Source organism: Streptomyces sp. NBC_00557 (genome assembly GCF_036345995.1).
Taxonomy (GTDB): Bacteria; Actinomycetota; Actinomycetes; order Streptomycetales; family Streptomycetaceae; genus Streptomyces.
In genome coordinates this window covers 1086200-1143870 of the sequence record NZ_CP107796.1, presented here as the reverse complement: position 1 = coordinate 1143870, position 57671 = coordinate 1086200, and the positions used below count along the sequence as shown (strand labels likewise).

Sequence of the window (57671 nt, the reverse complement as noted above, 5' to 3'; positions counted from 1 at the left end):
GTGATCCAGTACGCCCAGGCGGCGAGGAACCCGGCGAAGTCGCCGAAGGTCTCGCGGGCGTAGACGTAGGGGCCGCCGGTACGGGGGTCGCGCGCGGCGAGCCGGCCGAAGACCAGGGCGAGCGCGATGGCGCCCACGGTCAGCACCCCGAAGGCGACCAGGCTGACCGTGCCGTACGGGGCGATGGAGGCGGGGAGCAGGAAGATGCCGCCGCCGATGATGTTGCCCATGACCAGCGCGGTCGCGACCGGCAGGCCGAAGCGTCGGGCATGCTTGCCGGGGTCGGTGGAGTGCGGGACCTCTACGACGGCCCTACGGGTCTCGGAGGTGGCCGGAGCCGGCTGCGGGGCGGTTCCGGTGACGTGCATGGGTGGTGCGCCTCTCATCGAACAGATGTCCCAGGATCGCCGGGACGCTGCCATGGTCCGGGACACCCCTGCCCACCGCAAAATCGCCGTTTCTTGTGCCGTCCGGGGCGGCCGATCGCGGAAAAAGTGCGCTGGTGCGGCCTCTTTACCGCCAGATGTTCAGCGCCGGTCCTGGTCCTCGCCGTCCGCCCACAGACCGCGCACATGGCCCAGATGCCGGGTCATGATCGCGTGGACGGCCTCCTCGTCCCGATCCAGCAGGGCGTCGAGCAGCTCGAGGTGCTCCTCGGCGGAGGCGAGCAGCCGGCCGGCCTCCACCAGCGCCGTCAGACCGTACAGACGGGAGCGCTTGCGCAGGTCGGCGACCACCTCGACCAGGTGGGCGTTGCCCGCGAGGGCGAGCAGGCCGAGGTGGAAGCGGGTGTCGGCCTCCACATAGGCGATCAGGTCGCCCGCCACCGCCGCGGTGACGATCTCGCGGGCCGCCGGGCGCAGCGCCTCCAGCGAGACCCGGTCGGCGGTGCGGGCCAGGGCGGCCACCGTCGGGATCTCGATCAGGCCGCGGATGTGCGTGTACTCGTCCAGCTGCTTGTCGGAGACGACGGTGACCCGGAAGCCCTTGTTCGGCACGGTGTCGACCAGGCCCTCCTTGGCCAGGTCCAGCATCGCCTCCCGCACCGGCGTCGCCGAGACGCCGAAGCGGGCGGCGAGCGAGGGCGCGGAGTAGACCTCGCCCGGCCGCAGCTCGCCCGCGATCAGCGCGGCGCGCAGCGCGTCGGCGACCCGCTCGCGGTAGCTGCTGCGCCGGCCGCCCAGCCGGGGGAGGGCGGGAACCCGAGCGCCTCCCGTGTCCGATGCCATGTCACGCATCACCCGGTGAGTCTAGAGGACGGTCTAGAGGACGAAGCCCTCCGGGAAGGGGTCGGTGGGGTCGAGCAGGTACTGCGCGGTGCCGGTGATCCACGCGCGGCCCGTGAAGCTGGGCAGGACCGCCGGGAGCCCTGCGACCCGCGTCGTACCGAGGAGCCGTCCGGTGAAGCGCGTGCCGATGAACGACTCGTTGACGAACTCGGTGTGCAACGGCAGTTCGCCGCGCGCGTGCAGCTGGGCCATGCGCGCGCTCGTGCCCGTGCCGCAGGGCGAGCGGTCGAACCAGCCCGGGTGGATGACCATCGCGTGCCGTGAGCGGCGGGCGGTGGCGCCGGGCGCGTAGAGGTGCACGTGGTGGCAGCCGCGGATGGACGGATCCTCCGGATGCACCGGTTCCGCCTCGGAGTTGATCGCCTCCATCAGCGACAGGCCGGCCGCCAGAATGTCGTCCTTGCGGGCCCGGTCGAAGGGCAGCCCGAACGCGTCCAGCGGCAGGATCGCGTAGAAGTTGCCGCCGTAGGCGAGGTCGTAGGTGACCGTACGGCCGTCGGGCAGGGTGATCTCGCGGTCCAGGGCGACGGCGAACGACGGCACGTTCCGCAGGGTGACGTCGCGCGCGGCGCCGTTCTCCACCCTGACCTCGGCGACCACGAGCCCCGCCGGGGTGTCGAGCCGGATGGTGGTCACCGGCTCCACCACCTCCACCATGCCGGTCTCGACCAGCACGGTCGCCACCCCGATGGTGCCGTGCCCGCACATCGGCAGGTAACCGGAGACCTCGATGTAGATCACGCCCCAGTCGCAGTCGGGGCGGGCCGGCGGCTGCAGGATCGCGCCGCTCATCGCGGAGTGGCCGCGCGGCTCGTTCATCAGCAGCCGCTTGACGTGGTCGCGGTGTTCACGGAAGTACAGCCGCCGCTCGTTCATCGTCGCGCCCGGCACCGTGCCGATCCCGCCGGTGATCACCCGGGTCGGCATGCCCTCGGTGTGCGAGTCGACGGCGTGCAGGACGAGTCTGCTGCGCATGTTCCGGCTCCCTCGTGCGAGCGCGGGCCTAGGCGAGGCCCGCGGCGACGGCCTTCTCGGTGGCGGCCCGGAGCTGTGCCTCCTGCTCGGGCAGCAAAGGCATGCGCGGCGGGCGCACCGGGCCGCCGTACCGGCCGACGACGTCCATGGACAGCTTGATCGCCTGCACGAACTCCACCCGGGAGTCCCAGCGCAGCAGCGGGTGGAGCTGCCGGTACAGGGGGAGCGCGGTGGTGAGGTCCCCGGCCGTCGCGGCGCGGTACAGCCGCACCGAGGCCCCGGGCAGGGCGTTCGGGTAACCGGCCACCCAGCCCCGGGCGCCGGCCACCGCCAGCTCCAGCAGGACGTCGTCCGCACCGGCCAGCAGGTCCAGTTCCGGCGCGAGTTCGGCGATCCGGTAGGCGCGGCGGACGTCGCCGGAGAACTCCTTGACGCCGTGGATGTGGCCCTCGCCGTGCAGCCGGGCGAGGAGTTCGGGCACCAGGTCGACCTTGGTGTCGACAGGATTGTTGTACGCCACCACGGGCAGGCCCGCGCGGGCGACCTCGGCGTAGTGGGCGAGGGCGGAACGCTCGTCGGCGCGGTAGGCGTTGGGCGGCAGCAGCATCACCGACGCGCAGCCGGCCTCGCCCGCCTGCTCGGCCCAGCGTCGCGCCTCGGCCGCGCCGTACGCGGCGACGCCCGGCATCACCCGCTCCCCGCCGATCGCCGCGACGGCCGTCTCCACCACCCGGGCGCGCTCCGCGGGCGTCAGCACCTGGTACTCGCCGAGCGAGCCGTTCGGTACGACGCCGTCACAGCCCTCCGCGACCAGCCAGGCGCAGTGCTCGGCATAGCGGTCGTAGTCGATCGAGAGGTCGTCGCGCAGGGGGAGTGCGGTGGCGACGAGAACGCCGCGCCAGGGGCGGTGCTGCGGGTGAGTCATCCGAGGTCCCCATTCCTGTGGTGTGTGACATGGTACTGATCCGGGTGATCGGCGGACAGGGCTTGGAGCCGGGGGAGTGCAGTCGGGGCGGTGGCCGAGCGGTCGGCAGGGTCGTCGGGCGTGATCGGGAGGCGTGGTCGGGAGCGGCGAGGAGTGCCGTCGGGCAGGGGCGCGGGCGGAGTACGGTGCGCAGGGCCACGGGTGGACCCCCCGGGGGTCACTCGAACCCCCGGCGACGACGGCGAGGCGTACTGGCTGGGGGAACGGCCGGTGCCGGCCAGGTGCGGTCGGATGCGGTCGGCAGGACCGTGGGTGGACCCCGCCGGGCCGCGTCAGTCGTCGGGCAGGGCGGCGAGGACGCCCAGCGGTACCGGGCGGGCGAACGGCCGGCGTCCGGGGCTCGGTGGGCAGCCGGTCAGGCCGGCCACCGCGGGGGCGCACATCCGGCCCTGGCACCAGCCCATCCCGGCCCGCGTGAGCAGCTTCACCGTGCGCGGATCATCCGCGCCGAGCGTGCCGGAGGCCGTGCGCACCTGGCCGGCGGTGACCTCCTCGCAGCGGCACACCACCGTGTCGTCCGTGATCCGGTCGGCCCAGCCCGGCGCAGGGGCGTACACCGTCTCCAGGGCCGCGGAGAACGCCCGCCCGCGGTCCCTGGCCCGCGCGGCCGCCGCCCAGGAGCGCGGGTCGGGGGCGGTGCCGTGCAGCCGGGCGGCGATCGAGCGGCCCGCGATGTGGCCCTCGGCGAGTGCGAGGGCCGCGCCGCCGACGCCGGTGGTCTCCCCGGCGGCCCACACGCCGGGCACGTCGGTGCGCTGCTCGTCGTCGACGCGTACGGCCGCGCCGGCCAGGGTGCAGCCGAGGGTCTCGGCGAGGTCGGTGTGCGGCAGCAAGCCGTGGCCTACGGCGAGGGCGTCACAGCGGATGCGGCGCGCGCTGCCGGGCCGGACCCGGCCGTCCCGTCCCAGCGCGGCGACGGTCACCGCCTCCAGCCGGCCGGCGCCGTGCGCCTCCAGCACGGTGTGCCGGGCCAGCGTGCGCACCCGGTACCGCACCAACCGCCCCGCGTACCAGACCGCTTCGGCGAGCTTGTCGGGGTGCGCGGCGAGGGCCGGAGACCGGCGCGCCGCGGCTTTGGGCCCGGCGGACTCCACGAGCGCCGCCACCCGGGCGCCCGCCGCGGCGAGCCCCGTGGCCACCGGCAGCAGCAGCGGCCCGGTGCCGGCCACCACGACCGTGCGGCCGGGCAGCACCAGCCCGCCCTTGAGCATGGCCTGCGCCCCGCCTGCCGTCACCACGCCGGGCAGCGTCCAGCCGGGGAAGGGCAGGACGCGTTCGTAGCCGCCGGTGGCCAGCAGCACGGCGCCGGCGCGGACGGTGACCCCCTCCTGCTGTGCGGGTCCGCGCAGGGCGTGCACCGCGAAAGAGGCCGGCTCTCGCGCGGAGGAGCCCGGTTTCCGTTCGACACACCAGACGTGATGATCCGTCAGGTGGGTGATCCGCCCGGCGGCGAGGTGCGCCTCCAGGCCGTCCCGCAGCCGTTCCCAGGTGCGCCACTGGTGGTGCAGGGCCTGGGGGCGGCGGGCGCCGAGGGCTCGGGCGGGCTGCCGGTAGAACTGGCCGCCCGCCTGCCCGTCCGCGTCGACGAGGATGACCCGCACGCCCCGGGCGGCCGCCGCCAGCGCTGCCGCGAGTCCCGCCGGGCCCGCCCCGACGACGGCGAGGTCCGCGCGCTCGGTCATCGTCCCGTCCCCTCCTGCGTGCGGATCACATCGCCCGGCCGCACGGGCACCAGGCAAGCCCGTTGGTTCGCCCGGCCGTTGACCGTCACCAGGCAGTCGAAGCACACCCCGATCCCGCAGAACACCCCGCGCGGCCGGCCGCCGCCGCGGGTGCTGCGCCAGGACGTCACCCCCGCCGCCCACAGCGCCGCCGCGACCGTCTGGCCGGGGAGGGCGGTCAGAGCGCGGCCGTCGAAGGTGACGGTGAAGGCCGGGCCCGGCCGGGCCCGGGCCGACTCCAGCGGACCGTCCGCGCGGTGCCGCCGCCCGGCACGGGCCGCCCCGGGTGAGTCGGCGGCGCGGTGCGGCCCACGGGACCGGTGCGGCTCCTCTGGGTTCACGGCGTGTCTCCTCCGTCGGTGCCGAACCGCTCCGGCCGGAACGGTCCGAGGTCCAGCTCCGGTGCCTTCCCGGTGAGGGCCTGCGCGATCAACTGCCCAGTACCGGCGGCCAGTCCGATGCCGGCGCCCTCGTGCCCGCACGCGTGGAACAGCCCCGGCGCGCGCGGGTCGGGGCCGATCGCCGGGAGGTGGTCCGGCAGATACGGCCGGAATCCCGGGTACGCCCGCAGCGCGCGCACCCGCTCCAGGAACGGGAACAGCCCGATCGCCCCGGCCGCGAGCGCCCGCACGGCCGGCAGCGACAGCGAGCGGTCGAAGCCGACCCGTTCCCGGCTCGCGCCGATCAGCACCGGGCCGGCGGCCGTGCCCTCCACCACCGGCGAGGTGCGCAGCCCCGCCGTGTCGCTGGCGACGTCCGCCACGTAGTCCGCGGCATACACCTTGTGCCGGACCATCCGCGGCAGCGGCTCGGTGACCAGGACGAAGCCGCGCCGCGGGAGCACCGGCAGCCGGACACCCGCCAGCGCCGCGAGGTCGCCGCCCCAGGTGCCGGCCGCGTTCACCACCGCCGGTGCGTGCAGGTCGCCGCGGTCGGTGCGGACGCCGGTCACCGCGCCGCCGGCCGTGCGCAGCACCGCGGTCACGGTCCACCCCGTGTGCAGACGGGCGCCGGAGGCGCGCAGCAGGTGGGCGGCGGCGAGGGCGGGCATCACTTGAGCGTCCTGCGGATAGTGCACCCCGCCGGCCATGTCAGGGGCCACGTGCGGCTCCAGCTCGCTCAGTTGGTCCGCGGCGACCGGGTCGGCCGCGACTCCGGCCGCCCGCTGGCCGTCGGCGAACGCGTGCAGCGCGGCGAGCGCCTCGGGGGCGGAGGCGACCACCAGGCCGCCCTTGGGCTCGTACTCGACCGCCGTACCCAGCTCGTCGCCCAGTTCCGCCCACAACCGGGCCGACAGCAGGGCGAGATCGAGTTCCGGGCCGGGTTCCTTGTCGGAGACGAGCAGGTTGCCCTCGCCCGCGCCGGTGGTGCCGCCGGCCACCGGGCCCCGGTCCACCACCCGCACGTCGAGGCCGGCCCGCGCGGCGTACAGGGCGCAGGCCGCGCCGACCATGCCGGCGCCGACCACCACGACATCGCAGGTCAGTCGCTTCGCCACGCGCAGTACTATGTCACATGGTCCTGATTTTGAGGAGGCTTCCGGCAGGCGCGGAGAGGGCGTACCGCCCCGGCCGGGTGTCCCAGGCGTGGACGCCCCCTTGACGGCGCCGGACGCCGGATCGACACTCCAGAAACGGGAACCCTAGTGAACAGGTAGGGAATGATGACGCGCCTCGACCCCGGCACCGGCCGCACGGGCCGTACGCCGCTGTGCGCCCCCCTGCTCACCTCCCGCCGGCACATCGACCTGCTGCGCGTCTGCAGCGCCATCAGCCGCTGCCGCTGAGCCGGCCCCCCGCGCCCACCGGCCGGCCCGCGCCGGCCGTCATGCCCACCGGCCGGAGCCGGCCGTCGACGCGCACGTCCGTACGCCCATCACCCGGGGAGACGCATGTCCATCGCTCCGCTTGCCGCCGTCCCGTCCGTCCACCGCGCCGCACCCGTCTTCCGGGGCCGGATCGGCCAGGACCCGCGCAGCGGCCACTACGCCGTGCCGCACCGCTACCGGCTCCATCTGTCCACCGCCTGCCCCGACGGGCTGCGCCTCGCCGTCGCGCACAGCCTCCTCGGCCTGGACGGCAGTTGTCCGGTGGCGCTGCTGCCCGCCGTGCCCGACTGTCCCGGCGGCGGCCACTCGGCGCTGCGCCCGCTGTACGAGGCCAGCGCCCACCACTACACCGGTCCGGCCCTCGCGCCCGTGCTCAGCGACGACTGGTCCGGGCGGATCGTCAGCACCCACGCCGGTGACATCCTGCGGGACCTCGACCGCTTCCCGCGCGAGGGCACGGCCGCCCTGTACCCGTGCGGCCAGGAGTCCGTGATCGAGGCCGTCGAACGGATGTGCGCCGACGGCATCGAAGCGGCCGCGCAGCGAGCCGGCCGGGCCGGCGCCGACCCGGCCGAGCGGGAGGACGCCCTCGGCGTGCTCCTCGACACCCTGGGCCGGCTGGACAGGCGGCTGGCCGGAGAGGACTACCTGGTCGACGGCCGGCTCACCGCCGCCGACGTCGAACTCTGGGTCGCCCTCGTGCAGTTGGACACCGTCCACCGCTGCCACCTCGACGCCTCCGCCGTGCACCGCATCGCCGGACACCGCGCCCTGTGGGCCTACGCGCGCCGCCTGGCCGCCCACCCGGCGTTCGGCCGCCACCTCGACCTCGACGGCATCTCCCGCCGCCACCACGGCCGTTGCCAGGGGCTGGAGGCCGCCGGAGCCGCCGTCCAGATCCTGGACTGGGCGGGCCACGCCGCCGACGCCGAGGACGCTTTCCGCAGGTGACGCCGGCACCACCGGCGTCCACTGGGCGGACGGCCGTTGACAATCGAACGGCCGGCTGCCTTACTTACGGCTCAGAACGGTCATGAGCGTCAGCGCCAAGCCCTGGCTCGCTGACCGGCAACCCTCGCACCGCGGTGGGGTGCCCCAGGTGACGACCGGACCGGAACGACGTTCTCGGTAAGCGCGAGGGCCCCGCGGGGCCGGAACAGTGACAGGTGACGCCATGGACGCAGCTCCCAGGACGGCCGCGAGCCGCTCCCAGGGCCGCGTACGGCCGTACGCCGGGCTCCTCGTCGCCGACCGCGCCGTCGACCTGCTCCGCGTCAACAGCGCGCTGTGTACCGCGCCGGGCCGTGCCCGCCGCCGGGGCTGACGCCTTCCTCCAGCCTCGCCCGCCCTCCTCGCGTTCCTGACGCACACCGCCGCCCGTGCGGTGTGCCGCCGTCCGCGGGCCCCCGGTTCCCCCGCGCCGCCGTGCGCCGCCCCGTGCCGCAGTGCCGCGGCGGCCCGCGTCCGCACGCCGCGATCCGGGTGCCCGACTCACGCCCACTCAAGCCGGAGCCCGCCATGAGCGAACCCCCAGGCGCCGTCGTCTCCCTCACCGAGGCGCCACCCGTCGACACACCGTCAAAGCCGCTGACAGCACAGCGCGTTCAGCCCCTCAGGCGTCCGGGCCGGTGGATCGCCACCGCCGTCGTGCTCGTGCTCGTCGCGCAGATCCTGCACGGGCTGGCCACCAACCCGTTCTACCAGTGGGACCGCTTCCGCTACTGGTTCCTGCGCCCCACCGTCCTCGACGGCCTGCTGATCACCCTCGAAGCCGCCGCGCTCAGCGCCGTGTTCGGCCTCCTCGGCGGCATCCTGCTGGCCCTCGGCCGGCAGTCCGGCAGCCCCGTGCTGCGCGCCGTGAGCTGGACCTACACCTGGCTCTTCCGCTCGGTGCCGCTCATCGTCGTCCTGATCTTCCTCTACAACTTCTCCGCCCTGTACAAGACCCTGAGCCTCGGCATCCCCTTCGGCCCCGCCTTCGTCACCTTCGACGAGTCGCGGCTCGCCACCGACATGACGGTCGCCGTGGTCGGGCTCAGCCTGAACGAGGCGGCGTACGCGGCCGAGGTCGTCCGCGGCGGCCTTCTCTCCGTCGACCAGGGCCAGCACGAGGCGGCGGCCGCGCTCGGCCTGCCCAAGGGCTACCAGTTCCGCAGGATCGTCTTCCCGCAGGCCCTGAGGTCCATCACGCCGAACTACGTCAACCAGCTCATCGGCCTGATCAAGAGCACCTCGCTGGTGTTCTACGTCTCGCTGCTCGACCTGTTCGGCTCCGTGCAGACCATGGGCAGCACCTACCCCGGCGACATCGTGCCGCTGCTGCTGGTCGCCACCGTCTGGTACCTGATCCTCACCAGCGCCGTGTCCGTCGTCCAGTTCTACGTCGAGCGGTACTTCGCGCGGGGCGCCACCCGCAGCCTGCCGCCGACCCCGCTGCAGAAGGCGCGCTCGGGCCTCGCCGAGTTCCGGGCCCGGCTGCGCAGGGAGGCCGCCGTATGACCACCGCCGACACCCTGGAGACGACCCCGGCCGCGCTGGAGGTCCACGACGTGCACAAATGGTACGGCACCCACCGCGTGCTGGACGGCATCGATCTGACCGTCCGCCCCGGCGAGGTGGTGGCCGTCATCGGGCCCTCCGGATCCGGCAAGTCCACGCTGCTCAGAGTCGTCAACCACCTGGAGAAACCCGAGATCGGCCATGTCAGCGTCGGCGGCGAGCTGATCGGCGTCAAGCGGGCGGGCGGCGGACGGCTGAAGGAGCTGAGCGAGCGCGCCATCCTGGCCCAGCGCAGCCGGATCGGCTTCGTCTTCCAGAACTTCAACCTCTTCCCGCATCTGACCGTCCTCGACAACGTGGCCGCCGCGCCCGTCGCCACCGGGCGGCTCACCGGTCCCCAGGCCCGGGAACTGGCCCGCGAACTGCTCACCCGGGTCGGCCTCGGCGACCGAGCCGACGCCTACCCGCGCCGGCTCTCCGGCGGACAGCAGCAACGCGTCGCCATCGCCCGGGCGCTCGCCCTGCGCCCCGGCATCATCCTGTTCGACGAGCCCACCTCCGCGCTCGACCCCGAACTGGTCGGCGAGGTGCTCTCCGTCATCAAGGACCTCGCCACCAGCGGCACCACCCTGGTCATCGTCACCCACGAGATCGGCTTCGCGCGCGAGGTAGCCGACCGGATCGTGTTCCTCGACGGCGGCCGGATCGTCGAACAGGGCCCGCCCTCCGAGGTCCTCGACCGACCGCGGCACGAGCGGACCAGGGAGTTCCTCAGCAAGGTCCTGTGACCCGCCGCATCCCCACGACCTCCCCCCACACCACCCTCAGCACCCTCAGCGACAAGGAACGGCCATGCGCACCCACTTCACCCGACGCAGCCTGATACGCGGCATCACCGCGGCGACCGCCGTCGCCTCCCTGGCCACCGGGCTCGCCGCCTGCGGTGGCGACAGCGACGCGGCCACCACCACCGACAGCGCCAGGTCCGGCGAGGTCGTCATCGGCCGCGTCTCCAACGGCGCCGCCACCCAGACCACCCTCAGGGTCTCCGAGGTCAAGTCCATCAGCGCCGAACTGCCCGCCGCCGTAAGGAAGCGCGGCACGCTGGAGATCGGCATCGGCGCCCTGCCCGCCGGGTTCCCGCCGCTGGCGTACGTCGGCAGCGACCAGAAGACCCTCACCGGCTCCGAGCCCGACCTCGGCCGTCTGGTCGCCGCGGTCCTCGGGCTCAGGGCCGACGTCAAGAACTCCACCTGGGAGAACCTCTTCGTCGGCATCGACAGCGGCAAGGTCGACGTGGCCTTCTCCAACGTCACCGACACCGAGGAACGCAAGAAGAAGTACGAGTTCGCCTCCTACCGGCAGGACAACCTCGCCTTCCTCGTGCCGAAGAAGAGCACCTGGAACTTCGACGGCGACTACGAGAACCTCGCCGGCCGGACGATCGCCGTCGCCTCCGGCACCAACCAGGAGAGGATCCTCCTGGAGTGGAAGAACAAGCTGGCCAAGGAGGGCAAGAAGCTCACCGTCAAGTACTTCCAGGACAGCCCCAGCACCTATCTCGCCCTGAACAGCGGCAAGATCGACGCCTCCTTCGGTCCCAACCCCGGCTTCGCCTACCACAACCGCCAGGTGGCCGGCACGCCCAATGCCACCCGCACCGCGGGCACCTACTCCGGCGCGGGCGCGAGGCTGCAGGGCCTGATCGCGGCGACCGCGAAGAAGAACAGCGGCCTCGCCAAGCCGCTCGCCGACGCCGTCAACTACCTGATCGAGCACGGCCAGTACGCCAAGTGGCTCAAGGCGTACAACCTCTCCGACGAGGCCGTCGCCAGGTCCCGGGTCAACCCGCCCGGACTGCCGCTGGACAACTCCTGAGGCCGGCCGCACCACGGGGCCGGGCCGGGACCGTGCCGGTCCCGTGGTGCGGGAACAACCGTGGGCGGCCCGCGCGTTGTGCGTCGTGACGACATCCGCGAGGCGGCCGCCCACCCGGCCCGCCGAGCCCGACGGACGGAGGTGACGGCCGTGCCCCGCGCACTCCCGCAGCGCGCCCCGCGCCCGTACCGCTCCGTCCGCCTGACATCCCGGGCGCACATAGACCTCCAGCGTGTGTCCGCCGCGCTCTGTCGCCGCTGACCCCTTCTCCCGGCCCGCCCGGCCCGCAAGGCCCGGGTTTCCTCCTGCCGCGCTCGCCCGTGCCGACGCCCGCCCCGCGAGCCGGTGTTCTCCTCCGGACGTCAAGGAAGGCACCGACGTGTCCGCTACCTCCTCGTCAGCACCCTCCTCCCCACTGCACCTCGCCGTCGCCCTGGACGGCACCGGCTGGCACCCCGCGTCCTGGCGGGAGCCGGTCGCCCGCCCCGGTGAGCTGTTCACCGCCGGGTACTGGGCCGACCTGGTCGCCGAGGCCGAGCGCGGCCTGATCGACTTCGTCACCCTCGAGGACGGCCTCGGCCCGCAGTCCTCGCACCCGTTCGACCCCGACGAGCGCACCGACCAGGTGCGCGGCCGGCTCGACGCGGTGCTCATCGCCTCCCGCGTGGCCCCGCTCACCCGGCACATAGGCCTGGTCCCGACCGTGGTGGTCACGCACACCGAGCCGTTCCACATCTCCAAGGCCATCGCCACCCTCGACTACGTGAGCACCGGCCGCGCCGGTGTGCGGGTGCAGATCAGCGCCCGGCCGCACGAGGCCGCCCACTTCGGCCGCCGTACCGTCCGCCGGATCGAGGCCTACGACAGCCCGGCCGCGCAGGACCTGCTCACCGAACTGTTCGACGAGGCCGCCGACTACGTGGAAGTGGTGCGCCGGCTGTGGGACAGCTGGGAGGACGACGCGGAGATCCGGGACGCGGCCACGGGCCGCTTCATCGACCGGCACAAGCTGCACTACATCGACTTCGAGGGCCGCCACTTCAGCGTCAAGGGCCCCTCCATCACACCCCGCCCGCCCCAGGGCCAGCCCCCGGTGACCGCCCTCGCCCACCAGACCGTGCCGTACCGGCTTCTCGCCCGCCAGGCCGACATCGGCTACGTCACCCCGCACGACGCGGACCACGCCCGCGCGATCGTCGCCGAGATCCGCGCCGAGCAGCAGGCCGCCGGCCGGGCCGCCGAGCCGCTGCACGTCTTCGGCGACCTCGTCGTCTTCCTCGACGGCAGCCGGGCCGAGGCCGAGGCCCGGCGGGAGCGGCTGGACGCGCTCGCGGGGGAGCCGTACACGAGCGACGCCCGCGTCTTCACCGGTACGGCCGCCCAGCTCGCCGACGAACTGGAGGAGCTGGCCGCGCAGGGACTCACCGGGTTCCGGCTGCGGCCCGCCGTCGCCGGGCACGACCTGCCCCGCGTCAGCCGGGACCTGGTGCCCGAACTCCAGCGCCGGGGCCGCTTCCGGCGCGCCTACGAGGCGGACACCCTGCGCGGCCTGCTCGGCCTCGCCCGCCCCGCCAACCGCTACGCAGCAGCCTGAGCAGGAGAGGACGACCCCACCCCATGAGCAAGCCGCTGAAGCAGATCCACCTGGCCGCGCACTTCCCCGGCGTCAACAACACCACCGTGTGGAGCGACCCGGCCGCCGGCAGCCACATCGAGTTCAGCTCCTTCGTGCACTTCGCGCAGACCGCCGAACGCGCCAAGTTCGACTTCCTGTTCCTCGCCGAAGGGCTCAGGCTGCGCGAACAGGGCGGCGAGATCTACGATCTCGACGTCGTCGGCCGCCCGGACACCTTCACCGTGCTGGCCGCCCTCGCCGCCGTCACCGAACGGCTGGGCCTGACCGGAACCATCAACTCCACCTTCAACGAGCCCTACGAGGTCGCCCGCCAGTTCGCGAGCCTCGACCACCTCTCCGGCGGCCGCTCCGCCTGGAACGTCGTCACCTCCTGGGACGCCTTCACCGGCGAGAACTTCCGCCGCGGCGGCTTCCTGCCGCAGGAGGAGCGCTACTCCCGCGCCAAGGAGTTCCTCGCCACCGCGAACGAGCTCTTCGACTCCTGGCGCGGCGACGAGATCCTCGCCGACCGCGCCACCGGCACCTTCCTGCGGGACGCCAGGGCCGGCGCCTTCGTGCACCGGGGGCAGCACTTCGACATCCACGGACGGTTCAACGTCCCGCGTTCCCCGCAGGGCCGCCCGGTGATCTTCCAGGCCGGCGACTCCGACGAGGGCCGCGAGTTCGCCGCGTCCAGCGCCGACGCCATCTTCAGCCGGCACGCGACCCTGAAGGAGGGCCAGGCCTTCTACCGGGACGTCAAGTCCCGGCTCGCCGCGTACGGCCGCCGCCCCGACCAGTTGCTCATCCTGCCCGCCGCGACCTTCGTCCTCGGCGACACCGACCAGGAGGCCGCCGAACTCGCCCGCGAGGTGCGCCGGCAGCAGGTCAGCGGGGCCACCGCCATCAAGCACCTGGAGTTCGTGTGGAACCGCGACCTGTCGGCGTACGACCCGGAGGGCCCGCTGCCCGACGTCGACCCCGTGGTGAGCGAGGAGCACATATCCCGGGGCCGCGCCCAGGTGCGGATGTACCGGGACCCGATCGCCGTCGCCCGTGAGTGGCGGCAGCTCGCCGAGGCCAACAAGTGGTCCATCCGCGACCTGGTCATCAACACCGGCAACCGGCAGACCTTCGTCGGCTCCCCGGCCACCGTCGCGCAGAGCATCGACGACTTCGTGCAGGCCGACGCGGCCGACGGCTTCATCCTGGTCCCGCACATCACGCCCGGCGGCCTCGACCCCTTCGCCGACAAGGTCGTCCCGCTGCTCCAGGAGCGCGGCGTGTTCCGCGCCGACTACACGGGCACGACCCTGCGCGACCACCTCGGCCTCGACCACCCCGACGCCGCCGCGCACGCCCCGGCCGAGCGGGTCGCGTCCTGAACGGGCGGCCGCGACCCCCACGCGGCCGCGGTCGTCACCTCCCCCGTAGGTGGCGACCGCGGCCGCTTCCCCGCTCCCCCCGGCGCCGGACCCTGGCCGCTGCCGTCCCTGTGCCGTCACCGGCACCCGGCCGCCGTCGCTCCCGGGCCCCCACCCGGAGCGCGAACGGACGCGGACGGCGAAACGGCGGCCCCCGACGAGCCGGACCCGGGCGGCGCCGTCGTCCGGCGCGCCGCCGCCGTCTGCCGCGCAAGCGGGCAGAGGCGTCGGGTCATGCGCCCAGCCTGCCCGCCCGCCGGCGCCGGGCGCCTGAGTCGGGGGCTACTCAAGTCGCCCTGTATCAAACCTGAGTACGCGGGCTCTGCATGACGTGAGGACTTACGAGCAGGACGCCGAGACGCTTCAGCTGCCCTGGCCGTTCACCGGCCGGGAGGAGGAACTGGAACTGGTCCGCGGATCGTCGGCCGCCGGCCGGCCCGGCATCGTGGTCACCGGACCGGCCGGCCACGGCAAGACCCGGCTGATCACCGAGGCGGTCCGGGGCACCGAGCACGCCCTGGTCACCGGCACCCCCGAGGCCCAGGGCCTGCCCTTCGCGGCCTTCGCCCACCTGCTGCCCGACACCGTCTCACTGCACCACGCGGTACGGACGCTGTCCGGCGTCCGGCTCCTCGTCGTGGACGACGCCCATCTGCTGGACGAGGCCTCCGCCGCCCTCGTGCACCAGCTCGCGGTGCACGGCCGGACCCGGCTGGTCGTGGCCGCGGTGGACGGCGTGCCCGCGCCCGCCGCGGTGTCCCGGCTGTGGACCGGCGAGCTGCTGCCCCGGCTGGCCCTGAGGCCGCTGCCCTGCGAGGACGTCGCCCGCATGCTCGGCGCGGCCGGCCTCGAACCGCTCACCGTGCGCCGGCTGTACCGGATGTGCCGGGGCGATCTGCGGCTGCTGCGCGACCTGGTCGCCGCGCTCGGCCCGGCCGGACTACTGCGCCCCGTGGCCGGTACCGAGGAGCGGGCCTGGCGGGGCGCGCTGCCCGTCACCGCGGCGGTACGGGAGCGGCTCGCGCCCGTGCTCGACCGTTCCCACCCCGGGGAGCGGGACATCCTCGAGCGCCTCGCGTTCGCCGAGCCGCTGCCGTTGCCGCTGGACGACCTCGACCCGGCGGCCCTGGACGTCCTGGAGGCCCTCGAGGCGGACGGCCTGGTCCACGTCGACGACGAGACCGGCGACGTCACCCTCGCCCATCCCCTGCACGGGCCGGCCCTGCGCGCCACGACCGGCAGGCTGCGCGCCCGGCGGCTGGCCGGCGCGCCGGTCCGGTACGGCCCGGCCCTGGAGGCCGAACGCCGGCTGCTCCTGCGGCGGATGGAGCGGTCCGACGTCCGCCCGGCCCCGACACCGGTGGGGGAGTGGCTGGTCGCGGAGGGCGCGTACCTGCCCGCCGGGTACGCCGCCGTCCGCGCCCGGTTCGCACGGCTGCGCGGCGAGCTGCGGGACGCCGCCGCGTGGGCCCGGGAGGGGCTGAGGGAGGCGCCGGGAGACGCGGCCTGCCTCGCGGAACTCCGCCGGGCGGACGGGGAGGTGGGCGACGGCGGCAGTGACGACGTGTACGGCCGGTACGACGCCGTACGCCTCGGCGCGCCCGAACGGGTCCTGGGGCGGCTGCCGGCCGGCAGCGTGTTCGCGCGGCACGCGGAGGCCCTGGCGCGGGCGGACGGAGCCGGTCTCGACAGGGTCGCCGAGGAGCTGGAGGAGCGGGGGTTCCTGCTGTTCGCGGCCGAGGCGCGGGCGCAGGCCGCGCGGACGCACCAGGATCCGCGGGCCGCGCGTCTCTCCCGCACGCGGGCGGTCGCGCTCGCGCGGCGCTGCCAGGACGCCCGCACACCGGCGCTGGCGGGACTCGTCCTCGGTGAACTCACGGCCCGGCAGCGGCAGATCGTGACGCTGGCGGCGTCCGGGCTGAGCAACCGGGAGATCGCCGAGCGGCTCACGCTGTCCGTACGGACGGTGGGCAACCATCTGTACAGCGCCTACAGCCGTCTCGGAACCGGTGACCGGGGCGCCCTGCCCTGGCTGGTGGACTCGCCGGAGCGGGCGTCGGCGTGAGGCTCACGCGGCCCCGAACGCCGCGAACGCCCAGCCCGTCGCCTGGTGGACGGAGTCGCCCGGCAGGGCGGTGCGGGCGTCCCGGAGCGCCTCCGCCAGCGACAGGCCCGCGTCCAGGCCCTTGTGGAGCGCGAGCATCAGCGGCACCACCGCCGCGTCGTTGACCGGCGCGCTGCTCGCCACCACCCCGGCCGTGCCCAGCGGCAGCAACGCGGTGACCAGGCCGAGGAGTTCGTCGGCGCCGACGGAGGCGAGGCGGGCGGTGTCGCAGCTGGAGAGGATGATCCGGTACGGGCTGCGGGCGAGCCGTTCGAAGTCGTGCACGATCAGCGGGCCGTCGGCCATGCGCAGGGCGGAGAACAGCGGGCTGTCGGCGCGGAACGTGCCGTGCGCCGCCAGGTGCGCCAGCGCCGCGCCGTCAAGGTGCTCCAGCACGCGCGGGACCTGGGCGTCGTCGCCCTCGAGGACCGTCGCGGCGCCGTACCGGCCGGCCAGTTCCGGCACCTCCGCGCCGCCGGTCGCGAGGCCCGGCCCGCGCACCAGCACCTGCCGGCCGCCCGGCGGCGGCTCGGTCTCGCGGGCCCGCAGCCAGCTGCCCGCCGACGGCGAGACGCTGAGCACCCGGTCCCGCAGCGCGGGCAGCAGCGCCCACGGCACCCGGTGCAGCGCCCCCGGCGGCACGATCACCACGGGCCCCGGGCCGAGATGGTCCGCCGCCCCGGCCAGCAGCAGCTCCTGCAGCCGCAGCCCGGCGGCCTCCACCAGCGGCAGCCGGGCCTCGGCGCCGGGGTGTGCCAGGCGCCGCAGCCCGGCCTGTACGTACTCCGCCTCGGCGACCGCCTGGGCGAGCGGGCCGCCGGTGAACCGCCGGACCCGGCCCTGCCCGCACAGCAGGACGTGCACCCGCCCGTCGACCACGGCGAGTTCCACCAGCCGCGCCTCGCCGAGCCGGTCCAGCAGCCGGGCCACGTCGAAGCCGTCGCCCTCGTGCGGGGCCGAGCCGCGCATGCGGTGGATGCGGGAGCGGATCTCCCGCTCCAGGCGCCGCTGTTCGCGCTCCAGCGCCGGCACCGGACGGCCCTCCATCCGGGCCTCCTCGGCGCGGGCGGCGATCTCCCGGTAGGCGGTCAGCACACCGAGCAGCTCCGGGTCGGCGGGCGGCCGGGTGGGCGGCGCGGACAGCACGGTCGCCCGCCACCGCTCGCTCCACTGCAGCAGCCGGCGCGGTGAGCCGTGGGCGAGGCTCACCTCCTGGGCGAGCGCGGCCAGTTCGGCGCCCTGCGCGGTGGCGTGCGCCCGCAGCTCCGAGGCGCCGAGCGTCGTCCGGTGGTCGTCGAGCACGTCCAGACCGCGCCGGCACGCCTCCAGCACGCCCCGCCGGGACCCGGCCGCGCGCGCCCTGAGGGCCTGTGCCGCCCAGCCCGTCACCCGGGCCGGCGGCGGCCCGCCGTACCGGCTGCGCGCGGCCGCCGCCAGATGCCGTTCGGCCTCGGCCGGCCGGCCCAGTGCGAGCGCGACCCGGCCCGCGAGCAGGGACGCCTCCGGTGCGGCCGGCGAGCCGAACGAGGCCAGCTTCTCCGCGACGGCCGCCGCGTCCGCGACCAGCCGCCCCGAGCGGCGCCCGGCCGCGGCCCGCGCCTCCAGGAGCACCAGCCGGGCATGGGTCTCCCACCACGGCCGACGCTGCGCCGCGAACAGCCGTACGGCGACGGCGGCGCGGGCCGCGGCGGTGTCCGGGTCCCGGGCCGAGCGGGCGGCCCGCGCGGCGGCCAGCAGCAGCTCGGCCTTCCGGGTGGACTGGCCGCCGATCCGGTCCAGCAGCGCGATCGTCGCGTCCGCCTCGGCCAGCGCCTCCGGGGCGAGTCCGGCCGCCATCAGCACCTCGCAGCGGCGCAGCGACAGCATGTAGGTGGGGGTGCCGAGCTTGGCGTACCGTTCCTCGGCCTCGTCCAGCAGGCGCAGCGCCGCCGGGATGTCACCGGAGCGGAACGCGGCGAGCCCGCGGCTCTCCACCGCGTCGGCCTTGTCGTGCTCCTGGCCGGTGGTGTCCCACAGCCGCTCCGCCGCCGTGAAGTCGGCGACCGCCCGGTCCACCGCGCCGAGCGCGAGATGGACGGTGGCCCGCAGGGTCAGCGCCCGCGCGGTCCAGATGTCGTCGCCGGCCTGCCGCAGCACGGGCAGCGCCCGGCGTACGTCCTCCAGCGCCTCCCGGTGACGCCCCAGCACCCACCACACGTACGCCCGCCGGAACAGCACCCGGGCGCGGGTGTGCCCGCTGCCCCGCGCCACCCCGCGCTCGAAGGAGGTGAGCCCCTGCCGTGTGCGCCCCGCGTGCACCAGTGCGACCCCGAGCGTGGCGAGCACATCCGCCTCGCGGTCCGCCGAGTCGGCGCGCGCGGCCAGGTCCCGGGCCCGCCGCAGATGCCGCAGCGAGATCCGCAGGTCGCCGAAGTCCCGCTGCCAGATGCCGAGGACCTGGTGGGCGACGCTCGCGTGCAGCGGCGGCGGAGCGGCCCGCAGCACCTGCTCCGCGCGGGATCGGGCCGCGCCCGGGTCGGCGAACACCAGGGGCAGAAGTTCGAGGACCGAGTCGCTTCCCGCCGTCACGTGTCGCATCGTAGTGGCCACCTGTATCAGACGGCGGCCTCCCGGCTCTCACTGTCGAACGCCGTCGTCAGGGGGAGGACAGGTCATGGCTCCACAGCGGTTCCACGAGCAGTTCCGGCACATCCAGCGCTCGATGCCGGACGTCTCCCTGGCCATGGGCCCGGACGAGGACGCCCACTTCCTGTACGAGAAGGGGGTCGTCCTGGCCCGGGACGGCGAGGAGGCCCGCGTCGTCGAGGACACCGTGCGCGCCCACTTCACCGCGACCGACGGCCTGGTCCCGGACCACGTCCGGCGCGACGGCCCGCAGACCGGCCGCACCGGCGTCACCCGCATCCGCGTCGGCGACCCGGCCGCCGGCGACGACGCCGTGCCGCACGCGCTGCGCGCCCTGCGGGAGGCCGAGGACCGCCGGGGCCGCCGGCTGGTCGGCCGCAACCACGTGGTGCACATCGCGGTCAACGCCTGCCCCGGCGACGAGCCGGTGCCGGTCGCCCGCACCCAGCCGGCCAACCCGGCCGCCGCCGAGGGCGGTGACGACGCGGACGGCGCCGCCCGCGTCCTCGTGATCGACACCGGGCTGGTCCACGACCACGGCTCCTACCCGCTGCTCGCCCGCACCACGGGCGACCCCGAGGCGGCCGAGACCGACGCCGACGGGGTGCTGCGTCCGTACGCCGGCCACGGCACGTTCATCGCGGGGATCCTCGCGGCCGTCGCGCCGGGCACCGCGATCACCGTGCGCGGCACCCTGAACGACGCCGGGGCCGTCCTGGAGTCCGAGTTCGGCGCCCGGCTCTTCGAAGCGGTCGACCAGGGCGGCTGGCCCGACATCATCAGCCTCTCCGCGGGCACCACCACCGAGGGCGGCGACGGCCTCCTCGGCCTGGAGGCGTTCATGCGCGAACTGCGCGAGCAGCGCACCCTGCTGGTGGCCGCGGCCGGCAACAACGCCAGTGACACGCCGTTCTGGCCCGCCGCCTACGCCGCCCTGCCCGAGTACGGCGACAGCGTGCTGTCGGTCGGCGCGCTGCGCGCGGACGGCGACGGCGAGGCCTGCTTCAGCAACCACGGGCCCTGGGTGCGGGTCTTCGCCCCCGGCGAGCGTCTCACCAGCGCCCTCACCGGCTTCGGCACGCCCGTGCCGTACGTCTACCAGCACTCCACCTACGACGCCTGCCGGTTCGGCTACGACTATGCGTGCACCTGCCGGTTCCCGCGCCACACCGGTGTGCTCAGCGAGGGCCGGGAGAGCACCGGCGCCAAGCCGGACCAGGTGATGTTCGACGGCCTCGCCCAGTGGAGCGGTACCTCCTTCGCCACACCGGTCGCCGCCGGCCTCGTCGCCGCCCGGATGACGGCGCACGCGGAGCGCGATCCGCGCACGGCGCTCACCCGGCTGCTCGCGGGCACCACCGACACCGCCGAGGTGCGCGGGGCGCGCGTCCCGGCGCTCCGGCCGCCCACCTGGCGCCCGGTTCCGGTCGTGGCCCCGGCCGTGCCCGCATGAGGCCGGGAACCCTCCGCCCCACGGCGTACCATGACGTGCCGTACATGAGGGGTGGAGCCGTGGACCGAACAGAGGTCGGCGCGCTCGTCCGGTCCGCCGTCGACGGGGACGCCGCGGCCTGGAAGGCGCTGGTGGAAGGGATGAGTCCGCTGGTGTGGTCGGTGGTGCGCGCGCACCGGCTCTCCGAGGCCGACGGGCACGAGGTCTACCAGACCGTGTGGTTCCGCTTCGCCCAGCACCTGGGCCGCATCCGCGAACCCGACAAGGCCGGTTCCTGGCTGGCCAGCACGGCCCGCCACGAGTGCCTGAAGGTGCTCAAGAGCCTGACCCGGCTGACCCTGACCGACGACCCGCGGGTGCTGGACCGGGCCAGCGACGACCGGACCCCCGAGGAGTCGCTGATCGAGTCGGAGGACGAGGCGGACCGGGCCGAGCGGGTCCGCCGCCTCTGGCAGGAGCTGGACGGACTGGGGGAGCGCTGCCGGCAGTTGCTGCGCGTGCTCGTGTCCTCCCCGCCGCCCAGCTACGGAGAGATCTCGGCCGCGCTCGGCATCGCGGTCGGCAGCATCGGCCCCCTGCGCCAGCGCTGTCTGCGCCGGCTGCGGGACCGGATGGACGCACGGGGTGCGGCGTGAACGAGGACGAACGGTTCCCTCAGACGGGCCCGGTGGACGGGGAGCGGGCGGACGCCCTGCTGGAGCGGGAGCTGCGCCAGGCGGCCGCGGTCCTCGACCCGGTCCCGGAGGCCCTGCGCCAACTGGCGCTGGACGCCTACGCGTTGCACGACCTGGACGCGCGGATCGCCGAGCTGACCTTCGACTCGCTGGTGGACGCGCTGCCGGTCAGGGGCGTGACGGACGCGCCGCGGATGCTGACGTTCAGCGCCGGCGAGGTCACCGTCGACGTCGAGGTCACCGAGGACGGGATGATCGGCCAGGTGCTGCCGCCCGGGTCCGCGCACATCGAGGTGCTCGACGGCCCGCGGACCGCCCGCCCGGTCCCCGTCGACACGCTCGGCCGCTTCACCAGCGACATCCCGCCGGCCGGCCCGTTCGCCCTCAGGCTGCGGACCGGCACGGAGGTGATCGTCACGGAGTGGCTGCGGGCGTGACCCGGGCGCTGTGAGCGCCCGCGGACCCGCTCAGCGGACCCAGGTCACCGGCAGCGACCGCGGGCCGCGGATCATCGTCCGGTGCCGCCAGCGCACCTCTTCGGCCGGCACCGCGAGCCGCAGCCCGGGCAGCCGGTCCAGCAGGGTGTCCACCAGCAGCTCGGTCTGCAGCCGGGCCAGCAGCGTGCCGGTGCAGAAGTGCGGGCCGTTGCCGAACGCCACGTGCGGGTTCGGATCGCGGTCGGGGTCGATGCGGTCCGGGTCGGGGAAGACGGCCGGGTCCCGGTTGGCGGCGAGGTAGGAGACGTACACCGGCTCGCCCGCGGCGATCCGCTGCCCGGCGATCTCCACGTCCTCCAGCGCGATCCGGGCGAGCCCGACCGAACTGCGGTGCGGGATCCACCGCAGCAGCTCGTCCAGCACGGGGCCGCGCGCCTCGGGATGCGTCAGCATCCGCTCCATCAGCTCCGGCCGGGTCAGCAACAGGTACAGCATCTGCCCGCAGTTGTGCGTGACGGCCTCGCCGCCGATCTGCAGCGGACCGGCCAGCCCGACGGCCTCCTCCTCGCTGATCTCGCCGCGCGCCACGGCCCCGCCGAGCATGGAGTACACGTCCTCGCCCCGGCCGTCGGAACGGGCCCGGACGATCGTCCTGATCCACCCGTACAGGCCGTCCTTGGCCCGGCCGGCCGCCTCGGCCCCGTTGGTGGAGATGATCTCCCGGGTCCAGGCGTGCACCTGCGCCCGGTCGGCGGCGGGCACGCCCATCACCTCGCTGACGACGCTCAGCGGGAACGGCTCCAGCACCCGCTCGACCAGGTCGGCCGGCGGCCCGTCGCGTACGACGCCGTCCATCAGCTCGTCCAGGATCTCCTGCGCGCGGGGCCGCAGCCGTTTCATGGCGCTCACCGTGAAGGCGCCGGCGACCGGCTTGCGCAGCCGGTTGTGGTCGGGCTGGTCGGCCCAGGCGAGCGAGCCCGGGCGGGGTGCGAAGTTCGGTGCCATACGGGTCACCTGACGCCGTGTCACCTCGGTGCGGCTGAACCGCGGGTCGTTGGTGATCCGCTTGACGTCGTCGTAGCGGGTCGCCAGCCACGCCCAGCCCTCGCCGAACGGCAGCCGGATCCGGGTCAGCGGACCCTCGCGCATCAGGCCGGCGAGCACCGGGTCGAAGTCCGTCCCGTCCAGGTCGGGTGTGGGCCAGTCCCGTACGGGCGGGGTCTGGCCGGTGAGCGTGATCTCCTCGGTCATGCGCACCACCTTGGTACGGGCGCCGGCGGCTGTCCTGCGGGCGTAGGCCAGGTGGGGGGCCGTGTGCGCCTACCGGGGGGCGGCCGCGTCGGCCAGTGCGGCCAGCCGGCCGGCCAGGCGGTCCAGGCCGGGGCCCGCGGCCCCGCCCGGCTCGGTCATGTAGGTGTCCCGCCTGATCTCCACCATCACGGCGGCGACCCGGGCGTCGGCGCCGTGGAACTCCAGCGGCACGTAGGTCCCGGCGAACGGGCTGTCCAGGCCGGTCCCCCCGGTGTCCGCGAACGCCGCGCGGGCCGCTTCGGCGAGCCACGCCGGGGTGTGGAAGGCGTCCGTGCCCAGGCACACCGGCGGGCGCGGGCCGGCGCCGTGCAGTTCGTAGGGCAGCGGCTCGGTGGGATAGGAGTGCACGTCGATGATCACGGCCCGGCCGGTCGCGGCCAGCCGCCCGGCGACCGCCTCGGCCATGGCGCGCGCGTACGGCCGGAAGTACCGCGCCAGCAGCGGCTCCGGGTCGGTGTCCGCGGGCCGCAGCTCGCCCCGGTGCGTGGTCCGCGTGTACACGGCGCCCATGCCGACGGCCGCCATCTCCTCCCGCTCGTCGGGGAACCGCTCGGGATCCACGACGAGCCGGGACAGCCGGTTCACGAACCGCCAGGGCCTGACCCGGGCCAGTTCGGCGGCCCGCTCGGCGAGTTCGGCGGTGTGCGCGTCGGTGATGTGGTCCAGCTCCCGCTCCAGCGCGCTGTCGTCCAGCACGATCCCGGCCCGCACGTCTGCCGGGACGGTCCGCGCGGAGTGCGGCACGTGCAGCAGCACGGGCGAGCCGGGATCACCGGGCAGCAGGTCGAAGGAGGGCACGGGCGGCTCCGGGAGAGGGTCGGCGGTACGGACACGGCTCCGCCCCGGCCGGGGTGGCCGGCCGGGGCGGAGGAGCGCTCACGCGGATGGCTCGGGCGCCGTGGCGGCCCGCGCCGGGGTCAGCGGCCCAGGGACGCCAGGGCCTCGTTCCAGGTGGCCGACGGGCGCATGACCGCGTCCGCCTTGGCCTTGTCGACCTGGTAGTAGCCGCCGATGTCGGCCGGCTTGCCCTGGACGGCGATCAGCTCGTCCACGATCTTCTGCTCGTTCGCGGCGAGGGTCTCGGCCAGCGGCGCGAAGGCCTTCGCCAGGTCGGCGTCGTCGGTCTGCCGGGCCAGCTCCTGCGCCCAGTACAGGGACAGGTAGAAGTGGCTGCCGCGGTTGTCGATGCCGCCGAGGCGCCGGGTCGGGGACTTGTCCTCGTTGAGGAAGGTCGCCGTGGCGCGGTCGAGGGTGTCGGCGAGGACCTTGGCGCGGGTGTTGCCGGTGGCCGCCGCGTACTGCTCGAAGGACGGGACGAGCGCGAAGAACTCGCCGAGGGAGTCCCAGCGCAGGTAGTTCTCCTTGACCAGCTGCTGGACGTGCTTGGGCGCGGAGCCGCCGGCGCCCGTCTCGAACAGGCCGCCGCCCGCCATCAGCGGGACGACCGACAGCATCTTGGCGCTGGTGCCCAGCTCCAGGATGGGGAAGAGGTCGGTCAGGTAGTCGCGCAGCACGTTGCCGGTCACCGAGATGGTGTTCTCGCCGCGGCGGATGCGCTCCACCGACAGCTTGGTGGCTTCGACCGGGGGCAGGATCCGGATGTCCAGGCCCTCGGTGTCGTGCTCCTGCAGGTACTGCTTGACCTTCGCGATGAGCTGCGCGTCGTGGGCGCGGTTCTCGTCCAGCCAGAACACGGCCGGGTCGCCGGTGGCGCGGGCCCGGGTGACGGCCAGCTTGACCCAGTCGCGGATCGGGGCGTCCTTGGTCTGGCAGGCGCGGAAGATGTCGCCGGCCGAGACGGCCTGCTCGATCACGACGTTGCCGGCCTGGTCGACGAGGCGGACCGTGCCCGTGGTGGGGATCTCGAAGGTCTTGTCGTGGCTGCCGTACTCCTCGGCCTTCTGCGCCATGAGGCCGACGTTCGGGACCGAGCCCATGGTGGACGGGTCGTAGGCGCCGTTGGCGCGGCAGTCGTCGATCACGGCCTGGTAGACACCGGCGTAGGAGGAGTCAGGCAGCACCGCGAGGGTGTCGTGCTCCTGGCCGTCCGGGCCCCACATGTGGCCGGAGGTGCGGATCATGGCCGGCATCGAGGCGTCCACGATCACGTCGGAGGGCACGTGCAGGTTGGTGATGCCCTTGTCGGAGTCGACCATCGCGAGGGCCGGGCCCTCGGCCAGCTCGGCCTCGAAGGAGGCCTTGATCTCGGCGCCCTCGGGCAGGGACTCGATGCCCTTGAGGATCCCGCCCAGACCGTCGTTCGGGGTCAGACCGGCGGCGGCGAACGTCTCGCCGTACTTCGCGAACGTCTTCGGGAAGAAGGCGCGCACCACGTGACCGAAGATGATCGGGTCCGAGACCTTCATCATCGTGGCCTTCAGGTGCACGGAGAACAGCACGCCCTCCTGCTTGGCGCGGGCGACCTGCGCGGCGAGGAACTCGCGCAGCGCGGCGACGCGCATCACGGAGGCGTCGACGACCTCGCCCTCGAGGACGGGCACGGACTCGCGCAGCACGGTCGTCGAGCCGTCGTCGCCCTTGAGCTCGATGCGCAGCGTGCCGGGCTCGGAGATCACCACGGACTTCTCCGTGGAGCGGAAGTCGTCCACGCCCATGGTCGCCACATTGGTCTTGGACTCGGCGGTCCAGGCGCCCATGCGGTGCGGGTGGGTCTTGGCGTAGTTCTTCACCGAGGCCGGGGCGCGGCGGTCGGAGTTGCCCTCGCGCAGGACCGGGTTGACGGCGGAGCCCTTGACCTTGTCGTAGCGCGCGCGGATCTCGCGCTCCTCGTCGGTCTTCGGGTCGTCCGGGTAGTCCGGCAGCGCGTAGCCCTTGCCCTGCAGCTCGGCGATGGCGGCCTTCAGCTGCGGGATGGACGCCGAGATGTTCGGCAGCTTGATGATGTTGGCCGCGGGCGTCTTGGCCAGCTCGCCCAGCTCGCTCAGCGCGTCCGGGATGCGCTGGTCCTCGTTCAGGTACTCGGGGAAGACGGCGATGATGCGCCCGGCCAGCGAGATGTCACGCGTCTCCACGGGCACACCGGCCTGCGAGGCGTACGCCTGGATCACCGGCAGGAACGAATGCGTCGCCAGGGCCGGGGCCTCGTCTGTGTAGGTGTAGATGATGGTCGAGTCAGTCACCGGGTGCTCCGCTCCACGTCTGCAACATTGCTCGACATCAAGATATCTCGTGAGGGGGCCCGGCTCGACAGGGGTCCCGGCCGGACAGCGCGGCGCGCCGCCCCGGCCACGAGCCGCCGCGGGACGCGGTGACAACCGATCACCCGCCGACCACGGGCGGTCATCACGGAACCGGGCGTCCGGTCCCGCCCGCCAGCTCCCGTTCGATCCAGCGGCATATCACGTCCACCACGTACACCTGCTCGGCCCGGGTCAGCTCCCGGCCCTTCGGGATGCCGTGCCGGCGTTCCAGGCAGCCCCGGCAGCAGGTGGCGGTCGCGTGCTGGGCGACGAAGACCGGATGCCCCCGGTACGGCGTCTGCTTGCCGTCCTTGTACGGCGCGGCCGGCGCCAGCCGCCGGGCGATCAGGTCGTACGCGTGCCACCGGATCGTCGCCGGGCCCTTCAGCTCGGCGGTCGCCCGGTCCCGGCCGCGCAGGTGGAACCTCGCCCGGAAGGGTTCCCGGGCGAGGGCGTCGAGCCGCCGGTCGAGCCGGGCGGGATCGGAGGAATCGGCCATACCGCTTCGAGCGTAGCGTGCGGCTACGGGGCCGGTGTGGCCCCCGGCGTCCGCTCCTGACCGGCGCGCTGCTGCGGGATCGTCACCGCGCCCTGCTGCAGCGCCACCGTGCGGGTGGGGGCCGGGATGGAGATGCCCTCCTCGCGGTAGCGGCGGTGCAGGCGCTTGATGAACTCGTGCTTGATGCGGTACTGGTCGCTGAACTCGCCGACGCCGAGGATCACCGTGAAGCCGATCCGGGAGTCGCCGAAGGTGTGGAAGCGGATGGCGGGCTCGTGGTCGGGGACGGCGCCCTCGACCTCGCGCATGGTCTGCGCGACGACCTCCGCCGTGACCCTCTCCACGTGCTCCAGGTCGGCGTCGTAGCCCACTCCCGCCTGCACCAGCACGGTGAGCCGCTGCTCGGGGTGCGTGTAGTTGGTCATGTTGGCCTTGGCGAGCTGGCCGTTGGGGATGACCACCAGGTTGTTGGACAGCTGGCGGACCGTCGTCTGGCGCCAGTTGATGTCGACGACGTATCCCTCCTCGCCGGTGCCGAGGCGGATGTAGTCGCCCGGCTGGACGGTCTTGGAGGCGAGGATGTGGATGCCCGCGAACAGGTTGGCGAGGGTGTCCTGGAGGGCGAGGGCGACCGCCAGACCGCCGACGCCCAGGGCGGTCAGCAGGGGCGCGATCGAGATGCCGAGGGTCTGCAGGACCACCAGGAAGCCGATCGCCAGGACCAGCACCCGCGTGATGTTCACGAAGATCGTCGCCGAGCCCGCCACGCCCGAGCGGGACTGGGTGACCGTGCTGACCAGGCCGGCGATCACCCGGGCCGCGGACAGCGTCACCACGAGGATCAGCCACACCTGAAGGGCCTGGTCGACGTGGTGCTGCACCGTGCGGGTCAGCGGCAGCACCACCGCGGCCGCCGCCGCGCCGCCCGCGATCGCCGCCCAGGGGACGACCGAGCGCAGCGCGTCCACGATGACGTCGTCCCCGCTCCAGCGGGTCCGCTTGGCGTGTTTCGCGAGCCAGCGCAGCAAGGTGCGGGAGCAGAAGGCGAGCAGCAGGCCCGCCGCGACGGAGATGCCGGCGACGACGAGGTCGTCCAGGGTCAGCGCGCGGTTCACCGGTCACCTCCGGGGCGGGCCGCAGCTGCGGAGTTGTGAAGTCTCGTCACGGTGTCACCTGCTCGATGTGCGGAATGTGCGATCGCGCCGGGCCGGGAGAACTCCGGTGACCGGCGCGACCGTTCATCCTGCCGTATCCGGAACACCGGTCCGTACCCGGACCGGTGTCCTTCGGACAGCCGGATCAGACGATGCCCTCGGCGAGTTCGGCCTGGTCGCGGTCGCTGCCGTACGCGGCGGCGGTCGGGGTGCCGTACGAGCGGCGGGCGACGTACCACCAGATGCTCGCCAGGAGCAGGACGACGGCGAGCGCCACCGACGCGTAGTTCATGGTGCCGACGGTGACCGGCGCGGCCTGCGGCAGGCAGAACAGCACGGTCACACAGGCCACCCAGACCACCGCGACCCAGCCGACCGGCCGGCTCCAGCGGCCCAGATTCCACGGCCCCGGCCGGAACCGGTCGCCGGCGCGCAGCCGCAGCAGCACCGGGATCGCGTAGGCGGGGGTGATGCCGATGACGTTGATGGCGGTGACCGCGTTGTACGCCGTCGCCGAGTACAGGGACGGCAGGGCGAGGACGCCGGCCACGGCCACGGACAGCCACACGGCCGCCACCGGGGTCTGGGTGCGGGCGCTCACCGTGCGCCACAGCCGCGAGCCGGGCAGCGCGCCGTCCCGGCTGAACGCGAACACCATCCGGCTGGCCGCGGCGACCTCGGCGCTGCCGCAGAACAGCTGGGCGACGATCACCACCAGCAGCAGCGCGCTCGCGCCGCCGGTGCCCAGACCGTCGAGGAGGATCTGCGCGGGCGGCACACCCGTGGCGGTGGTGCGCGTGGCGTCGTAGTCCTGGATCGCGAAGGTCAGACCGGCGAGCAGCACGAAGCCGGCGATCCAGGACACCCAGATGGACCGCACGATGCCGCGCGCGGCGGACACCGAGGCCCGCGAGGTCTCCTCGGACAGGTGCGCGGAGGCGTCGTAGCCGGAGAAGGTGTACTGCGCGAGCAGCAGGCCGATCGCCGCCACGTACAGCGGGTTGTGCCAGCCGGTGTCGTCGACGAACTTCGTGAACACGAAGGACGCCGGCCGGTGGTGGCCGGGGACGATCGCGAGCGCGCCGACGATCAGCGCGACCCCCGCCAGGTGCCACCACACGCTGACCGAGTTGAGCAGGCTGACCAGGCGGACGCCGAACAGGTTCAGCACCGCGTGCAGCAGCAGGACGGCGCAGAAGACCAGCATGGTCTTCCCGGGCGTCGGCGTGAAGCCCCACTGCAGGTTCGCGAACGCGCCGGTGAACAGGGCGGCGCCGTAGTCGATGCCGGCGATGGCGCCGAGCAGCCCGAGCAGGTTCAGCCAGCCGGTGTACCAGCCCCAGCGCCGGCCGCCGAGCCGGTCGGCCATGTAGTACAGCGCGCCGGAGGTCGGATAGGCGCTGGTGACCTCGGCGAGGGCGAGGCCGACGCACAGCACGAACAGGCCGACGCCCGCCCAGCCCCACAGCATCACGGCGGGACCGCCGGTGTTCAGGCCGAACCCGTACAGCGTCATGCAGCCGGACAGGATCGAGATCACCGAGAAGCTGATCGCGAAGTTGCCGAAGCCGCCCATCCGGCGGGCCAGCACCGGCCGGTAGCCGAGTTCGCGCAGCCGCTTCTCCTCGTCCTGCTGGGGCAGGCCGGGCGACGGCGCTTGTTCGGGGGTGGGGGACATACGGGGGACCTCCGGGTCGACGGGGTTGCGGGCGTGGGGCGGTGCGGTCAGGGGCGGGCCGTCCGGCAGCGGTCCCGGGCCTGGGTGAAGACCTCCGCGGCACGGTCGCGGTCGGGCGTGCGGTACATCCAGGGAGGGGGCGTGAAGTAGGGGCCGATGGCGTCGAACACCCGGGCCGCGTCGGGGAACTGGAGCGAGCCCCACAGGGCGTGCGCGAGATGGTTCAGGTCGAGCAGGGAGCGTTCGGCGGGGCGGGTGCCGGTGTGCTCGAACCAGGAGTGCAGGGCGCGCCGCGCCTCGCGGGCCGCGTCCTCCGCCACCCAGTGCAGGTCCAGCGCCGCGTCGTGCCCGCTGTCGCGCCGGTACCGCTCGACGCGGACATACAGCGGCAGCAGGTGCAGCGGGGAACCGGGCGGGGCCTGCCCGGCGGCCCACTGCGCGTAGCCGGCGGCCTCCGCGAGCCGGCCCGTGCCGCCGCGCGCGTACAGGAACTGCAGCATCCGGTGGTGGGCCTCGCGGTTGTGCGGGTCGCGCCGGCCGGCCTCGGCCAGCAGCCCCCAGGGCCCCGGCGGCAGCGTCGGCTCGGGCGCGGGCGCCCGGTGCTCCTCCCAGCGCTGCTCCGGATCCAGCTGGGCCAGCGCCAGCAGACACACCCAGGGCACCGGGTCCCGCGGCGCGATCCGGGTGGCGGACTGGGCGGCGTCCCACGCCTCGATCCACAACTCGTGGGTACGGCGGTGGCGTTCGCGCCGGGCGCGCAGGGCCCGCTCCACGCCGACCCGGGCGTGCATCACCACGGCGTGCGCGCTGTCCGGTTCCTCGGTGAGCCAGGCGCGCACCACGTCGGTGCCGGCGGCGGCCGCCGCGAGGACCTGGGTGCGCTGGGTCCACCGCCATCCCGGCGCGGTGTCCGCGAGCAGGGCGCGCATGGCCATCCAGCGCCCGGTGCGCAGGTCCTGGAGCGCGGCGCGCAGGGCGTGGTCGGGACCTGCGGGGTCGTAGGAGGGACGGGGGCCTTCTCTGGCCATCAGCCGCCGGTCCCGGGCCACGGGCGCGCGGGCGGACGGGCGGGGTGGGGTGGCAACAGCCCTCCTGTGGGCGGCGATCACGGCTGCTCGGCGCTGGTCGGCGGTCACTATAGAGGCGCCGGTTCCGCCGTGCCATTGTTGTCAAGTCAACGAATTTTCCCGGGAGTTGAACGGCGAACCGTCCTTGACGCCGGACGCGGCGCGACGGCAGGCTGACGCCCTGTGATCGTCAGCGCGGAGCGGAAGAGGGTGCGATGACCGGGCCGGTGCTCGCCGTCGACCAGGGCACGTCCGGCACCAAGGCCCTCGTGGTCTGCCCGGAACGCGGCGTCCTCGGCTCCGGTTTCGCCGAGGTCCGCCCCCGGTATCTGCCCGGCGGACGCGTCGAGGCGGACCCGGCCGAGCTGTACGGCTCCGTCGTCGACGCCGGCCGGCAGGCGCTCGCCGAGGCCGGTGAGGACGTGGTCGCACTCGGCCTGGCCAACCAGGGCGAGACCGTCCTCGCCTGGGACCCGGGCACCGGCCGGCCGCTCACCGACGCCCTGGTCTGGCAGGACCGGCGCGCGGAGTCCGTCTGCACCGGACTCGCCGACCACGCCGAGGAGCTGCGGCAGCTCACCGGCCTGCCCCTGGACCCGTACTTCGCCGCGCCCAAGATGGCCTGGATCCGCCGCCACCTCACCCGCGAGGGCGTCGTCACCACGTCCGACGCCTGGCTGGTCCACCGCCTCACCGGCGCCTTCGCCACCGACGCCGCGACGGCGGGCCGCACCCAGCTCCTCGACCTGGACCGCGCCGCATGGTCGCCGAGGGCGCTGGAGCTGTACGGCCTGTCGGACGAACGGCTCCCGCAGGCCGCCGACAACGCCCGGCTCATCGGCACCACGAGCGTGTTCGGCCGGGAGATCCCGCTCACCGGGCTGTGCGTCGACCAGCAGGCCGCCCTGCTCGCCCAGCGCGTCACCGCACCCGGCGCCGCCAAGTGCACCTACGGCACCGGCGCGTTCCTGCTCGCCCACACCGGTGACCGCCCCCGGCGCGGCAGTTCGGGCCTGGTCTCCTGCGTGGCCTGGCGGCTCGCCGGCGCCACCGGCTACTGCCTGGACGGCCAGGTCTACACGGCGGCCTCCGCCGTCCGCTGGCTCACCGGCCTCGGCGTCATCTCCGGCGCCGCCGACCTCGACGCCGTCGGGGGCGCCGTCCCCGACAGCGGCGGTGTCACCTTCGTGCCCGCGCTCGCCGGTCTCGCCGCCCCCTGGTGGCGCGGCGACCTGCGCGGTTCGCTCACCGGGCTCGGCCTCGACACCGGACCCGGCCATGTGGTGCGCGCGCTGTGCGAGGGCATCGCCGCCCAGGTCGCCGAACTCGCCGACGCGGCCGCCGCCGACCTCGGCGCCCCGCTGGACACGCTGCGCGTCGACGGCGGCCTGACCCGCTCCGCCCTCCTCATGCAGACCCAGGCCGACCTGCTGCAACGCCCGGTCGAGGTCTCCGCGCTGGCCGACGCGACCGCACTCGGCGCGGCCGCCCTCGCCCGGCTCGGCGCGGACCGTACCCTGGACGTCGCCCAGGCCCTGCCCGACGGGAGGCCCGCCGCCGTGTACGAACCCCGCGTCACCGCCGACGAGGCCGCCGAGCGCCGCGCCCGCTTCCGCACGGCCGTCGAGGCCCTGCTCGGCGCATGACCGTCACCGCCGAGGGCCCGCTGCCCGCCCGGACGTACGACGTCGCGATCGTCGGCGCCGGAGTCGTCGGCTGCGCCGTCGCCCGCGAACTCGCCCGCCGGCCCCGCCTGAGCGTCGCCCTGGTCGAGGCCCAGGACGACGTCGGGCAGGGCACCTCCAAGGCCAACACGGCGATCCTGCACACCGGTTTCGACGCGGCCCCCGGCACCCTGGAGGCCGGGCTCGTCCGCGAGGGACACGACCGGCTCGGCGCCTACGCCGCCGCATCCGGCATCCCCGTCGAACGCGTGGGCGCCCTGCTGGTCGCCTGGGACGAGGAGCAGCTCGCCGCACTGCCCCGGCTGGCCGCGAAGGCCGCGCGCAACGGCTGCGACGGCACAGCCCTGCTGGACCCCGCCGAGCTGTACGCCCGCGAACCCCGCCTCGGTCGCGGCGCGCTCGGCGCGCTGCACGTGCCCGGCGAGAGCATCATCTGCCCCTGGACGACGACCCTGGCCTACGCCACCCAGGCGGTCCGCGCCGGAGTGGACCTGCACCTGAACTCCCCGGTGCGGAAGGTGGACCGCAACGGGGCACACCGCCTGCTCACCGCCCGCGGCACCCTGCGCGCCCGCCATCTCGTCAACGCCGCCGGACTGCACGCCGACACCCTCGACCGGATGCTCGGCCACGACGACTTCACCGTCACCCCGCGCCGCGGCCAGCTGCTGGTCTACGACAAGCTCGCCCGCCCGCTCGTCCGGCACATCCTGCTGCCCGTCCCGACCGCGCTCGGCAAGGGCGTCCTCGTCGCGCCCACCGTCCACGGCAACGTCCTGCTCGGGCCCACGGCGGAGGACCTGGACGACAAGCGGGCCACCGGTTCCACCGCCGACGGCCTGGCCGGGCTGCGGGAGCAGGGCCGCCGCATCCTGCCCGCCCTGCTGGAGGAGGAGGTCACCGCCGTCTACGCCGGGCTGCGCTCGGCCACCGGGCAGGAGGACTACCGCATCGCCGCCCATCCCGAGCAGGCGTACGTCACCGTCGGCGGCATCCGCTCCACCGGACTGACCGCGTCCATGGCCATCGCCGCCCATGTCACCGGGCTGCTGGCCGAGACCGGGCTCGACCTCGGCCCGGTCCGCGAGCCGGAGCCGGTCGCCATGCCCAACCTCGGCGAGGCGTTCCCGCGTCCCTACCAGCGGCCCGACCTCATCGCCGCCGACCCCGAGTACGGCGCCCTCGTCTGCCACTGCGAGCGCGTCTCCCGCGGCGAGATCCGCGACGCCCTCGCGAGCCTGGTCCCGCCCCGCTCCCTGGAGGGCCTGCGCCGCCGCACCCGGGCCAGGGCCGGGCGGTGCCAGGGGTTCTACTGCGGGGCGGCGGTACGGGAACTGTTCGAAAGGGGCCTGCCGCGGGCCGGCCGGCCGACGGTCGCCGAGCCCTCTGCCGGGAAGCCGTACGGAAGGGGCGGGCTGTGACGGCTGCTGGGCGTGTCGGTGTGCTGGTCGCGGGCGGTGGAAGGGGCGGGCTGTGACGGCTGTTCGCAGCGTCGACGTGCTCGTCGTGGGCGCCGGACCCGCCGGGCTCGCGGCCGCCGCGCGCCTGGCCGCCGCCGGTGCGGGCCGGGTGGAGGTGCTGGAGCGGGAGGCGCGGCCCGGCGGAGTGCCCCGGCACTGCGCGCACGGCGGTTTCGGCACCCGCACCCGGCCGCTGTCCGGCCCCGCCTACGCCCACCGGCTGGCCGAGGCCGCCGACCGGGCGGGCGCGCTGCTCCGGACCGGGCTGACGGCCCTGGACTGGGCACCGGCCGGACCGGTGCTCCACGCCGTCGGCCGCGGCGGCCCCGAGACGATCGAGGCGCGGGCCGTCGTCCTCGCCACCGGCGCCCGAGAACGCCCGCGCAGCGCCCGGCTGGTGCCCGGCACCCGCCCGACCGGGGTCTACACCACCGGTGAACTCCAGCAGGCGGTCCACCTGTTCGGACAGCACATCGGCACCCGTGCCGTGGTCGTCGGCGCGGAGGACGTCTCCTACGCGGCGGCCGGCACGGTGCGCGCGGCAGGCGCCGAGGTCGTCGCCCTGGTCACCGAGCATCCCCGCGCCCAGACCGGCCCGGTCCGCGCCCGCGCCGCCCGGCTGCGCGACCGCGTTCCGCTGCTGACGCACACCACGGTCACCGAACTGCTCGGCCACGGCCGCCTGTCCGGGGTCCGCGTCCGCCACCGCGACGGCCGTACGGCCGTACTGGCCTGCGACACCGTCGTGTTCACCGGCGACTTCGTGCCCGACCACGAACTCGCCCGCCGCGGCGCCCTCGTCCTCGACCCGGGCACCCGCGGCCCCGCCGTCGACGGCGCCCTGCACACCTCGCGCCCCGGGGTCTTCGCCGCCGGGAACGTCCTGCACGCCGCCGAGCGCGCCGGCACCGCGGCGGCCGAGGGGACCAGGGTGGCCGGCGCCGTCCTGGACTTCCTCGCGGGCGCCTGCTGGCCGGCCCCGGGAGTCCCGCTCGCCGTCGACGCGCCGCTGCGCTGGATCGCCCCCAACCGCCTCACCCCGGCCGCCCCACCGGACCGTTACCTCCTGCGCACCGGCGCCCCGCTGAACCGTCCGGTCCTCCTGGTCCACCAGGACGGCCGCCTGCTGCACCGCACCCGGCCGCGCCCCTGGACCGCGCTGCCGAACCGCACCCTGACCCTCACCGCGCGCTGGGCAGCACGCGCCGACCCCGAGGGCGGCGAGGTGCGGGTGAGCACCGGCTGAGCGGAGCCGTTGTCAGTGCCGTCTGCGACAGTGGAGCGCCCGGAGCAGGGGGCGCCCCGGCGAAGCGGTGCAGGGGGCGGCGCAGGACTGAGGGGCAGGGGCGGCGGGCCAGGGGTTCACAGGTCCGTGAACGACCCGTGCCGGCCGGCCCCGGAGGCGAACCGGGCGGCTCCCTCGGCGCCCTCGGCCAGCACCGCCGTTCCGTACCGGAGTTCACCGCGCAGCGCCGTCTCCTCGTCCAGGCCCTCCTGGTCGAGGACCGACGCCCGGTCGCCGCGCAGGCAGGCCTGCGGGAAGCGGGCGATCCGCGCCGCCAGCGCCTCGGCCTCGGCGCGGGCGCGTCCCGTGGGCACCACACGGTTGGCGAGCCCCATCTCGTACGCCTCGCGGGCCGGCACCGGCCGGCCGGTGAGGATCATGTCCATGGCCCGGCTGGCGCCGATCAGCCGGGGCAGCCGTACCGTCCCGCCGTCGATCAGCGGCACGCCCCAGCGGCGGCAGAACACCCCGAACACGGCGTCCTCCTCCGCGACCCGCAGATCGCACCACAGAGCCAGCTCGAGACCGCCCGCCACCGCGTGCCCGGCGACGGCGGCGATCACCGGCTTGGACAGCCTCATCCGGGTCGGTCCCATCGGCCCGTCACCGTCCTCGGCCACCCGGTTGCCGCGTTCGGTGCCGATCGCCTTCAGGTCCGCGCCCGCGCAGAAGGTGCCGCCCTCACCCCACAGCACCGCCACCCGGGCCCGGTCGTCGGCCTCGAACTCCCGGAAGGCCGCGGCGAGTTCCGCGGCCGTCGGCCCGTCCACCGCGTTGCGCGCGGCCGGCCGGGAGAGGACGACCGTGGTGACGTGCTCCGTGCGCTCGACGCGGACCGGCATGGGAAGTCCTCCTCGGTTCGGTTGGGTGAGGCCACTGTGCCTCAGATGACCTTCAACCGGACCAGCGCCCCCAGCGTCAGTGCCCCCGGCAGCAGCGGCACCCACACGGTGATGATGCGGTAGGCGAGGACCACCGCCGTGGCCACCGCGGCCGGCCCGCCCACCGCCACCAGGGCCACGATCAGCGCCGCCTCCACCGACCCCAGGCCGCCGGGGGTGGGCACCAGCGCCACGGCCACGGTCGCCGCGAGGTAGGCGAGCGCCATGTGCGCCACCGGCACCGGCAGACGGAGGGCCTGTCCGACCGCGGCGAGACCGGCCGCCTGCAGCGCGGGGAAGGCCAGCGACCCGCCCCACAGGGCCAGGGCGCGGCAGGGCCGGGCGTGCACCGAGCGCGCCTCGCCGAGGGCGTCCCGCAGGAACGCGCCCACGCGCCGGCGCAGCGGCCGTACGACGGCGGTCCCGGCCGCCGCCACCGCCAGCAGGCCGGCCGCGCCCAGCAGCAGCGGCAGCGCCGAACCGTCGGGCAGCAGGGGGCCGAGCCGCAGGGCGTCGGGGAAGGCGAGCAGCAGCGCGCACAGCAGGCCGAGCCGGCCCACCGACTCGGCCAGCAGATACAGGGCGAGCGCCGCCGAGGAGCGGGCGAGCGGCACCCCGCACACGGTCATGAAGCGCAGGTTCACCGCGCCCGCGCCGAGTCCCGTGGGCAGCAGGTGGTTGGCCGATGCGGCCGCGAACTGGGTGGCCAGCAGCCGGCCCTTCGGCAGCGGCTGCACCACCGCGCCCTGGCGGGTGAACGCGGCGGCCACCCAGGTCAGGCAGGTGGCGCCGGCCGCCGCCAGCAGCCACGGCCAGGAGGCGGTGCGCAGCTGGCCGAAACCCTCGGCGAGCAGCGAGCGGTTCCGCACGGCGGCCACGGCGACCAGCGCGAGCGGCACCAGGCACAGCACCCGGCGGACGGGGACGCGACGGGGGAGTCGCCCCCGGGGCGGGGGAAACAGGACGGCAGTCACATCGGAAGAGGTTCTCCACGCCGTCCCAACTGCGGGTGAAATGCCGCCGACCTTGACCTCAACGAAGCTTGAGGTTCTACGTTCTCTCCCATGAGCATGGAGACCACCGCATGGACGCAGCTGCACAGCGTGATGAACGCGCAGTCCGAGCGCCGTCCGTTCGCCCGCGCCACACTGCGCCGCATCGCCGCCTTCGCCCGCCCGCACCGCGCGGGCATCGTCCGCTTCGTCCTGCTCGGGGTGGTGACGGCCCTGCTCGCCGTGGCGACCCCCATACTCGCCGGCCGCGTCGTCGACGCGATCGTGGCGGGGCACGACTCCGGGACGGTGATCAGGCTCTCCCTGCTCATCGCCCTCGTCGCCCTCGCCGAGGCGGGGCTCGGCATCCTCGGGCGCCGGCTGTCGGCGACGCTCGGGGAGGGGCTGATCCTCGATCTCAGAACGGCTGTGTTCGATCATGTGCAGCGCATGCCGGTCGCGTTCTTCACACGGACACGTACGGGCGCGCTCGTCAGCCGGCTCAACAACGACGTGATCGGCGCCCAGCGGGCGTTCGCCAACACCCTCTCCGGCGTGGTCAGCAACCTGGTCACGCTGCTGCTCACCCTGGCCGTGATGCTCACCCTGTCCTGGCAGATCACCCTGCTGGCGCTGGTGCTGCTGCCGGTGTTCGTGCTGCCCGCCCGCCGCATGGGCAGCCGGATGGCCCGGATGCAGCGGGAGGCGGCGGCGCTGAACGCGGCCATGGGCACCCGGATGACCGAGCGCTTCTCCGCTCCCGGCGCCACCCTGGTCAAGCTGTTCGGCCGCCCCGAGGAGGAGTCCGCGGAGTTCGCGGCCCGCGCCGCCCGCGTCCGGGACATCGGGGTGCGCACAGCCACCGCCCAGTCCGTCTTCATCACCGCCCTGACCCTGGTCTCCGCCCTCGCCCTGGCCCTCGTCTACGGCCTCGGCGGCTGGTTCGCGCTGCACGGCACCCTGCAGGCCGGCGCGGTCGTCTCCCTCGCCCTGCTGCTGACCCGGCTGTACGCCCCGCTCACCGCGCTCGCCGGCGCCCGGGTGGAGGTGATGAGCGCGCTCGTCAGCTTCGAGCGGGTCTTCGAGGTGCTCGACCTCCAGCCGCTCATCGAGGAGAAGCCGGACGCCCGCGAGGTCCCCGAGGGCCCGGTCGCCATCGAGTTCGACGACGTCCGCTTCTCCTACCCCTCGGCCGACCAGGTCTCCCTGGCCTCCCTGGAGGAGGTCGCCGCCCTCGACACCCGCGGCGGCAGCGAGGTCCTGCACGGCATCTCCTTCCGCGCCGAACCCGGCGAGACGGTCGCCCTCGTCGGCTCCTCCGGCGCCGGGAAGTCGACCATCGCCCAGCTGCTGCCGCGCCTGTACGACGTCGACGCGGGCGTGGTCCGCATCGGCGGGGCCGACGTCCGCGACCTGACCGCCGCCTCCCTGCGCGGCACGGTCGGCCTGGTCACCCAGGACGGCCATCTCTTCCACGACACCGTCCGCGCCAACCTGCTGCTGGCCAGGCCGGACGCCACGGACGACGACCTGTGGGACGCGCTCGGCCGGGCCCGGCTCACCGATGTCGTACGGTCCCTGCCCGACGGTCTCGACACGGTGGTCGGCGAGCGCGGCTACCGGCTCTCCGGCGGGGAACGCCAGCGGATGACCATCGCCCGCCTCCTGCTGGCCCGGCAGCGCGTGGTCGTCCTGGACGAGGCCACCGCGCACCTGGACAACACCTCGGAGGCCGCCGTGCAGGAGGCTCTCACGGAGGCGCTGGAAGGGCGTACGGCCGTGGTGATCGCCCACCGGCTGTCCACGGTCCGGGCGGCGGACCGGATCCTGGTCGTGGAGGCGGGACGGATCGTGGAACGGGGCACGCACGAGGAGCTGCTGGCGCTCCAGGGGCGGTACGCGGAGCTGTACCGGACGCAGTTCGCGGACGCGGGTGAAGCCGCGGCGGCGGTGGCGGAGGCGCCGTCGGCCTGAGCGGGGCGGGGGCCTTCCACGGAGCCGGGTTGGCGTCGCACCCCTTGACGCCACTGGTCCGTACCTTTAGTTTCACGCCTTAATCAAAGCCGGTGGACAGCTCAACGCGCGCTCGCCCCATCGGTGTTGAGCCCTATCCCCCCACGCGAAAGGCCACCCGCACATGGCCAGACCCCTCCCCCTGGCGGTTTCCCTCGGCGTCCTGGCGCTCTCGGCCGGACTCGTCACCGCTGCCCCCGCCCAGGCCGCCACCGGCGCCATCACCGGGCTCGCCGGCAAGTGCCTCGACGTCGCCGGGGCCGGCTCGGCCGACGGCACGCCCGTCCAGCTCTACGACTGCAACGGCACCAACGCCCAGCAGTGGACCGTCGGCAGCGACGGCACCATCCGGGCGCTGGGCAAGTGCCTCGACGTGACCGGCAATTCGACCGCCGACGGCGCCAAGGTGCAGCTGTGGAGCTGTACCGGCGGCGCGAACCAGAAGTGGACCGTCACCGCAGCCCACGACATCGTCAACCCGCAGGCCGACAAGTGCCTGGACGTCACGGACAACAACTCCGCCAACGGCACCCGGACACAGATCTGGACCTGCACCGGCGGCGCCAACCAGAAGTGGACCGCGCCCGCGGCCGGCGGCGGCACTCCGGCCGCGCCGATGGCCGTCGCGCCGTACCTCTACAACGGCTGGGGCAGCCCGCCCGACCCCACGACCATCACCCGGGCCACCGGCGTGAAGTGGTTCACCCTCGCCTTCGTGCTCAGCAACGGCTACTGCAACCCCCAGTGGGACGGCAGCCGCCCGCTGACCGGCGGCGTCGACCAGCAGACCGTCACCACCGTGCGGGCGAACGGCGGTGACGTCATCCCGTCCTTCGGCGGCTACAGCGGCAACAAACTGGAGAGCTCGTGCTCCAGCGCCGGCGAACTGGCCGGCGCCTACCAGAAGGTGATCAACGCCTACGGCCTGAAGGCGATCGACATCGACATCGAGGCCGACGCCTACAGCAGCGCGACCGTGCAGCAGCGCACCGTGGACGCGCTGAAGACCGTGAAGGCGAACAACCCCGGTCTGAAGGTGTACATCACGATGGGCACCGGGCAGAGCGGCCCCGACACCAGCCTCATCAACCGCGCCGCGTCCTCCGGGCTCACCGTGGACGCCTGGGCCATCATGCCGTTCGACTTCGGCGGCGCCGGCCAGAACATGGGCAACCTCACCACGCAGGCCGCCGAGGGCCTGAAGAACGCACTGAAGAACGCCTACCACTACAGCGACGACCAGGCCTACCGGGACATGGGCATCTCGTCCATGAACGGCATCACCGACAACAACGAGACCGTCACGGTGAACGACTTCCGCACCATCCTGGCCTACGCCCAGGCCCACCACCTCGCCCGGCTCACCTTCTGGTCCGCCAACCGCGACCGGCCCTGCACCGGCGGCCCCGCCGACAGCTGCTCCGGCGTCAACCAGTCCGACTGGGACTACACCCGCGTCTTCGCCGGATACACCGGCTGAGCGCGGGGCGCCTGGAGAAGCAGCAGGTGGTCTCCTCGGCGGACCTCGCGGACCTGGTCCGCCACCGCTGAGCACGGGTGTGGCCCGCCGGACGTGTGAGGCGCCGCCGCGTGGATACGCGGTCAGGACGGACTCAGGGCCCGTCCGGAAGGCCATCCCTGCCATGACCAGTGAAAACCAGCTTCCCGCCGCATCGGAGATCACCCTTCGTGTCAACGGCAAGCCCCACACCGTGCACGTCGACCACCGGCGTGTCCTGCTCGACCTGCTCCGCGAGGACCTCGGTCTGACCGGGTCGAAGAAAGGCTGCGACCACGGCCAGTGCGGTGCCTGCACCGTGCTGGCCGACGGCCGCCGCGTCAACAGCTGCCTGCTGCTCGCGGTCGCCCTCGACGGCAGCGAGATCACCACCGTCGAGGGCCTCGGCGGCGACGGCGAGGGGCCGCACCCGCTGCAGCGGGCCTTCCTCGACCGCGACGCCCTCCAGTGCGGCTACTGCACCCCCGGCCAGATCTGCTCCGCCCTCGGCATGCTCGCCGAGGCCGCGGCCGGACACCCCTCCCACGTCACCGATCCCGCGGCCCCCTCCGGCCGGCCCGTCCCGCTGGACCGGACCGAGATCCGCGAGCGGATGAGCGGCAACCTGTGCCGCTGCGGCGCCTACCCGCGCATCGTCGAGGCGGTCGAGGACGTGATCCGGTGAACGGCTTCGGATACCTCAGGCCCGCGAGTGCCGAGGAGGCCGTGGAGGCGTACGCCGCCCACCCCGGCGCCCGCTATCTGGCCGGCGGCACCAACCTGGTCGACCTGATGAAACTCGGCGTCGAGCGGCCCACCGTCCTCATCGACGTGGGCCGGCTGCCGCTCGGCGGCGTCGAGATGCTGCCCGACGGCTCGCTGCGTGTCGGCGCCACCGTCCGCAACAGCGACCTCGCCGCCGACCCGCGCGTCCGCGACCGCTACCCGGTGCTCTCCCAGGCCCTGCTCGCGGGCGCCTCCGGGCAGCTGCGCAACGCCGCCACCACCGGCGGCAACCTGCTCCAGCGCACCCGCTGCCCCTACTTCCAGGACCTCGGCAAACCCTGCAACAAACGGGAGCCCGGCAGCGGCTGCGGAGCCCGCGAGGGCGTGCACCGCGACCACGCGGTCCTCGGCCACTCCGAGCAGTGCATCGCCACCAACCCGTCCGACATGGCCGTCGCCCTCGCCGCGCTGGACGCCGAGGTCGAGCTGTACGGCACCGAGGGCCCGCGGCGGCTGCCGGCGGCCGACTTCCACCGGCTGCCGGGCGAGCACCCCGAGCGGGACACCTGGATCCGCCCCGGCGAACTGATCACCGGCGTGCTGCTCCCTGCGGCCACCGCTGGCGTCCCGTCCGCCTACCGCAAGGCCCGCGACCGGGCGTCGTACGCCTTCGCCCTGGCGTCCGTGGCCGTCGTGCTGCGGGTCACGGACGGCGTCGTCGACCACGCGGGGGTCGCCTTCGGCGGGCTCGCCCACCGGCCCTGGCGGGCCCGGCACACCGAGCTGGCCCTGCTGGGCGCCCCCGCGACCCCCGAGGCCTTCGAGGGAGCCGTCGCCCTGGAACTCGCGCACGCCGAGCCGCTGCGCGACAACGCCTACAAGGTGCCCCTCGCCCGCAACCTCGCCCTGGACGTCCTGAACCGTCTCACCCCCGCCCCCGCGGCGGCCTGAGCCGACGCAGGAGGAACCATGACCGCCCACCCCCCGGACGAGCACCCCGCCCCGCAGACCCGGCGCCCTGCCGGTGGCGTCCTCGGCGCCGCCGTCGAGCGGCGGGAAGGATCGCTGAAGGTGGGGGGCACCGCCCGCTACGCCGGGGAGTACCAGCTGGCCGGCAGGGCGCACGCCTGGCCCGTGCCCGCCACGGTCGCGCGCGGGCGGGTCACCGGCGTCGACACCTCCGCCGCCCTCGCCCTGCCCGGTGTCCTCGACGTGCTCACCCCCGGCGACGCGCCCCGGCTCGCCGAGCCCGAGGACGGCACGCTCGCCGTCCTGCAGAGCCCGGACGTGCCGCACCGGGGCTGGTGCGTGGCCCTGGCCGTCGCCGAGACCCCGGAGGCGGCCCGTGCCGCCGCCCGCGCCGTCCGCGTCGGCTACGCCGCCGTACCGCACGACGCCGAGCTGCGCCCCGGCCACCCGGACACCTACGAGCCGGAGGTGACCAACGCCGGATTCCCGGGCCGCGTCGAGTTCGGCGACCCGGAGGCCGCCCTGGCCGGCGCCGAGACCCGCGTCGACGTCACCTACCGGGTGCCCCCGCTGCACAACCACCCCATGGAGCCGCACACCAGCACCGCCCACTGGGACGGGGACCGGCTCACCGTGTACACCTCCAGCCAGGGCGGCACCACCGTGCGGGAAGTCCTCGCCCACATGTTCCGGATGCCGGAGGAGCACGTCCGCGTCGTCACCGAGCACGTCGGCGGCGGCTTCGGCTCCAAGGGCACCCCGCGCCCCGACGTCGTCCTCGCCGCCCTGGCCGCCCGGCGCACCGGCCGGCCCGTCACCCTCGCCTACCCCCGCCGGTACCTGCCCACCACCGTCGGCCACCGCGCGCCGACCGAGCAGCGGCTGCGCCTCGGCGCACACGCCGACGGCCGGCTCGCCGCACTGCTGCACGAGGTCACCACCCACAGCTCCCGCGTACGGGAGTTCGTCGAGCAGGCCGGAGTGCCCTCCCGCGTCATGTACGCCACCCCGGCCCTGCTCAGCGTCCACCGGGCGGTCCGGCTCGACGTCCCCGGCCCGTCCTGGATGCGCGCCCCCGGCGAGGCGCCCGGCATGTACGCCCTGGAATCCGCCCTCGACGAACTCGCCGACGCGCTCGGCATGGACCCGGTGGAGCTCCGGGTGCGCAACGACCCCGAGCGGGAACCGGGCAGCGGCAAGCCGTTCAGCAGCCGGCACCTGGTGGAGTGCCTGCACGAGGGCGCCCGCCGCTTCGGCTGGGCCGACCGCGACCCGCGCCCCCGCAGCCGCGCCGAGGGCCCGCTGCTCATCGGCACCGGCGTGGCCGCCGCCACCTACCCTGCCTCGGCCGTCCCGGCCACCGCGGCCGCCCGCGCCCTGCCCGACGGCACCTTCACCGTCCGGATCAACGCCACCGACATCGGCACCGGGGCCCGTACCGTCCTCACCCAGATCGCCGCCGACGCCCTCGGCGCGCCCCTCGACCGGGTCCGCACCGAGATCGGGCACAGCGACCTGCCGTCCGCGTGGCTGGCCGGCGGCTCCACCGGCACCGCGTCCTGGGGCTGGGCCGTGCACAAGGCGTGCACCGAACTGGCGTCCCGGCTCGCCGGGCACCCCGGACCGCCGCCCGCCGAGGGCATCGAGACCCGCGCCGACACCGCCGGCGAGGCCGACGCCGACAGCCCGTACGCCCGGCACGCCTTCGGCGCCCAGTTCGCCGAGGTCGCCGTCGACACCGTCACCGGCGAGACCCGGGTGCGGCGGCTGCTCGGCGTCTTCGCCGCCGGGCGGATCCTCAACGCCCGTACCGCACGCTCCCAGTTCACCGGCGGCATGGTGATGGGTCTCGGCATGGCCCTCACCGAGGGCAGCACCCTGGACCCGGTGTTCGGCGACTTCACCGAGGCGGATCTCGCCTCCTACCACGTGCCCGCGCACGCCGACGTCCCCGCCGTCGAGGCGCACTGGATCGACGAGGACGACCCGCACCTCAACCCCATGGGCAGCAAGGGCATCGGCGAGATCGGCATCGTCGGCGCCGCCGCCGCCATCGGCAACGCCGTCCACCACGCCACCGGCATCCGCTTCCGCGAACTGCCCCTCACCCCCGACCGGATCCTCGCCGGCCTGCTGTCCGAGGGGTGAGCGCGACGGGACCCACCTGGGAGTACGAGGGCTACCGACCGGAGGAGGAACGCCTGCGCGAGTCGCTGTGCACCCTGGGCAACGGCTACTTCGCCACCCGCGGGGCGCTGCCCGAGTGCACCGCCGACGACATCCACTACCCCGGCACCTATGTGGCCGGCTGCTACGACCGGCTCACGTCCGAGGTCGCCGGACGCCGCATCGAGAACGAGGACATGGTCAACCTCCCCAACTGGCTGCCGCTGCGCTTCCGTCCGGCGGGCGGCGCCTGGCTCACCCCGGACACCGCCCCCGTCACCGAGCACCGGCTCACCCTCCACCTCGACCCCGGCCTGCTGGAGCGCCGTACCAGCTACGGCCTCGACGACGGCGGCGCCCTGCACGTGCGCCAGCTGCGGCTCGTCCACCTGGCCGACCCTCATCTCGCCGCCCTGCGCACGGAGTTCAGCGTCGACGACCGTGCGGTCGACCTGGAGGTCGAGGCCGCGCTCGACGGACGCGTCACCAACTCCGGCGTGGCCCGCTACCGCGACCTGGACGGCCGGCACCTCACCCAGGTGCGGACCGGCCTCGCCGAACACGGCGCGATGTGGCTGCGCTGCCACACCCGCACCTCCCGCATCGAGTGCGCGCTGGCCGCCCGGATGACCGCGGACGCGCCCGTGGCGACGGGCCAGGAGGCCCTGCGCGCCGTCCAGCACGTGCGGCTGCGCCCGGCGCCCGGCGCCGCCGTCACCCTCGACAAGACCGTCGCCCTGCACACCTCGCACGACCCCGCCATCGGCGACCCGCTGGAGGCCGCCGTCGACCGCGTCGGCGCCGCCCCCGGCTTCGAGGACCTGCTGGAGACGCACACCCGGGCCTGGGAGCAGCTGTGGCGGCGCACCGCGCTGGAGGTCCCGGGCGAGGCGGGCGCCATCCTGCGCCTGCACCTGTTCCACGTGCTGCAGACCCTCTCCCCGCACACCGCCGACCTCGACGTCGGCGTCCCCGCGCGCGGGCTGCACGGCGAGGCCTACCGCGGCCACGTCTTCTGGGACGAGCTGTTCGTCCTGCCCTACCTGAACCTGCACCTGCCCGAGGTGTCCCACGCCCTGCTCCACTACCGGCACCGGCGACTGGACGCCGCCTGCCGCGCGGCCCGCGCGACCGGCCGGCGCGGCGCGCTGTATCCGTGGCAGAGCGGCAGCGACGGCCGCGAGGAGGCCCAGGAGGTGCACCTCAACCCCCGCTCCGGCCGCTGGGTGCCGGACCACTCCCGGCTCCAGCACCACGTCGGCTCGGCGGTGGCGTACAACATCTGGCAGTACTGCGAGGCCACCGGCGACACCGACTTCCTGCACGGCGAGGGCGCCGAGATGCTGCTGCAGATCGCCCGCTTCTGGGCGGACTCCGCAGGCTACGACGAACGCCTCGGCCGGTACCGGATCCGGGGCGTGATGGGCCCCGACGAATACCACGACGCCTACCCCGGCGCGCCCCGGCCGGGCCTGGACGACAACGCGTACACCAACGTCACCGCCGCCTGGGTGCTCGCCCGCGCCCTCGAACTGCTCCGGATCCTGCCCGAGCCGCGCCGCCGCGAACTCGGCCAGAGCACCGGCCTGGAACAGGACGAGCCCGCCCGCTGGGAGGAGATCTCCCGCACCCTCCATGTGCCCTTCCACGACGGGGTGATCAGCCAGTTCGAGGGCTACGGCGACCTCGCCGAACTCGACTGGGACGCCTATCGCAAGCGGTACCGGGACATCCGGCGCCTGGACCGGATCCTGGAGGCCGAGGGCGACAGCGTCAACCGGTACAAGGCGTCCAAGCAGGCCGACGTCCTCATGCTCGGCTATCTCTTCTCCGCGCCCGAACTCCGCTCCCTCTTCCGCCGGCTGGGCCACCGCCTCGACGAGCGGCTGTGGACCGCGACCGTCGACCACTACCTGCACCGCACCAGCCACGGCTCCACCCTCAGCGGCCTGGTCCACGGCTGGATCCTGACCCGCGCCCGCCGCGCCGACGCCTGGGCCTTCGTCCAGGAGGCGCTGCGCGGCGACATCGCCGACCTGCAGGGCGGCACCACCGGCGAGGGCATCCACCTCGGCGCCATGGCCGGCACCCTCGACCTCGTCCAGCGCGGACTGACCGGCCTGGAGACCCGCGACGGCGCCCTGTGCCTGGACCCGGTACCGCTGCCCGAACTGTCCTCCTACGGCGTCCGCATCCGCTACCACGGCCACTGGGGCGTCCACCTCCGGCTGCGCAGCGGCCTGCTGGAGATCTCCGTGCCGGCCTCCGACCGGGCCCCCATCGACGTCTGCCTGCGGGACCGGGTGGTCCCGGTGGGCCCCGGCGAATCGGCCCGTCTCGTGGTGCCGGACGTGGCCGCTCAGCCCTCGGTCACCGGGTAACGGTGCACGGGCGGCAGCCCCGGCAGCAGACCCGGCCACACCGTGTCCAGGACATGCGCGCTCGGTGTGAACAACGGCCGCCCCAGCAGCGGGAGATCGGCGACCTCGTGCCACTCCCAGCGGCGCATCAGCCGCGGTTCGGTGACCACCGGCTCGCCGGTGAAGGCGCCCACCCGGACGGCCGCCGTCACCCGGGGGACGCCGTGCGCCGAGTCCATCAGGATCGCCCGGACCCGCGCCCCGGCCGGGTCGGCCTTCAAGGAGGTCTCCTCCTCCAGCTCCCGCACGGCGGCGGCGGCGAAGTCCTCGTCTGCGTCGTTCTTGCCGCCCGGCAGCTCCCACACGCCCCGCACCGACCAGCCCAGCAGCACCCTGCCCGCCGCGTCCGTCACGACCACTCCGGCACCGGTGAGGGCGTGCGGCGAAGGGGTGCCCTTGCCGGCGTACCCGGGGGCGGCGGGAGCGGCGCCGCGCAGCACGAGCACGGCCAGGCCGTCGGCGTCGTACCGGTCCGCCGTCGCCCAGCCGGCGCCGAGCAGGCCGATCTCCTCCTCGTCCAGGGCGATGCCGCGCCGGTCCTGGGGTACGGCGCCGGCCACCGGTGTGATCACGCACAGCGCCCCGCCGGGACGCAGCCGCTCGCGCAGCCGGTTCAGCACCCGGGTGCGGTCGCGGACGAAGGCGAGGCTCAGCCGCATGACGATCACGTCGTAGCCGGCGTCGGGGAGCCGGCCGAGGTCGTCGCGCTCGATGTCCAGGCGCCGGTACGTCACTCCGGGCGCGTTGGTGCGGCGGGCCTCGGCGAGCGCCGTCTCCGACCAGTCGACGGCGTCCACCCGGTAGCCCGAACCGGCCAGGTGCCGGGCGAGTTCGCCCAGCCCGCAGCCGAGGTCCAGGGCGCGTCCGCCGGCCGGCGCCGGGAGATGCTCCGCCAGCAGCCGGCGCTCGCCGGCGCCGCGCGGGCGGAACCGGCCGCCGCCCGCGTAGTGCGCGTCCCACGCGTCGGGCTCGCTGTGTGCCACCAGGTCTCCTCGCCTCTGCTCGTCTTCGCCGGCCTCCGGATCCTCGCCCGGCGGCGGCCCTCGTACACCGGCGCCGGCGATCTCGACTCGGACGTCCGACTGGACCACCATGCGACCGTGGGTGGTGGAAAGAGGAAGGAGCGGTGCGGATGGCCGCGAGCGACGCCCCCCTGCGGGTGCTGGCCGTGGACGACGAGGAACCCGCGCTCGAGGAACTGCTCTACCTCCTGGAGCGGGATCCCCGGGTCGGTGCCGTGGTGCCCGCGGCCGGGCCCACCGAGGCGCTGCGCCGGCTCGGCCGGGCCCTGGAGGGCGGACCGGACGGCGGGGAACGCGTCGACGCCGTCTTCCTCGACATCGACATGCCCGGACTCGACGGCCTCGAACTCGCCCGCCTCATCGGCGGGTTCGCGGCTCGGCCACTGATCGTCTTCGTCACCGCGCACGACGACTTCGCGGTCCGCGCCTTCGACCTCAAGGCCGTCGACTATCTGCTCAAACCCCTCCGCAAGGAACGCGTCTCCGAAGCCGTGCGCCGGGTCGCCGAACTCGTCCGCGCCGGACAGGGACCCCGGCCGGCCGCCCTGCCGCCGCCCGCCCCCGCCTTCGACGACCACGTCCCCGTCGAACTGGGCGGGGTGACCCGGTTCGTGCCCATCGCCGACATCACCCATGTCGAGGCCCAGGGCGACTACGCGCGCCTGCACACCCCCCACGGCAGCCACCTGGTGCGCGTCCCGCTGTCCACCCTGGAGGAACAGTGGCGCGCCCGCGGGTTCGTCCGCATCCACCGCAGCCGGCTCGTCGCCCTCGGCCGCATCGAGGAACTCCGCCTGGACGGCGGCAACGTGTCCGTACGGATCGGCGACCGCCTCCTCGCCGTGAGCCGGCGCAACGCCCGCGAACTGCGCGACCTGCTGACCAGACACGCGGCGGGCAGGGCGCGGTGAGCCGCCCGGCCGTCCGCCGGGTGACGGAGCTGTGGCGATTCCGGTCCGGCCGCTGTCCCGGCACGTGCCCGCTGCGTACACTCGCCGCAGCACAAGGCGATCACCGCGGCGTCGGGGAGTGCGGCATGGGTGCGGAATCCGTCCCTCGCAGAGAGGTGGTCACCGCACGGCCGCGCCCCGCCGGCCATACGACCGCACCCCGCCCCGCGCCCTCCCCGCACCCCACCTCCGAGGCGGCCGCAAGCCGGCTGATACGGCGTCAGCTGCGGGCCGCGCTCACCGCAACCGCCCTCCTCACGCTCCTGCTCGGCCTGCTCCCCGTCCTGCTGCGGATCCTCCCGCTCGCCGACGCCGCACCCCGCGTCCCCCTGGCCGTCTGGCTCCTGCTGGGCGTGGCGCCGTACCCCGCCCTGCTCGCCATCGGCGTCTGGTACGTGCGCCGCGCCGAACGCAACGAGACCGGCACGGCCGTCGGCACGCCCGCGGAACGCCCCTGACCATGCGCCGACTTGCCGCCGGAGCCGGCCGGTGAACCAGACGTACGGCATCGTGGGCGTGACCGCCGTGATCCTCGCCACGGTCCTCGTCGGCGCGCTCGGCCTGCGCATCTCCCGCACCACCTCCGACTTCTACGTCGCCTCCCGCACCGTCGCCCCGCGCCTGAACGCCTGCGCGGTCAGCGGCGAGTACCTCTCCGCCGCCTCCTTCCTCGGCGTCGCCGGACTGGTCCTCGCCCAGGGCGTCGACATGCTCTGGTTCCCCATCGGCTACACCGCCGGGTTCCTGGTCCTGCTGGCCTTCGTCGCCGCCCCGCTGCGCCGCTCCGGCGCCTACACGCTGCCCGACTTCGCCGAGGCCCGGCTGGAGTCCCGGGCGGTGCGCAGGACCGCCGGCGTGCTCGTCGTCGGCATCGGCTGGCTGTACCTGCTGCCCCAGCTGCGCGGCGCCGGCCTCACCCTGCGGCTGCTCACCGGCGCCCCCGGCTGGCTCGGCGGGCTCATCGTCGCCGTCGTGGTGACCGCGGCCGTCGCCGCGGGCGGCATGCGCAGCATCACCTTCGTCCAGGCCTTCCAGTACTGGCTCAAACTCACCGCCCTGCTGGTGCCCGTCGTGTTCCTGCTGCCGGCCTGGCGCGGCGACGGCGCCCCGGCCGCCGCCTGGGACGAACGGCCCGTCTTCCACCGCTCCACCGAGGTGCGCCTGGACCGGACGCTCACCCTCACCGTGCGCGAACCGGTCCGCGTGACCGCGTCCGGGACGGTCGACGGCCGTACGGTGCACGGGACTTCCGTGCGGCTCGGCGCGGGCCGTCACCGTGTCGGAGCGGACACGGCCCTGCGCTTCCCGGCCGGCGCCCGCGTCCCCCTGCCCGACGGCAGCCCCGGCCGGGCGGCGCCCTCCAGCTGGGCCAGACCGCTGTCCTCGGACCGCGGACAGCACAGCCTGTACGCCACCTACGGGCTGATCCTCGCCACCTTCCTCGGCACCATGGGCCTGCCGCACGTCGTCGTCCGCTTCTACACCAACCCCGACGGCCGCGCCGCCCGCCGCACCACCGTCAGCGTGCTCGCCCTCCTCGGCGCGTTCTACCTCCTGATCCCCCTGTACGGCATGCTCGGCCGCCTGTACGCCCCCGACCTGCTGCTGACCGGCGACACCGACGCCGCGGTCCTCGTCCTGCCGCAGCGGCTGCTCGGCGGTGTCGCCGGGGACCTGCTCGGCGCGCTCGTCGCGGGTGGCGCGTGCGCCGCGTTCCTCTCCACGGCCTCCGGGCTCACCATGTCGGTCGCGGGCGTCCTCGCCCAGGACGTCCTGCCCACGCTCGGCGTCCGCCACTTCCGGCTCGCCACGCTGCCCGCCATCGCGGTGCCGACCGCCGCCGCGGCCGTGGTCAGCGACCTGCCCGTGGCGGACGCGGTCGGCCTGGCCTTCGCCGTCTCGGCGTCCTCCTTCTGCCCGCTGCTCGTCCTCGGCATCTGGTGGCGCGGCCTGACCCCGCCGGGCGCGATCGCCGGGCTGCTCCTCGGCGGGGGATCGGCGTTCACCGCCGTGACGGCCACGATCGCCGGCGGCGCGCGCTCGGGCTGGCTGCACACGCTGCTCGCCTGGCCCGCGGTGTGGTCCGTCCCCGCGGGCTTCACCGCGATGGTGCTGACCTCCCTGGCGACCCGCGGCCGCGTCCCGCCCGGCACCGCCGCGACCATGTCCCGCCTCCACCTCCCCGAACCCCCGCCCCCCACCCGCCCCGGACCGGCGACGCCCTGACTCCAGGAGCCCCAGTGCCACCCACCGACACCGCCCACCGCCCCCCGGCACCGGCCACCGGCCACGCTCTGCCGGACCGCAGCGACCACGAGAACCAACCGCGCGGCACCGGCACGCCGTTCACGGCGTGGGCGAACCGGGGGCCGGGGGAGGGCGGCCGTGTGCCTCGTGCCGTGGTGGGCCGGCGCAGTCGCTGCGCGCCCGGCGCCTGCGTCCGCCCCGCCGGTCCGGTCCCGCCCAGGTCATGACCGTCCTCGGCACCGCCGCGCTCGTGCTGGCCGGGCTCGCGCTGTTCGTGCTCGGGGCCGCGCTCGGGCATGGTGCGGCGCGCCGGCAGCAGGAGCACTCCGCCGACAGCGAGGGAGCCCGCGCCCTGGCCCACGGCCTGCACAGCGCGGCGCTCGCCGCGGCACCCCTGCGCGCCGGGCTCACCCCCGACACCGCCCGCAAGTCCGCCCGCAGGCTGCGCCCGCTGCTCGGCACGCCCGCCCTCGCGCTCACCGACGACGCCTCCGTGCTCGCCTGGGACGGCGCCGGCGACCACCATCGCGCGGAGGTCACGGCGCTGCTCGCCCGCCCGCCCCGCGCCCGTACCTTCCCGCTGTCCTGCGACGATCCCCGCTGCCCCGTGCGCTGGGGCGCCCTGCTGCCTCTCACCGCCGACGGCCCGGACGGCGAAGGCGCCCCCGGCGCCCTCGCCCTGTTCGCCGCCGAGGAGTCGGCCGCTCTCGTGCGCGCCGGCGAGGAAGCGGCCCGCCGGCTCTCCGCCGACGTGGAACTCGCCGCTCTCGACGGGGTCCGCGCCCGCGCCCACGAGGCCGAGGTGCGGGCGCTGCGCGCGCAGATCTCCCCGCACTTCATCTACAACTCCCTCGCCAGCATCGCGTCCTTCGTCCGCACCGACCCCGAGCGCGCCCGCGAACTCCTGCAGGAGTTCGCCGACTTCACCCGCTACTCCTTCCGGCGCGAAGGCGACTTCACCACCCTCGCCGAGGAACTGCGCTCCATCGAGCAGTACCTGGAGCTCGCCCGCGCCCGCTTCGGCCGCCGCCTGAAGGTGACCCTGCGCATCGCTCCCGAGGTGCTGCCCGTGACGCTGCCCTTCCTCTGTCTGCAGCCCCTGGTCGAGAACGCCCTCAAACACGGCCTGGAGGGACCCGTGGAGCGATTGAGCGTGACGATCACCGCCGAGGACGAAGGCACCGAGGCCCGCGTCGTCGTCGAGGACAACGGCGTCGGCATGGAACCGGAACGCCTGCGCGCCATCCTGCGCGGCACCGCCGGCCCGGCCACCGGCATCGGCCTGAGCAACGTCGACCGCCGGCTGCGCCAGGTCTACGGCGACGACCACGGCCTGGTCATCGAGACGGGCGTCGGCGCGGGCACGAAGATCACCCTCCGCGTCCCGAAGTTCCGCCCCGGCATCCAGGCCCGCTCCGCACAGGGGTAGCCGCCGGCGCCGCTCCCGTTCGGCGGGAGAGGAAGATCACGTAAGGGGAGGCGGTCTTGGCCGTGCGCCTGTGACGCGGTACGGTCGGTCCGATATCGACGACGGCGGAACGGAAGCCGGTGGGAATCCGGCACGGTCGCGCCACTGTATGCGGAACCCCCGTAAGGGACCCGTGAGTCAGACCCGTGGCCGTCGTCCTGTGCACCACCGAGATGGGACGCGAACTCCCAGAGGAGGTCCTGCCATGGCGCAGACCGTCGCCCAGCCGACAGCCACCACCCCCGTCGTACCCGCCAAGCTGCCGCTGAAGGCGATAGCTCCCTGGGCGGTCTTCTTCGGCGTACTCATGCTGATCCTGCTCTACTTCGTCGGCGCCGAGCAGGGCGCCACCTCCGTGTTCAACGGCACGGACGTCCACGAGTGGGTGCACGACGCCCGTCACCTGCTCGGCTTCCCCTGCCACTGACGCCGGGGACACCGCCCACCCATGAACTCCGCAACCGTACGGAACCTGCTCGTACGGGGCATGCTCGCCGGCCTCGCGGCCGGCGTGCTCGCCCTGGTCGTGGCGTACGTGCTCGGTGAGCCGAACGTCGACAAGGCGATCAGCTTCGAGCACGCTCACACGCACGAGCACGAGACGGAGACCGTCTCCCGCTCCCTGCAGTCCACCGCGGGCCTCGCCACCGGCGTCCTCGTCTACGGCGTCGCGTTCGGCGGCATCGCGGCGCTCGCCTTCTGCTTCGCCCTCGGACGGGTGGGCCGCTTCGGCCCGCGGGCCACGGCACTGCTGCTGTCGGCGTGCGCGCTGCTCGCCGTGTACGTGGTGCCGTTCCTGAAGTATCCGGCCAACCCGCCGTCGGTGGGCGACCCCGGCACCATCGGCAAGCGCACCGCCCTGTACTTCCTGATGATGCTGCTCAGCGTGCTGCTGGCGGTCGCCGCCACGATCCTGGGCAAGCGGCTCGCGCCGAGCCTGGGCACCTGGTGGGCGACCGTGGTGGCGGTGGCCGCGTTCACCGTCGTGACCGGCCTGGCCTACCAGTTCCTGCCCGCCGTCAACGAGGTACCGAAGGACTTCCCGGCCACCCTGCTGTGGCGGTTCCGGCTCTCGGCACTGGCGATCCAGACCACGCTGTGGGCCGGATTCGGCCTCGCGTTCGGCGAGTTGGCCGACCGGCTGCTGAACCCCAGGCCGACGAAGGCCACCAGCGGGCACGCGGTTCCGGCCGCACACTGACCGGTCCAGCAGCCCAAGGCCCCTCGGAACCGCCCGAGGGGCCCTTCGCCGTGGCACCACCGCACCGCCGCACCGCCTCCAGGCCGTCCCCGCCGGAGCCGGCTATCCGGCCTCCTCCGACGCGGCGAGCGGACGCCCCAGACGCAGATTCCAGCGCCCGGCCCGGCCACTGAGTTCGGTGACCGTCAACGGCGGTACGTCGAGGCGCCAGAAGACGGACAGGGGCAGCCCCAGCGCGCCCACGACCGCCGCCCGCACCACCTCCGGCTCGACCACGGCGAGCGTACGGCCGTCCAGCGCCCGCGCGTCGGCCAGCCAGCGCCCGACGCGCCCGCACAGGTCGCGCACGGACTCACCGCCGTGCGGTGCGCACTCCGGGTCGGTGAGCCAGCGGCCCACCGCGTCCGGCTCGGCGGCCCCCACCTCGCCCAGGGTCCGGCCGCGCCAGCGCCCCACGTCGAGCCCCGCCAACTCCCTTGCCGGCACGCCGTCGAGGCCCAGCGCCACGGCCGTCTCCCGGCAGCGCACGCCGGGGGAGAAGAGGACACGCACCGCGGAGGGCAGCGAGCCCGCCGCCGCGCGGGACTGTGCCGCGCCGCCGTCGTCGAGCGGTCCGCCGTCGTCGAAACGCGCCTGCCGCGCGGACTCGCTCATCGCGGGGGAGACCAGGAGGACTCGGCTGGTCAAACGGTGGCTCCTGCTGTCGTCATGGCGGAACGCCGGCTCGGGTGCCCAGCCGTTCGGCGTGACCGGTGGGGAAGCGGAGCGCACGGACCGCGCTGGCGCCGGCCGCCTCATCCCGTGCCGCGCGGTCGCGACCCTAGCATTCGCGGCCGGGTCCGGTCGGGGCCCGTGGGGCCTGACCTTGGCGTGGGTGCCGACGGTGGCGGCGGTGGCGGCGCTCGCCGGCGGCGCGGCAACGGTCGGCACGGCGGTCGCCGTCGCCAGGCCGGGCCGAGCGGCGAGCGGCGGTCCGGCACGTGGGCGCCGGTGAGCTCGCTGACCAGCCGAGGGCCGGGCATGCACAGCCGCCGGACGCGGGCGTACCGCTCGGGTTCCCTCGGCGGCCCAGGCGATCTTCGGCTCGGCGGCCTGATGGTGATCGCCGAGCCACCCCCGGCGACGATCCCCGCGGCGCCGAGCCGCTCGTCGGTGAGCAGGGCGCACGCTTCCGCGCCGCGGCGCCGACGGCGACCCCGCCGGCGTCACCCGGGCCGGTCGTCGTGGCCCGTCCGGCGCGTCCGGCCCGTCGGGCGCGTCCGGCCCCTCGTGGCACGTCAGGCACGTCCGGCACGACCTCGTACGCGCCGACCGCCGGCGTCGTACCGTCCGGCACGGCCCGCGCCCCCGCCCCCGCCCCGCGGGGGCGATGCCCGCGCAGCGTGCCACCACCCACCGATCACACCGCGGGGCAAGGCCCCGGGGGCCGGTGTGCCGCGGCCGGTCCAGATGTGTGCTGCCCGGCCTGGGCCGACCATGGAGGAGAGACGAGGGAGAGACCAGAACGCCGGCCCGTACGGCGCGAGCCGAGGGGCCGGGCGGGAAGGAAGCCGAGGCATGGGCGCGACGCAACCCTCCCGGGCAGGCCACGACCGGTCGGCGGCGGCTTCCGCCGCGCCGCCCAGTGGCCTGCTGGATCTGCTCAGCGTCGCCGCGGTGGTCCTGAACGCCGAGGGGCAGGTGGTCTTCTGGAGCCCGAAGGCCGAGGACCTCTTCGGCTACACCGCCGAGCAGGCGCTGGGGCAGTACGCGGCCCAGCTCATGGTCCACGAGCAGCACCGTGACGAAGTGATCAAGCTGTTCGCCGAGGTCATGGGGACGGGCACCGACTGGGCCGGGGCCTTCCCGATCCGGCGCAGGGACGGCAGCACCCGCATGGTGGAATTCCGCAACATGCGGCTGCTGGACGACCTCGGTGACGTCTACGCCCTCGGCCTCGCCGCGGACCAGAGCGCGGTGGAGCGCGTCGAGCGCGATGCCGCCCTCGCCATGTGCCTGGTGTCCCAGTCCCCGGTGGGGCTGGCCATCCTGGACCCGGACCTGCGGTACCTGGCCGTGAATCCCGCGCTCGAACGCATCACCGGTCAGTCCGCCGCCGAGCGCCTGGGCCGCCCGGTCGGGGAGGTTCTCACCTACCTGGACACCGACCCGGAGGGGCGTCTGCGTCATGTCCTGGAGACCGGCGAGTCGGTCGTGGACCGGCACATCGTCTGCCGTCCTCCCGGCGACCCGGACCACGAGCACGCCTGGTCCGTGTCGTACTACCGGCTGGAGGACTCCGGCGGGCGGGTCCTCGGCCTCGTCTACGTCGTCATCGACGTCACCGAACGCCATCGAGCCGCCGCCGAGGCGGCCCGGGCCCGGGAACGGCTGTCACTGATCGCCAGGGCCTCCACCGCCGTGGGCACGACACTGGACGTGGAGACCACCGCGCGGGAACTCGCCGACGTCGTCGTACCGGTGCTGGCCGACGTTGCGGCCGTGGACGTCCTCGACAGCGCCCTCGACGGCCGGGCGGCGCCGCACGACGGGCCGGCGCTCTTCCACACCCTCGCCGTGAGCGCGGCCCACCCCACCGAGGCCGTCCGGGCCGCGGACCCGCCCGGGGGCCTCGCCAGCTACGGCGGCGACCGGCTGATCACCCGGTGCGTGCGCACCCGCCGGCCCGTCCTGGTGCCCCACACCACCCGAGAGGATCTGGGCCGCATCGCCCGGCACGGCGAGGCCGCCTCCCTCATGGACGCGGCGGGCGTCCACTCCTACCTGGCCGTACCGCTCCTGGCCCGGGGTGAAGTCCTGGGCGCCCTCCACCTCACCCGCATCCGCAACCCCGTCCCCTTCGACGACGCCGACGCCTTCCTCGCCAGCGAGCTGGCCGCCCGCGCCGCGGTCTGCATCGACAACGCCCGCGGATACCAGGCCCAGCGCGACGCGGCCCTGACCCTCCAGCGCAGCCTGCTCCCCGAGCCCCCCTCGGGCCTGCCCGGCCTGGAGGTCGCCTGCCGCTACCAGCCGGCCGGCGCCACGAGCGAGATCGGCGGCGACTGGTACGACGCCATCCCGCTGCAGGGCGACCGCACCGCCCTGGTCGTCGGGGACGTCATGGGCAGCGGCATCAAGGCCGCCGCCACCATGGGCCAACTGCGCAGCGCCGCCCGCGCGTTCGCCGAACTCTCGCTCGCCCCCGCCGAGGCCCTGCACCACCTGGACCATCTGACCGAGGTGATCGAGCAGACCATCACCACCTGCATCTACTGCGTCTACGACCCCCACACGGGCACCTGCGAGATCTGCCTCGCCGGCCACCTGCCCCCCGTCCTGACCCGGCGCGGCCGGGCGGCGCGGCTGCTCGACCTGCCCACCGGCGCGCCGCTCGGCGTCGGCGGGGTGCCCTTCGAGGCGGCCACCATCCCCTTCCGGCCCGGCGACGAACTGGTCCTCTACACCGACGGCCTGGTCGAGACCCGGAGCGAGCCCATCGACGCCCGCCTGGACACCCTCCTCGACACCCTCACCGCGACCCGCGGCCACGGTGTCGAGGAGACCTGCGACCGGCTCCTGCAGACGCTGCGCTCGCCCGGTGGCGAGGACGACGTCGCCTTGCTCATCGCCCGCGCCCTGGCCTGAGCGGGCGTACGCCCTGCTTGCCCGGATTCCGCCGCCCTCCGCCGAGACATTCGGCACAACATCTGCACATCGCGCCGTTACGGGGTAACTGCATCCACGTAAGGGGCTGTCGGACGGACTGTTGCCGTTTGACAACAATAGCCATGAGGCAACAAAGTAGCCGTGTCGGACGTGCGCGGGGAAGGACCTGGAATGCTCCGGTGGACGGAGACCACTCCGTGCGCTGGTCGTCGTCGCCGAAAGGCGGCGGTGGCGCAGGCGCCGCCCACGGCGGCTCAGGCGGTCTGGCTGCTGGGATCCGTGGTGTCCTCGTGTATCTGCGTCGCCGCTGTGGCGCAGAACGCCTCGAGCCCCTCCAGCAGCGCGATCCGCTTGACGGCGGGCATATCCGCCAGCACTTTCCGCAGCTCCCGCTCGCGGCGGGTGCGCAGGTCGGCGAGGAAGGCGCGGCCTCGGCCGCTGAGGTGCAGCCGCACTTCGCGCCGGTCCTCCGCGCTCACCACCCGCTCGACGAACCCGGCGGCGACGAGCCGGTCGCACAACCGGCTCGTGGACGGCGGGGTCGAGGCGAGGCTCTCGGCGAGCGTGCGCAGGTTGATGCCGTCGTGGTGCTCGAGGATGTGCAGCACCCGAAGCTGGGACGCG

At 74.7% G+C, this 57671-nt stretch carries 49 protein-coding genes and 2 riboswitches (2 of these 51 running past the window's edge); of the genes, 29 read left to right on the top strand and 20 right to left on the bottom strand.

The genetic code is table 11. The features are described from left to right. The 7 genes from OG956_RS04410 to OG956_RS04380 form a co-directional block, all read right to left on the bottom strand. Positions 1-368, bottom strand: the 5' portion of a protein-coding gene (locus tag OG956_RS04410; RefSeq protein ID WP_330336606.1) for an amino acid permease. Its footprint begins 1045 nt before the window's first position; 368 of the gene's 1413 nt are visible here — the first part of the coding sequence; the start codon lies at positions 366-368; its stop codon lies off the left edge, out of view. Between the two features lie 159 nt (positions 369-527). Further along, the gene (locus OG956_RS04405; RefSeq protein ID WP_330336605.1) at positions 528-1229 is read right to left on the bottom strand and encodes a GntR family transcriptional regulator; all 702 of its coding nucleotides are present in this window, start codon (positions 1227-1229) and stop codon (positions 528-530) included. 33 nt (positions 1230-1262) lie between these two features. Next, positions 1263-2264 carry a proline racemase family protein gene (locus tag OG956_RS04400; protein WP_330336604.1) on the bottom strand — a complete coding sequence of 334 codons (1002 nt, stop codon included), beginning with the start codon at positions 2262-2264 and terminating at the stop codon, positions 1263-1265. Between the two features lie 28 nt (positions 2265-2292). Continuing rightward, the gene (locus OG956_RS04395; protein WP_330336603.1) at positions 2293-3189 is read right to left on the bottom strand and encodes a dihydrodipicolinate synthase family protein; all 897 of its coding nucleotides are present in this window, start codon (positions 3187-3189) and stop codon (positions 2293-2295) included. Positions 3190-3521: 332 nt separating this feature from the next. Next, positions 3522-4931 carry an FAD-dependent oxidoreductase gene (locus OG956_RS04390; RefSeq protein ID WP_330336602.1) on the bottom strand — a complete coding sequence of 470 codons (1410 nt, stop codon included), beginning with the start codon at positions 4929-4931 and terminating at the stop codon, positions 3522-3524. After that, the gene (locus tag OG956_RS04385; RefSeq protein WP_330342734.1) at positions 4928-5212 is read right to left on the bottom strand and encodes a (2Fe-2S)-binding protein; all 285 of its coding nucleotides are present in this window, start codon (positions 5210-5212) and stop codon (positions 4928-4930) included. The genes OG956_RS04390 and OG956_RS04385 overlap by 4 nt, the downstream gene beginning before the upstream one ends. A gap of 95 nt (positions 5213-5307) precedes the next feature. Beyond that, a complete protein-coding gene (locus OG956_RS04380) occupies positions 5308-6468 on the bottom strand; it encodes an NAD(P)/FAD-dependent oxidoreductase (RefSeq protein WP_330336601.1) in 1161 nt (386 codons plus the stop codon). 162 nt (positions 6469-6630) lie between these two features. Here OG956_RS04380 and OG956_RS04375 point away from each other — a divergent pair, with 162 nt between their 5' ends. From OG956_RS04375 to OG956_RS04335, 10 genes are all read left to right on the top strand, one after another. Beyond that, complete coding sequence (locus OG956_RS04375) at positions 6631-6756, top strand: putative leader peptide (protein WP_330336600.1); 126 nt, start codon at positions 6631-6633, stop codon at positions 6754-6756. A 105-nt stretch (positions 6757-6861) separates the two neighbouring features. Further along, positions 6862-7749 carry a glutathione S-transferase C-terminal domain-containing protein gene (locus OG956_RS04370; RefSeq protein ID WP_330336599.1) on the top strand — a complete coding sequence of 296 codons (888 nt, stop codon included), beginning with the start codon at positions 6862-6864 and terminating at the stop codon, positions 7747-7749. A 78-nt stretch (positions 7750-7827) separates the two neighbouring features. After that, positions 7828-7939, top strand: a riboswitch (SAM riboswitch). Positions 7940-7972: 33 nt separating this feature from the next. Continuing rightward, entirely contained in the window at positions 7973-8122 is a 150-nt protein-coding gene (locus OG956_RS04365; protein ID WP_330336598.1) for a hypothetical protein, read from the top strand. Between the two features lie 194 nt (positions 8123-8316). Then, positions 8317-9297 carry an amino acid ABC transporter permease gene (locus tag OG956_RS04360; protein WP_330336597.1) on the top strand — a complete coding sequence of 327 codons (981 nt, stop codon included), beginning with the start codon at positions 8317-8319 and terminating at the stop codon, positions 9295-9297. Further along, complete coding sequence (locus tag OG956_RS04355) at positions 9294-10085, top strand: amino acid ABC transporter ATP-binding protein (RefSeq protein ID WP_330336596.1); 792 nt, start codon at positions 9294-9296, stop codon at positions 10083-10085. Before OG956_RS04360 ends, OG956_RS04355 begins: the two co-directional genes overlap by 4 nt. A gap of 64 nt (positions 10086-10149) precedes the next feature. After that, positions 10150-11175 carry a transporter substrate-binding domain-containing protein gene (locus OG956_RS04350; RefSeq protein ID WP_330336595.1) on the top strand — a complete coding sequence of 342 codons (1026 nt, stop codon included), beginning with the start codon at positions 10150-10152 and terminating at the stop codon, positions 11173-11175. A 60-nt stretch (positions 11176-11235) separates the two neighbouring features. Next, entirely contained in the window at positions 11236-11436 is a 201-nt protein-coding gene (locus OG956_RS40180) for a putative leader peptide (RefSeq protein ID WP_443065527.1), read from the top strand. A 118-nt stretch (positions 11437-11554) separates the two neighbouring features. Beyond that, the gene (locus tag OG956_RS04345; RefSeq protein ID WP_330336594.1) at positions 11555-12769 is read left to right on the top strand and encodes an LLM class flavin-dependent oxidoreductase; all 1215 of its coding nucleotides are present in this window, start codon (positions 11555-11557) and stop codon (positions 12767-12769) included. Between the two features lie 23 nt (positions 12770-12792). Next, positions 12793-14175 (top strand): NtaA/DmoA family FMN-dependent monooxygenase, encoded by a 1383-nt coding sequence (locus tag OG956_RS04340; protein ID WP_330336593.1) that lies wholly within the window; start codon positions 12793-12795, stop codon positions 14173-14175. Positions 14176-14545: 370 nt separating this feature from the next. Continuing rightward, complete coding sequence (locus tag OG956_RS04335; protein ID WP_330336592.1) at positions 14546-16279, top strand: LuxR family transcriptional regulator AbsR2; 1734 nt, start codon at positions 14546-14548, stop codon at positions 16277-16279. Between the two features lie 3 nt (positions 16280-16282). On the opposite strand, the gene OG956_RS04330 is transcribed toward OG956_RS04335, so the two are convergent. Continuing rightward, positions 16283-18895, bottom strand: coding sequence for a CHAT domain-containing protein (locus OG956_RS04330; protein ID WP_330336591.1), 2613 nt, complete (start codon positions 18893-18895; stop codon positions 16283-16285). A gap of 76 nt (positions 18896-18971) precedes the next feature. On the opposite strand from OG956_RS04330, the gene OG956_RS04325 reads away from it, so the two are divergent. The 3 genes from OG956_RS04325 to OG956_RS04315 are packed head-to-tail and all read left to right on the top strand — an operon-like array spanning position 18972 to position 21507. After that, positions 18972-20396: a S8/S53 family peptidase gene (locus tag OG956_RS04325; protein WP_330336590.1), complete on the top strand. Its 1425-nt coding sequence runs from the start codon at positions 18972-18974 to the stop codon at positions 20394-20396. A 59-nt stretch (positions 20397-20455) separates the two neighbouring features. Then, positions 20456-21031, top strand: coding sequence for an RNA polymerase sigma factor (locus OG956_RS04320; RefSeq protein WP_330336589.1), 576 nt, complete (start codon positions 20456-20458; stop codon positions 21029-21031). Continuing rightward, positions 21028-21507, top strand: coding sequence for a hypothetical protein (locus tag OG956_RS04315; protein ID WP_330336588.1), 480 nt, complete (start codon positions 21028-21030; stop codon positions 21505-21507). The genes OG956_RS04320 and OG956_RS04315 overlap by 4 nt, the downstream gene beginning before the upstream one ends. A gap of 30 nt (positions 21508-21537) precedes the next feature. Here the strand turns inward: OG956_RS04315 and OG956_RS04310 are convergent, their stop codons facing one another. From OG956_RS04310 to OG956_RS04280, 7 genes are all read right to left on the bottom strand, one after another. Then, positions 21538-22758 (bottom strand): cytochrome P450, encoded by a 1221-nt coding sequence (locus tag OG956_RS04310; protein ID WP_330336587.1) that lies wholly within the window; start codon positions 22756-22758, stop codon positions 21538-21540. Positions 22759-22827: 69 nt separating this feature from the next. After that, positions 22828-23616: an N-formylglutamate amidohydrolase gene (locus OG956_RS04305; protein WP_330336586.1), complete on the bottom strand. Its 789-nt coding sequence runs from the start codon at positions 23614-23616 to the stop codon at positions 22828-22830. A 119-nt stretch (positions 23617-23735) separates the two neighbouring features. Next, positions 23736-25958 carry an NADP-dependent isocitrate dehydrogenase gene (locus tag OG956_RS04300; protein WP_330336585.1) on the bottom strand — a complete coding sequence of 741 codons (2223 nt, stop codon included), beginning with the start codon at positions 25956-25958 and terminating at the stop codon, positions 23736-23738. A gap of 163 nt (positions 25959-26121) precedes the next feature. Next, positions 26122-26517, bottom strand: coding sequence for a DUF4186 domain-containing protein (locus tag OG956_RS04295; protein WP_330336584.1), 396 nt, complete (start codon positions 26515-26517; stop codon positions 26122-26124). Positions 26518-26540: 23 nt separating this feature from the next. Then, positions 26541-27632 (bottom strand): mechanosensitive ion channel family protein, encoded by a 1092-nt coding sequence (locus OG956_RS04290; protein WP_330336583.1) that lies wholly within the window; start codon positions 27630-27632, stop codon positions 26541-26543. 184 nt (positions 27633-27816) lie between these two features. Next, positions 27817-29349 (bottom strand): amino acid permease, encoded by a 1533-nt coding sequence (locus OG956_RS04285; RefSeq protein WP_330336582.1) that lies wholly within the window; start codon positions 29347-29349, stop codon positions 27817-27819. A gap of 47 nt (positions 29350-29396) precedes the next feature. Further along, positions 29397-30377 carry a hypothetical protein gene (locus OG956_RS04280; protein WP_330336581.1) on the bottom strand — a complete coding sequence of 327 codons (981 nt, stop codon included), beginning with the start codon at positions 30375-30377 and terminating at the stop codon, positions 29397-29399. A gap of 254 nt (positions 30378-30631) precedes the next feature. Between OG956_RS04280 and OG956_RS04275 the strand changes: the two genes are divergently transcribed. From OG956_RS04275 to OG956_RS04265, 3 genes are read left to right on the top strand one after another with little or no spacing between them, the layout of a single operon-like run. Next, positions 30632-32062 carry an FGGY family carbohydrate kinase gene (locus OG956_RS04275; RefSeq protein ID WP_330336580.1) on the top strand — a complete coding sequence of 477 codons (1431 nt, stop codon included), beginning with the start codon at positions 30632-30634 and terminating at the stop codon, positions 32060-32062. Beyond that, entirely contained in the window at positions 32059-33522 is a 1464-nt protein-coding gene (locus tag OG956_RS04270; RefSeq protein ID WP_330336579.1) for an FAD-dependent oxidoreductase, read from the top strand. The genes OG956_RS04275 and OG956_RS04270 overlap by 4 nt, the downstream gene beginning before the upstream one ends. 52 nt (positions 33523-33574) lie before the next feature. Further along, positions 33575-34807, top strand: coding sequence for an NAD(P)/FAD-dependent oxidoreductase (locus tag OG956_RS04265; protein WP_330336578.1), 1233 nt, complete (start codon positions 33575-33577; stop codon positions 34805-34807). A gap of 116 nt (positions 34808-34923) precedes the next feature. Here OG956_RS04265 and OG956_RS04260 read toward each other — a convergent pair whose 3' ends face one another. Continuing rightward, positions 34924-35688: a crotonase/enoyl-CoA hydratase family protein gene (locus OG956_RS04260; RefSeq protein WP_330336577.1), complete on the bottom strand. Its 765-nt coding sequence runs from the start codon at positions 35686-35688 to the stop codon at positions 34924-34926. Between the two features lie 41 nt (positions 35689-35729). Beyond that, on the bottom strand, positions 35730-36701 hold the full coding sequence (locus OG956_RS04255) for a lysylphosphatidylglycerol synthase transmembrane domain-containing protein (RefSeq protein WP_330336576.1): 972 nt from the start codon (positions 36699-36701) through the stop codon (positions 35730-35732). 96 nt (positions 36702-36797) lie between these two features. Here OG956_RS04255 and OG956_RS04250 point away from each other — a divergent pair, with 96 nt between their 5' ends. The 6 genes from OG956_RS04250 to OG956_RS04225 all read left to right on the top strand — a co-directional run bounded on the left by OG956_RS04250 (position 36798) and on the right by OG956_RS04225 (position 46472). After that, the gene (locus tag OG956_RS04250) at positions 36798-38693 is read left to right on the top strand and encodes an ABC transporter ATP-binding protein (RefSeq protein ID WP_330342733.1); all 1896 of its coding nucleotides are present in this window, start codon (positions 36798-36800) and stop codon (positions 38691-38693) included. Between the two features lie 163 nt (positions 38694-38856). Next, positions 38857-40212: a lectin gene (locus tag OG956_RS04245; RefSeq protein ID WP_330336575.1), complete on the top strand. Its 1356-nt coding sequence runs from the start codon at positions 38857-38859 to the stop codon at positions 40210-40212. A gap of 163 nt (positions 40213-40375) precedes the next feature. Then, on the top strand, positions 40376-40915 hold the full coding sequence (locus tag OG956_RS04240; RefSeq protein ID WP_330336574.1) for a (2Fe-2S)-binding protein: 540 nt from the start codon (positions 40376-40378) through the stop codon (positions 40913-40915). Continuing rightward, positions 40912-41907, top strand: a complete 996-nt coding sequence (locus OG956_RS04235; protein WP_330336573.1) for an FAD binding domain-containing protein — start codon at positions 40912-40914, stop codon at positions 41905-41907. The genes OG956_RS04240 and OG956_RS04235 overlap by 4 nt, the downstream gene beginning before the upstream one ends. Before the next feature lie 18 nt (positions 41908-41925). Continuing rightward, positions 41926-44073: a xanthine dehydrogenase family protein molybdopterin-binding subunit gene (locus OG956_RS04230; protein ID WP_330336572.1), complete on the top strand. Its 2148-nt coding sequence runs from the start codon at positions 41926-41928 to the stop codon at positions 44071-44073. After that, positions 44070-46472, top strand: a complete 2403-nt coding sequence (locus tag OG956_RS04225) for a glycoside hydrolase family 65 protein (RefSeq protein ID WP_330336571.1) — start codon at positions 44070-44072, stop codon at positions 46470-46472. The genes OG956_RS04230 and OG956_RS04225 overlap by 4 nt, the downstream gene beginning before the upstream one ends. On the opposite strand, the gene OG956_RS04220 is transcribed toward OG956_RS04225, so the two are convergent. After that, positions 46451-47494, bottom strand: coding sequence for a bifunctional class I SAM-dependent methyltransferase/NUDIX hydrolase (locus tag OG956_RS04220; protein ID WP_330336570.1), 1044 nt, complete (start codon positions 47492-47494; stop codon positions 46451-46453). The genes OG956_RS04225 and OG956_RS04220 overlap by 22 nt on opposite strands. 149 nt (positions 47495-47643) lie before the next feature. Here OG956_RS04220 and OG956_RS04215 point away from each other — a divergent pair, with 149 nt between their 5' ends. The 6 genes from OG956_RS04215 to OG956_RS04190 all read left to right on the top strand — a co-directional run bounded on the left by OG956_RS04215 (position 47644) and on the right by OG956_RS04190 (position 53399). Continuing rightward, the gene (locus OG956_RS04215; RefSeq protein WP_330336569.1) at positions 47644-48444 is read left to right on the top strand and encodes a LytR/AlgR family response regulator transcription factor; all 801 of its coding nucleotides are present in this window, start codon (positions 47644-47646) and stop codon (positions 48442-48444) included. Between the two features lie 125 nt (positions 48445-48569). Then, positions 48570-48941 (top strand): hypothetical protein, encoded by a 372-nt coding sequence (locus tag OG956_RS04210; RefSeq protein WP_330336568.1) that lies wholly within the window; start codon positions 48570-48572, stop codon positions 48939-48941. A 31-nt stretch (positions 48942-48972) separates the two neighbouring features. Further along, complete coding sequence (locus OG956_RS04205; protein WP_330336567.1) at positions 48973-50709, top strand: sodium/solute symporter; 1737 nt, start codon at positions 48973-48975, stop codon at positions 50707-50709. 244 nt (positions 50710-50953) lie between these two features. Beyond that, a complete protein-coding gene (locus OG956_RS04200; protein WP_330336566.1) occupies positions 50954-52159 on the top strand; it encodes a sensor histidine kinase in 1206 nt (401 codons plus the stop codon). A gap of 67 nt (positions 52160-52226) precedes the next feature. Next, a riboswitch (cobalamin riboswitch) is annotated at positions 52227-52367 on the top strand. A 36-nt stretch (positions 52368-52403) separates the two neighbouring features. Beyond that, positions 52404-52625, top strand: a complete 222-nt coding sequence (locus tag OG956_RS04195; RefSeq protein WP_330336565.1) for a CbtB domain-containing protein — start codon at positions 52404-52406, stop codon at positions 52623-52625. Between the two features lie 21 nt (positions 52626-52646). Then, positions 52647-53399, top strand: a complete 753-nt coding sequence (locus tag OG956_RS04190) for a CbtA family protein (RefSeq protein ID WP_330336564.1) — start codon at positions 52647-52649, stop codon at positions 53397-53399. Positions 53400-53501: 102 nt separating this feature from the next. On the opposite strand, the gene OG956_RS04185 is transcribed toward OG956_RS04190, so the two are convergent. After that, positions 53502-54086: a histidine phosphatase family protein gene (locus OG956_RS04185; RefSeq protein WP_330336563.1), complete on the bottom strand. Its 585-nt coding sequence runs from the start codon at positions 54084-54086 to the stop codon at positions 53502-53504. 870 nt (positions 54087-54956) lie between these two features. On the opposite strand from OG956_RS04185, the gene OG956_RS04180 reads away from it, so the two are divergent. After that, positions 54957-57026 carry a SpoIIE family protein phosphatase gene (locus tag OG956_RS04180; RefSeq protein ID WP_330336562.1) on the top strand — a complete coding sequence of 690 codons (2070 nt, stop codon included), beginning with the start codon at positions 54957-54959 and terminating at the stop codon, positions 57024-57026. A 275-nt stretch (positions 57027-57301) separates the two neighbouring features. On the opposite strand, the gene OG956_RS04175 is transcribed toward OG956_RS04180, so the two are convergent. Next, positions 57302-57671, bottom strand: the 3' portion of a protein-coding gene (locus OG956_RS04175) for a MarR family transcriptional regulator (RefSeq protein WP_330336561.1). 65 nt of this gene lie beyond the right edge of the window; the window shows 370 of its 435 coding nt (coding positions 66-435); its start codon lies beyond the right edge, outside the window; the stop codon is at positions 57302-57304.

Excerpts from the sequence above, each read along its gene's own strand:
- OG956_RS04405 (WP_330336605.1), bottom strand. The coding sequence starts at position 1,229 with ATGGCATCGGACACGGGAGGCGCTCGGGTTCCCGCCCTCCCCCGGCTG.
- OG956_RS04400 (WP_330336604.1), bottom strand. The coding sequence starts at position 2,264 with ATGCGCAGCAGACTCGTCCTGCACGCCGTCGACTCGCACACCGAGGGC.
- OG956_RS04395 (WP_330336603.1), bottom strand. The coding sequence starts at position 3,189 with ATGACTCACCCGCAGCACCGCCCCTGGCGCGGCGTTCTCGTCGCCACC.
- OG956_RS04390 (WP_330336602.1), bottom strand. The coding sequence starts at position 4,931 with ATGACCGAGCGCGCGGACCTCGCCGTCGTCGGGGCGGGCCCGGCGGGA.
- OG956_RS04375 (WP_330336600.1), top strand. The coding sequence starts at position 6,631 with ATGATGACGCGCCTCGACCCCGGCACCGGCCGCACGGGCCGTACGCCG.
- OG956_RS04370 (WP_330336599.1), top strand. The coding sequence starts at position 6,862 with ATGTCCATCGCTCCGCTTGCCGCCGTCCCGTCCGTCCACCGCGCCGCA.
- OG956_RS04365 (WP_330336598.1), top strand. The coding sequence starts at position 7,973 with ATGGACGCAGCTCCCAGGACGGCCGCGAGCCGCTCCCAGGGCCGCGTA.
- OG956_RS04360 (WP_330336597.1), top strand. The coding sequence starts at position 8,317 with ATGAGCGAACCCCCAGGCGCCGTCGTCTCCCTCACCGAGGCGCCACCC.
- OG956_RS04355 (WP_330336596.1), top strand. The coding sequence starts at position 9,294 with ATGACCACCGCCGACACCCTGGAGACGACCCCGGCCGCGCTGGAGGTC.
- OG956_RS04350 (WP_330336595.1), top strand. The coding sequence starts at position 10,150 with ATGCGCACCCACTTCACCCGACGCAGCCTGATACGCGGCATCACCGCG.
- OG956_RS04340 (WP_330336593.1), top strand. The coding sequence starts at position 12,793 with ATGAGCAAGCCGCTGAAGCAGATCCACCTGGCCGCGCACTTCCCCGGC.
- OG956_RS04330 (WP_330336591.1), bottom strand. The coding sequence starts at position 18,895 with ATGCGACACGTGACGGCGGGAAGCGACTCGGTCCTCGAACTTCTGCCC.
- OG956_RS04325 (WP_330336590.1), top strand. The coding sequence starts at position 18,972 with ATGGCTCCACAGCGGTTCCACGAGCAGTTCCGGCACATCCAGCGCTCG.
- OG956_RS04310 (WP_330336587.1), bottom strand. The coding sequence starts at position 22,758 with ATGACCGAGGAGATCACGCTCACCGGCCAGACCCCGCCCGTACGGGAC.
- OG956_RS04295 (WP_330336584.1), bottom strand. The coding sequence starts at position 26,517 with ATGGCCGATTCCTCCGATCCCGCCCGGCTCGACCGGCGGCTCGACGCC.
- OG956_RS04285 (WP_330336582.1), bottom strand. The coding sequence starts at position 29,349 with ATGTCCCCCACCCCCGAACAAGCGCCGTCGCCCGGCCTGCCCCAGCAG.
- OG956_RS04280 (WP_330336581.1), bottom strand. The coding sequence starts at position 30,377 with ATGGCCAGAGAAGGCCCCCGTCCCTCCTACGACCCCGCAGGTCCCGAC.
- OG956_RS04275 (WP_330336580.1), top strand. The coding sequence starts at position 30,632 with ATGACCGGGCCGGTGCTCGCCGTCGACCAGGGCACGTCCGGCACCAAG.
- OG956_RS04270 (WP_330336579.1), top strand. The coding sequence starts at position 32,059 with ATGACCGTCACCGCCGAGGGCCCGCTGCCCGCCCGGACGTACGACGTC.
- OG956_RS04260 (WP_330336577.1), bottom strand. The coding sequence starts at position 35,688 with ATGCCGGTCCGCGTCGAGCGCACGGAGCACGTCACCACGGTCGTCCTC.
- OG956_RS04250 (WP_330342733.1), top strand. The coding sequence starts at position 36,798 with ATGGAGACCACCGCATGGACGCAGCTGCACAGCGTGATGAACGCGCAG.
- OG956_RS04245 (WP_330336575.1), top strand. The coding sequence starts at position 38,857 with ATGGCCAGACCCCTCCCCCTGGCGGTTTCCCTCGGCGTCCTGGCGCTC.
- OG956_RS04240 (WP_330336574.1), top strand. The coding sequence starts at position 40,376 with ATGACCAGTGAAAACCAGCTTCCCGCCGCATCGGAGATCACCCTTCGT.
- OG956_RS04230 (WP_330336572.1), top strand. The coding sequence starts at position 41,926 with ATGACCGCCCACCCCCCGGACGAGCACCCCGCCCCGCAGACCCGGCGC.
- OG956_RS04215 (WP_330336569.1), top strand. The coding sequence starts at position 47,644 with ATGGCCGCGAGCGACGCCCCCCTGCGGGTGCTGGCCGTGGACGACGAG.
- OG956_RS04210 (WP_330336568.1), top strand. The coding sequence starts at position 48,570 with ATGGGTGCGGAATCCGTCCCTCGCAGAGAGGTGGTCACCGCACGGCCG.
- OG956_RS04200 (WP_330336566.1), top strand. The coding sequence starts at position 50,954 with ATGACCGTCCTCGGCACCGCCGCGCTCGTGCTGGCCGGGCTCGCGCTG.
- OG956_RS04195 (WP_330336565.1), top strand. The coding sequence starts at position 52,404 with ATGGCGCAGACCGTCGCCCAGCCGACAGCCACCACCCCCGTCGTACCC.
- OG956_RS04190 (WP_330336564.1), top strand. The coding sequence starts at position 52,647 with ATGAACTCCGCAACCGTACGGAACCTGCTCGTACGGGGCATGCTCGCC.
- OG956_RS04180 (WP_330336562.1), top strand. The coding sequence starts at position 54,957 with ATGGGCGCGACGCAACCCTCCCGGGCAGGCCACGACCGGTCGGCGGCG.